Raw genomic sequence first — 56780 nt, 5'->3', positions numbered from 1 at the left:
CTGGCCCTGATGTATGGCGCTGTTGAACCGGTCGCCCCCCAAATTGAGGGCGCCGTGTTGCTGTCCCCGCCGCTGCACCGTGCCACGGACAAGCACCTGCAGCTGTGGGCCGAATCGGGCAAGCCGCTTCTGGTCCTCGTTCCGGAGCACGATGATTTCCTGCAGCCCGCCGAGGCGGCGCAACGCTTCAGCCTGGTTCCCCAGGCCCGCGTGGTGGGTGTGGCCGGGGCGAAACACTTGTGGGTGGGGGAGAAGTACGCCGCGCGGGTCCTCAATGACATCGTTGCGCAGGTCAGCCCCGGGCAGCCAGGCGCGGAGCTGCCGCAGGAATGGGACGGCCCGACGGCGACCGCCTCCGCTTAAAGGGCGGGCCGCGCGGGACCGCCCTTGGGTCAAGCCACCGGGAAGCGGCCCCCGGCGCAAAGCTCCTAGTGCTGGTCCTGCCGCACGATGTAGATCTCGCGGACAAGGAGCAGGACGGCGGCCGCGGTGGGGATGGCGATCAGGGCGCCGAGCACGCCCAGCAGGCTGCCGCCGGCAATGACGGAGATCACCGCCACCGCACCGGGCACGGCGACGGCCTTCTGCATGATGCGCGGTGAAATGAAATACGCCTCGAACTGCAGGTAGGCGAAATAGCAGATGGCGTAGATGGCGGCCACCTGCCAGCCCTCTGTGAGGGACACCAGGGTTACCACGATGCCTGCGATCATGCCGCCCACCAGAGGGATGAACGCCAGCAGGACAACTACGAACGCCAGGAGCAGGGCGAAGGGAACGCCGACGATGGACATCACCACAAAGGCGAAGGTGGCGTTGAGCAGGGCCACGCAGGCCTGGCCGATCACGTAGTTTCCGACGGACCGCGTAATCTCCTCGGAGAGGGCTGCCACCCGTTTCCGCCGGGAGCGCGGGGCCAGACGGTAACCCCACTTCTTCATGGCCGGCAGGGCTGCCAGGAAATACAGGCTCAGCACCAAAACGATCAGGGCGCCGAAGAGGCCGTTGGCCACCGTGGATCCGAAGCCCACCACACCCCCGAAAATGCCGCCCATGGCGGCGGGGTCGTTGACGAACTTATTCACTTCCTCGGTGATGCGGTCGCGGAGGCCGAATTGGTCGTCGAGGCTGCGGAAGAGCTCGGAATCCATGAAGTTGTGCACCCAGTCGGGCGCCTGCCGCACGATCTCGGACACCTGTTCAACGATGGTGGGAATGAGCGTGGCGAAGAAACCCACGACGGCCCCCATCAGGACGGCCACCGAAACCAGGATGCCGGCCGGCCGGGGAATCTTCCGGTTTTCGAGCCAGCCCACCACGGGTTCGAGCCCCAGCGCTATGAACAGCGCCGCGACGATCCACAGCAGCAGCTGCGTCGTGTGTGAGCCGATCCAGTACACCAGCAGCGCCAGTCCCACGCCCACTGTTCCCATGAAGCCCATGTACAGCGGATGCTGGGGCGACATACGCGGTCCGGGGTGCCCGAACTGCGGCTCCTCTTCCCCTTCGTGGTCCGCTTCCGGCGTCTGTCCGGTGAACTCGGGCGGCATTTCGAACCGGAGCCTCGGCTGGGCTCCGGGCAGCGGCTGGCGCAGCCGCCGGACCACCTGGCCGAGCGCGGCCGCAGCGGTGCCCCTCCGGTGTGCCGCTGCCATGCCCAGGGGCGGTATGGCAGCAGGGACAGGGCGCTGGGGCTCCCCGGGATCTCCGGCTGCCGCCGTGGACGGATCCGTCTTGTCAGTCACTGGTTTTGGGGGCCTGTTCCGTGCGTGGCGCCGCCTGGGCGGGCCGGTGTGATGATCATCGCAAACACTATCAGCAGGCTTGTCACGAAGAGCCGGAAGCGCATCCGGGCGTCCAGCAAACGTCCGTTCCGGGAGGCGCCGAGGGAGCCCCTGGTAACAAAAAGGTTACTATTGAAGGTAAACCCCCGCTGATGATAGGTGTTTCCCTTGCGTTTAAAGACTGCAGCCGCACTCGTGCTGCTCGGCCTCCTGACACTTTTGGCCGGTATCGGCCAGAGAACCATCTGGGCTCCTTCCGAGACGTTCACGGCATCACTGCCGGCTGATTCCGCAGCCGCACCCCTGACCGTCATCGACCAGAAGCTGCGCACCCTGCATGAGGGGCCCGTCAAGATCACCATCCAGGGCGACGGCAATTTCATGCTGGCCACCGGCCGGCCTGATGATGTCAGCGCCTGGGTGGGCAAGACCGCCCACAACACCATCACCGGGGTTTCCGAGGACGAAAAGTCCCTCACTGTTGACCATGCGGACGGCGATGCCACCGCACCCAATCCCGCCGGTTCGGACCTTTGGGTATCCAATGAGAACGCCAGCGGCGAACTCGAATACACCTGGACGCCGGCCGCCGACGGCGACTGGAGCCTCCTGCTTGCCGCTGACGGAACCAAACCGGCACCTGCCTCGGTGTCCATGACGTTCCCGAACGACACGTCCACGCCCTGGGCCGTTCCGCTGATCGTCCTGGGCGGCCTGCTGATTCTCGGCGGCATCGCGCTGGCGCTGCTCCACACCCGCGGGAAGAACGGGCAGGACGGCGGCCGCACTCCGGCTCCGTGGGCCTGGGCCCGGAAGGCGACCCCCCAAAGCCCCGATACCCATACCGCTGGTTCCCATGACACCGGCTCGGGGAACAACGGCCCCAACGGGCAGTCGCCATCGTCGTCCTCCAGGATCACCATGGTGGCAGCCGGCGTGGCAGCAGCAGTGCTTGCCGGCCCGGTCGTTGCTGCCCAGGCGGCCACTCCCAGCCCCCAGCCCTCCGGCAGCACCTCGGCAGCCAAGGAATCCACCGGGTCGCCGGTGCTGCTGGATGCCCAGTTCCGCCGGATCCTGGAGCAGGTCTCCAGTGCCACCGATGCGGGCGACGCAGCCAAGGACGCCGCGAAACTCGGGGACCGCGTAGCCGGCCCGGAGCTGGAGGTGCGCACGCAAAACTACAAGATCCGCTCCCAGGTGGCTTCCTACGCGGCTCGAATGCCGGTCCGCTCCACCAAGCTCCTGACCACCGTTGTCACCAACGACCGCTCATGGCCGCGCTCGGTGCTGGCTGTGACCCAGGGAGACGGCAACGTGGTCCCGCAAATCCTGACCCTTGTCCAGCAGTCTCCGCGCGAGAACTACAAGCTGATGGAAACCACCCCGCTGCAGCCGGGCACCACATTCCCCACGATCAGCCGCGGCGGTACCCAAACGGTGGCGCCGTCCGACAAGACCGGGCTGCTCTACAGCGGTGAGGAAGCCATGTCCGGGCTCGCCGACCGCCTGACGTCCGCAGACTCACCGTTCAAGGACAAGCTCGTCGAGGGCCAGTCTTCGCCGTACATCGCCGATACCCTGTCCTACCAGGCGGAAGTGGTGAAGTCCGGGGACAACGGAAACTTCTCCTTCACGCACAAGGTGGTTCCCGAGAGCACCGTGGTGTTCCGCACCTCGGACGGCGGCGCCCTGGTCCTGGGCCGGATCAACTTCGGCTTTGAAGGCACCCCCAAGGCAGCCGGTGACAAACTCAGCATCGGTGACGACGCCGCCGCGCTCGCCGGCGGCAAGGAAACCACTACGGGCATGGTCCTGAGCTTTGCCGAATCGATGGCGGTCTACGTGCCGCCGGCCGGATCCACGGACCCCATGAAGCTCGTTGCCGCCACCCGCGGCCTGGTCGGGGCCAGCTTCAAGTAGGGCCCGACTGCATTACCACCGGCAGCGGCCGGAGTGGCTAGAGTGGGAAACATGAGTTCGCCAGCTTCCCGTCCAGTCCCTCCTGCCGCTGCCAACCCGCTTAACCTGCGCGGCGCCGTCGACCTTTCTTCGCTGAAGCGCCCCGCAACTCCCTCCGGCGCCGCAGCCCCGTCCGCTCCGGCCGGAGGCGCAGGCCAGGGAGTGCAGCCGGGCGCCCCCGGCCCTGAACTCAAGGTCAATGTCACCGAAGCCAACTTCCAGCAGCTGGTGGAGCTGTCCGCCCAGGTGCCGGTGGTGTTCGCCCTGTGGGCCCCCTACTCCCCGGAGTCCGGCAGGATGCTCGAAACCCTCGACCGCGTGGTTGCCTCCTACGGCGGCCGCCTGGTCCTGGGTGCAGCGGACATCGAAGCGTTCCCGCAGCTTGCCCAGGCCTTCCAGGTGCAGGCCGTCCCCACCGCTGTCGCCGTGATCAAGGGACAGCCGGTGCCCCTGTTCAAAGGTGCTGCGGAGGAACAGCAGGTGCGCGGCCTCTTCGACGAACTCCTCAAGGTGGCCGCTGCCAACGGCGTTACCGGCAGCCTGGACGCAGGGGCCGGCGCGGAACAGGAACCTGCACCGCTGCCGCCGCTGCACCAGGCCGCTTACGACGCAATCGAAGCCGGGGACTACGCCGCAGCGGCAGATGCCTACCGCCAGGCGCTGAAGGAAATGCCGGCTGACCATGAAGCCAAGGCAGGGCTGGCCCAGGTGGAACTGATGGGCCGGCTGCAGGCCATCTCCGCCCAGGACAGCGAAGCCCTCCGGGCACTGGCGGCCAACGAGCCGGACAACATTGAAGCGCAGTTCGGGGTGGCGGACCTTGATGTGGCAGGCGGCCACGTGGAGGACGCCCTGAACCGCCTGGTGGCGTTCATAGGCCGGAACTTCGGCCCGGAGCGGGAGGCCGCCCGGGTCCGCCTGCTGGAACTGTTCGACGTCGTTGGAGCCGGGGACGACCGCGTCGCCAAGGCACGCCAGGCGCTTGCACGGGTGCTGTTCTAGTGCCGGCCCTCTTCCAGCCGCTGACGCTGCGCTCCATGGAGCTGCAGCACCGGGGGTGGGTCTCACCCATGTGCCAGTACAGCTGCGATCCCGACGCCGCCCCGGGGGTTCCGGACGACTGGCACCTGGTGCACCTGGGCGGCTTCGCCGTGGGCGGCGCGGCGATGATCCTCACGGAGGCCGCGGCGGTGAACGCCGAGGGCCGTATCAGCCCCAGGGACGCAGGCCTGTACAACGACGAACAGGCCGAGTCCTGGGAACGGATCATTTCCTTCGTCCACCGCAATGGAACTGCCGGCACAAAAATCGGTGTGCAGCTTGCCCACGCGGGCCGCAAGGCATCGACGTACTGGCCGTTCTCCGGCAAGAGCGGCAGTGTTCCCGTCTCCGAGGGCGGCTGGGACACTCTTGGACCCTCCGCCACCTCATTTGAAGGCTACGCCGCTCCCGCCGCCATGACAGTGGAACAGATCCACGGCGTCATCGCTGACTTCGCCGCGGCAGCTGTGCGGGCAGTCGACGCCGGCTTTGACACCATGGAAATCCACGGGGCACATGGCTACCTCCTGCACCAGTTCCAGAGTCCGCTGATCAACCAGCGTGACGATGAGTGGGGCGGGGACGAGGCCGGACGGAACCGGCTGATGCTGGCCGTGGTTGACGCCGTCCGCGCCGTGATTCCCGATTCCATGCCCTTGCTGCTCCGGATCTCGGCCACCGACTGGGCGCCCGGCGGCGTGGACCAGGCCGCCTCGGTCCGGTTGTCGAGGGAGGCTGCCGCGCACGGGGTGGACCTGGTGGACGTCTCCAGCGGCGGGGCGGTGGCCCACCAGCAGATCAAACCGGGTCTGGGCTACCAGACCGGGTTCTCGGCCGCCATCCGGGAGGAAGCCGGAGTTGCCACCGGGACGGTGGGCCTGGTGACCACGCCCGGCCAGGCTGAGCACGCCATTGCCACCGGACAGGCCGACGGCGTCTTCATTGCGCGCGCGGCCCTGCGCGACCCCCACTGGTGGCTCCGCGCCGCCTTTGAACTGGGCTACGACATTTCCTGGCCGCCCCAGTACGAACGCGCCGTCCCGCGGCGCACCTTCTGATGCGGAAGTCCACGATGGCAGGCCCTGGCGGAACGGATCCGCAGGACGGTGTTGGCAGGCAGCTGGAAGCGAAGATCCTGGAGCTGCTGGCAGCCAGGGCGCCCACGTCCACCATTTGCCCGTCCGATGCCGCCAGGGCCGTGGGCGGGAATGAATGGCGGCACCTCATGGAGCCCGCCCGGAAAGCTGCACGGCGCCTGGTTGACGCGGGCAAAGTCCACATCACCCAGGGCGGTTCCGTGGTGGACCCTGCCACGGCCAAGGGTCCTATCCGGATCCGCAAAGCGCCCTGAGGCCGGCGGCCGTCAGCCCAGGAGATCGTCCACGTAGCACCAGCGCCAGTCTTCGCCGGGCTCCACGCTGCGCATGACAGGGTGGCCCGTCTCCTTGTAGTGGCGGCTTGCGTGCCGTCCGGGGGAGGAGTCGCAGCAGCCCACGTTGCCGCACGCCAGGCACATCCGCAGGTGAACGGGAGTGGTGCCCTCACGCTCACACTCCGCGCAGTACGGGTCACCGGGAACCGGAGACGGCATGGCAGCCGTCAGGTGGTCGCAAACGCCGCCCGGCTGGGACAACCCCTCGCCCCCGCCGCCGTCGGCAGCAGCGACCTCGTTGAAGGAGGCGTCGAGCATCGACTCTTCGACATCGAGGCGCTCCAGGACTTCACTGAGGACCTCATGCGCGAAGTCCCCGCCCCGCCTGAGTTCCAGGACCTTGTCCCTTTCGGCCTCAAGCATGGCCATCCGCAGCTGTGCATAGCGCTGGCTGGGGGTGGCGGCCTCAGCCGCCGGCCTGCCCAGCCGCTCCCACGCCGCCAGCCCCCGCTCATGGGTCCGCCGCCGGAGCATGTCCATCACCTCCGGCGGATCGCTCTCGCGACGCAGCTGCTCCAGCCGTTCAATCCCCGCTGCGGTGGCCCGCTGCATCAGCGAAGCCTGGTTCAGCGCGTCCTCGCGCTTGTCCGGTCCCGGCACCCGCAGGGCCCTGACGAGTGCGGGCAGGGTGAACCCCTGCAGCACCAGCGTGCCGCCTACCACCACCATGGCTGCCAGGACCAGCACGTTACGGTGTTCCAGGTCTCCGGGCAGCGTCAGGGCGGCGGCCAGGGTGACCACGCCGCGCATGCCGGCCCAGGACACGATGGCGGGCATCTCCCAGGGCGGTGCGGGGTCCGCCCGCCGGACGGCGGGAATCAAGCGGGGCAGGTAAGTGGCGGGAAAGACCCAAACCGGGCGCAGCAGCAGCACCGCCACCAGGATGACGGCGCAGCCAAGCCAAACCCGCCCGGCGCCCAGGGAATCGTCCTGGACGCTGTCCACGATGGTCCGCACCTGCAGGCCGATAAGCAGGAAGACGGCGTTTTCCAGCAGGAACTGCACGGTGTCCCAGTTGCTCCGTGCGCTTTGCCTGGCAGCGCCGTTGGGCATCGACGGCGCCTTGGTGCCCATCACCAGGCCGGTGACGACGACGGCGAGCACCCCTGATGCGTGTATCGCCTCGGCGGGGAGGAAGGCAACGAAAGGCGCCATGAGGGACGTCGAGGTGTTGATGGCCACGTTGCTGACCCGCTTGCGGATTTCGGTGAGGACGTACGCGGCCGCGAGGCCCACCACCAGGCCGCCGCCGGCCGCCAGCACGAAGCCGCCGGCAACATCCAGCACGGAGACGGAGCCCGCAATGGCCGCCACCGCTGCCCGAAGACATACAAGCGCGGTGGCGTCGTTGACCAGCGATTCGCCTTCCAGGATGTTGACGATACGGCGGGGCATGCCCACCTTGCGGGCGATGGCCGTCGCGGCCACTGCGTCCGGAGGTGCCACTACGGCACCCAGGGCGATGGCCGCAGCAAGCGGGATCTCGGGGAACAACCACCAGACCACCGCGCCCACGCCCACGGTGCCAAAAATGACGTACCCCACGGACAGCAGTCCGATGGAGCGGCGGTTGGCCTTGAAGTCGAACAGCGATGTCCGGAACGCGGCTGCGTAAAGCAGCGGAGGCAGGAGGCCCACCAGCACCAGTTCAGGATTCAGCTCCACCGGGGGAACGAACGGCAGGAAGGACGCTGCCACCCCCGCCAGGACCAGCAGCAGGGGAACCGGGATATTGAGTTTGCGGCCCAGCGCGCTGCCCGCGCACACCACGGCAACGATGACCAGCAGGCCCAAGGCGATGTCCATGACGTTAGTTTCGCACCCCCGCGGCACTGGTCCGCGGACTAGGCTGGCACCATGACTGCTCCGGTACCTGGCCAGGCATTGAATTCCGGGCCTCTGGCGGCCCTTTCCCTCCGCGGGCTGGCCAAGCGGTTCGGTGGGAAGATTGCGGTGGACGGCATCAGCCTGGAAGTGCCGGCCGGGTCCTTCTTCGGAATCGTCGGACCCAACGGGGCAGGCAAGACCACCACGCTATCCATGGCCACAGGCCTGCTGCGTCCGGATTTCGGCACCGCGGTGGTGCACGGCGTGGATGTGTGGCAGCACCCGCTGGAAGCCAAACGCCTCATGGGGATCCTGCCCGACGGCGTCCGGCTGTTCGACCGGCTGACGGGTGAGCAGCTGATTACCTACGCCGGGCTGCTGCGCGGCATGGACAGGGCCGTGGTGGCCGCACGTGTGGGGGAGTTGCTGGCTGCCATGGACCTCACCGAGGATGCGGGCACGCTGGTGGTGGACTACTCGGCCGGCATGACCAAGAAGATCGCCCTGGCGTCGGCCCTGATCCACGCCCCGCGGCTCCTGGTCCTGGACGAGCCGTTCGAAGCCGTCGACCCCGTGTCGGCGACGAACATCCGCTCCATCCTTGACCGGTACGTCGCCTCCGGGGGAACGGTGATCGTCTCCAGCCACGTCATGGACCTGGTGCAGCGCATGTGCGACCATGTCGCGGTGGTGGCCCGCGGCCGTCTCCTGGCTGCGGGGACAGTGGACCAGGTCCGGGCCGGCGCCTCCCTGGAAGACCGGTTCGTGCAGCTTGTCGGCGGCCACAGCCACACGGAGGGACTGGAATGGTTGCGCACCTTCTAAGGCTCAAGCTCGCGCTGCTGCGCAATGGACTGCGGCGCAGCCCGTGGCAGCTGGTGGGCATGGCCATCGCCGGACTCTATGCACTGGGAGTGGTGTCAACCCTCGTCATCGTCCTTGTCCTGCTCAGGAATGCAGGGGCCGAAACCGCGCACACGGCTGTGGTCCTGGGCGGTTCCGCCGCACTCATTGGATGGGGCGTGATTCCGGTGGTGGCCTCCGCCACGGACATGACGCTGGACCCGTCCCGCTTCAGCACCTTTGCCATCCCCATGAGGCAAATGCTCACCGGCCTTGCCCTGGGCGGCCTGATCGGAATCCCCGGGGTGGCCACCACGCTCGTGGCCCTGGCCACGGTAGTGACCTGGTCCCGGGATGTGTTTTCGGCGCTCGCCGCCCTGGTAGGTGCCTGCCTTGGGGTGATGACCTGCGTGGTGCTGGCCAAGGTGGTTACCACCGCGACCGCAAGCCTGGCTGCCTCCCGGCGCTTCAAGGACATCAGCGCCCTTGCCTTCATGGTGCCCCTGGTCCTGCTGGGGCCTATCGTTGCAGGGGTTGGCCGCAGCGTTTCCGCATCCGCGGGATTCCCGCCGGAGTTCGCCCGTACCCTGGCGTGGACGCCGCTGGGAGCGCCCTGGGCGCTCGGCGGCGACGTCGCATCCGGCCGGCCCGCGGAGGCAGTGGTGAAGCTGCTGGTGGCGGTGGCGGTCCTTGGACTCCTGGCGTGGTGCTGGAAACTGCTGCTTGAGCGGGCGCTGGTCACTCCGCCGTACGCCGGAGCCGGGAAGCGCCGGGGCGGCAGGCTGGGACTGTTCGGCGTGCTTCCGGCCACCCCGGCCGGTGCCGTAATGGCGAGGTCCCTCACGTACTGGATCCGGGACCCCCGCTACTCCGGTTCCCTGGTGGTGATCCCTTTGCTTCCGGTGGTGCTGGCATTCCAGGGGACGCAGACCGGAAGCTACGGCAGCCTGGCCTTCCTGGCCCCCGTGTCCGCTTTTATCCTGGCCTGGTCAATCTCAGCCGACGTTTCCTACGACAACACCGCGTTTGCACTGCATCTGGCCACCGGGGTCCGCGGCGTTGCCGACAGGCTGGGCAGGGCCCTGGCATGCATGGCCTTCGCCCTGCCGGTGGTCCTTGTGTTCGCCATCGGCTATGCGGCTTTCACCCGCAACTGGACCGGCCTGCCGGGACAGCTCGGGCTCAGCCTGGGGATCCTCTTCACCGGGCTGGGATTGTCCTCGGTAGTGTCGGCCAGGTACACGGTCACGGTCCCGCTGCCGGGTGACAGCCCCTTCAAGAAACCGCCCGGCAACGTAGGGCAAACCATGGCAGTGCAGTTCGTGGGAATGCTCGTCCTGATGGTCCTGGTGCTGCCCGAAGCCGTGCTGCTGGCAGCACACGCCATCACCGGAAACGTTCTGTTCGGCTGGCTCAACCTTGCCGCGGGCATCGTACTGGGCCTCGCCCTCTTCCTGGCCGGTGTCCGGCTGGGCGGCACATGGCTCGACGCGCGGGGGCCGGAGCTCCTGGCACAGGTAAACGTCAACCGCTGACGGCTCCACGGAAGGGACAACATGGAAATCGTGATCCTCGGCGGCAGAAGGCAGATTGGTAAACTCGCGGCCGACGCCATCGAACAACTCCTCCGGCGCAAGCCGGAGGCTGTCCTTGGCCTGGCCACGGGGTCCTCACCGCTCCCCGTCTATGACGAGCTCGCGGCCCGGCACCAACAGGGCCTGGACTTCAGCAGGGCCTCGGCATTCGCGCTGGATGAATACGTGGGCCTGCCTGCGGGCCATCCTGAGTCCTACCGTGAGGTGGTCCGCCGGGAGTTCACCAACCGGGTAAACATTGCAGCGGAAAACGTCCACAGTCCGGACGGAAGGGCGGACGACATCCCTGCTGCCTGCGAAGCCTATGAGCAGGCAATTGCCGCAGCCGGCGGCGTTGACCTGCAACTGCTGGGCCTGGGCACTGACGGGCACATCGGGTTCAATGAGCCGGGCTCGTCCTTCGCTTCGCGGACGCGGATCAAGAGCCTGGTGGAACAGACACGCCGGGACAATGCCAGGTTCTTCAACAGCCTGTCCGAGGTGCCGCACCACGTCATTACCCAGGGCCTGGGCACCATCATGGAAGCCCGCCACGTGATCCTGCTCGCCACGGGGGCGCAGAAAGCGCAGGCAGTCCGCGATTTCGTGGAAGGTCCGGTGGCTGCGATCTGCCCGGCGTCCGTGCTGCAGTTCCATCCGCACGCCACCGTCCTGCTGGACGAGGCTGCCGCCTCAGGCCTGAAACTGGCCGATTTCTACCGTCATACCTATGAGAACAAGCCCTCCTGGCAGGGGTTGTAGCGGCCTTCCGGGCGTGCCCCAAGGGGGCCAAAAGGTGCGACGGCGGCCGGTGCCATACTCCGGCAACGGGCGCGCCGCCGTCGGACGCGCGGCCGGGGGAACGGCTAAGATGGATGCCATGACTAGCATGACGGACCCTCTCGAAAACGACCCGATGCGCGAGCTTTCCGGGGCTGGAACGTCCACGGCCACCATTGAGCGCGAGGAACTGCGCCAGGAGGTGGAACCGGGCGACCGGGAGCGCTTTGCCCACTATGTGCGCAAGGAAAAGATCATGGAGTCCGCGATGACCGGGGAACCCGTCATTGCCCTGTGCGGCAAGGTCTGGACCCCGGGCCGGGATCCGCAGAAGTTCCCGGTGTGCCCCGAGTGCAAGGAAGTCTATGAAGGCCTCCGGCCGGGCAACGACGGCGGGAAGGGTCCGGGGGACTCGGGCAACAGCAAGTAGTGACGGAGACGCTCTTTGGCGGCCCCACCCTGCCTCCGGCGTACCCGGAACGTGCAGCCTGGGGAACCGCCCCGAAACTCCGCGCCTGGCAGCAGGAAGCCCTTGACCTCTACCTGAAGAACAGCCCCCGCGACTTCCTCGCGGTGGCCACCCCCGGCGCAGGTAAAACCACCTTCGCGCTCCGGATCGCGTCCACGCTGATCGATTCCGGTGCGGTCAACCGGGTGACCATCGTGGCGCCCACGGACCACCTGAAACGGCAGTGGGCGGACGCGGCAGCCAAGGTGGGGATTGCCATCGACCCCAACTTCAAGAACTCCGACGGCCAGCACGGCCGTGGTTTCATCGGCGTCGCCGTCACCTATGCCCAAGTGGCCAGCAAGCCGCTGCTGCACCGGGCCAAGACCGAGGCAGCCCGCACCCTGGTGATCCTGGACGAGATCCACCACGGCGGCGAGGCCCTGTCCTGGGGCGACGGCCTCCGCGAGGCGTTCGATCCCGCAGTACGGCGGCTGTCCCTCACCGGTACCCCGTTCCGTTCAGACACCTCACCCATCCCGTTCGTGGAGTACGCCGAGGACCGTGACGGCATCCGGCGTTCCAAAGCCGACTACACCTACGGCTACGGCAACGCCCTCCGCGACCACGTGGTGCGGCCCGTGATGTTCATGGCCTACTCCGGCCAGATGCGCTGGCGCACCAGCGCCGGCGAGGAAATGGCCGCCTCCCTCGGCGAAGCCGCCGTCACCAAGGACATCACCAGCCACGCCTGGCGCACTGCGCTGAATCCGGCAGGGGAGTGGATCCCCGCCGTCCTGGCTGGCGCCGACAAACGGCTCAGCGAGGTCCGCCGCACGGTTCCGGACGCGGGCGGCCTGGTGATTGCCACCGACCACGAGGACGCACGGGCCTACGCGGGGCAGTTGAAGCGGATCACGGGGGAGTCACCAACGGTCATCCTGTCTGATGACGCCAAGGCGTCGAGCAAGATCGAGGAATTTTCCGCCGGCGACAAGCGCTGGATGGTGGCTGTCCGCATGGTGTCCGAGGGCGTGGACGTGCCCCGGCTGTCCGTGGGCGTCTACGCCACCTCCACCTCCACCCCGCTCTTCTTCGCCCAGGCCGTGGGACGCTTTGTGCGTGCCCGCAAAAGGGGCGAGACGGCGTCGGTCTTCCTGCCCTCCGTGCCGCAGCTGATGGCGCTGGCCAACTCCATGGAAATGGAGCGGGACCATGCCCTGGACCGGCCGGAAAAAGAGGACGCCGACGGCCTTTTTAACCCCGAAGATTCACTGATGGAGGAGGCCAACCGCGAGGACAAAGCGTCGGACAGCCTCACCAAGGGCAAGTTCGAGGCATTGGATTCGCAGGCCTCCTTTGACAGGGTCCTGTTTGACGGCGGCGAGTTCGGCACCGGCGGTGAAGTGGGGTCCGACGACGAAATGGACTTCCTGGGGATTCCGGGCCTGCTGGATGCCGAGCAGGTGGGCACACTGCTGCGCCAGCGCCAGCACGAACAGCTGAACCGCAAGAAGCAGAAGGCGCCCGCGGCTGCCGAAAGCCAGGTCCCCGCCGTTCCGGACCACCGGATGCTGATGGACCTCCGCAATGAGCTGGCCAAGAACGTGGCCGCCTGGGCCGCGCGGACGGGCACGCCGCACGGCGTGGTGCACACCAAGCTCCGCACGGTCTGCGGCGGTCCTCCCGTGGCACAGGCCAACGAGGAGCAGCTGAAATCCCGGCTGCGCAAGCTTCAGGACTGGTTCGTGGGCCGCAAGTAGCGGCTCAGGCGACGTCCGCCCCGCCGAGTTCCAGCTCTGCGACGGTGTCTTCCAGGTCCTCGGCAATGCCGGCAGTCAACGACCGCACCACGGTCACCCCGTAGCCGGCCTGGACGGCATCGAGGGCAGTTGCCTTCACGCAGTAGTCGGTGGCGATGCCGACCACCACCACGTCCTCCACGTCGTGGCTTTGGAGCCAGTCGTCAAGGCCGATGGCATCCTCGTCGGACTCAGAAGCGCCGGCACCGCCGGGCAGCCCGGGCTGGCGTTCCCCGGTGGGCACGGCGTCCTCGGGGGCCAGCAGGCCTTCGAAGCCTGAGTATGCGGCCGCGAACTGGCCCTTCCGGAAATACGCGTCGATGTACTCGGTGTCCAGGTCCGGGTGGAGCTCGGCTCCGCGGGTGCCGGCCACGCAGTGCCGCGGCCAGCTGTCCCTGTAATCAGGCGTGTCGGAGAAGTGGCTTCCCGGGTCGATGTGCCAGTCCTGTGTGGCCACCACGTAGTCGAATTCGCTGTGAGAGGCGTCCAGGTACTCGCTGATGGCTCCGGCCACGGCCGCCCCGCCGGGAACGGCGAGCGAGCCGCCTTCGCAGAAATCGTTCTGGACGTCCACGATAATCAGTGCGCGGGCCATCAGTGCTCCTCGTAGACCGTGGGGATTGCGGCGTCCCCGCGCTGCAGGCGGTTAACCACCGGCGGCAGTTCCGCCATGGAGTCCGCATGTCGCTGCCGCGCGCGGAGCACGCCCTCGTGCCCGGTCCAGCCGGGCAGCAGCTCGCCGTTCTTCATGAACTGCTGCAGCAGTGGACGGTCGTTGCCGTCGTCCTCCGGCCGGTGGCCCACGCCTACCACCTCCGCGGTGGCGGTGCCGCGTTCGTCCAGTTTCCGCAGCGCATACTTCCTGCCGCCCACGCTGACCTTGTTCTTGGCCGCCTTGGCCACGGACACGAAGTTGCCGTCGTTGTCCGCCCGGCTGACCAGCTTGTAGACCATGCTGGCAGTGGGCGCACCGGAACCCGTCACCAGCGACGTGCCCACGCCGTAGGAGTCCACCGGGGCTGACTGCAGCGCGGCAATCGCGTATTCGTCCAGGTCGGAGGTGACCACGATCTTGGTGTGCTCGTTTCCCAGGTCGTCCAGGAGCCGGCGCACCCACTGCGCCTGTGCCACCAGGTCGCCGGAGTCCAGCCGGACGGCGCCAAGCCGCGGCCCTGCCAGGTCAACGGCCGTCCGGACGGCCTTCTCGACGTCGTACGTGTCTACCAGCAGGGACGTGCCCTCACCCAGTGAAGCAATCTGGGCCTCGAAGGCCTCCCGTTCGGTGTCATGCAGCAGCGTGAAGGAGTGGGCAGCCGTTCCCACGGTCTTCACGCCGTAGCGGATGCCCGCCTCCAGGTTCGAGGTGCTGTCAAAGCCGGCAATGATGGCCGCCCTGGCCGAGGCTGTGGCGGCCTCCTCGTGGGTGCGCCGCGAGCCCATCTCGATGCAGGGCCGGCCGCCGGCAGCGCTGACCATGCGGGACGCAGCGGAGGCAATGGCGGTGTCGTGGTTAAGCACGGACAGCAGGTAGGTCTCCAGCATGCAGGCTTCAGCGAACGTGCCCTCCACGATCAGGATCGGGGAGTTGGGAAAGTAGGCCTCGCCCTCGGCATAGCCCCAGATATCGCCTGCGAACCGGTAATTGGCCAGGTATTCCAGGGTTTCCCGGTTGACCACGTTGGTACGTTCCAGGAACTCCAGTTCCGCCTCGCCGAAGCGGAAATCCGCGATGCCTTCCAGGAGGCGCCCGGTGCCGGCCACGATTCCGTAGCGCCGGCCGTCGGGGAGGCGGCGTGCGAAAGCCTCGAACACTGACCTGCGGTGTGCGGCCCCCGAGTGGAGGGACGCCTGCAGCATGGTCAGCTCGTAGTGGTCGGTGTAAAAGGACGTGCGGGGATGGTCCCAGCCGGCGGAGGTGCTCACGAAAATCACTCTAGTCCCCACCGGCTCCCACGTCTCGCTTCGCTTCGCCGCGGGGCCCTCGCCGCCGGGGGCCCACCCACCGGCTCCCACGTCTCGCTTCGCTTCGCCGCGGGGCCCTCGCCGCCGGGGGCCCACCCACCGGCTCCCACGTCTCGCTTCGCTTCGCCGCGGGGCCCTCGCCGCCGGGGGCCCACCCACCGGCTCCCACGTCTCGCTTCGCTTCGCCGCGGGGCCCTCGCCGCCGGGGGCCCACCCACCGGCTCCCACGTCTCGCTTCGCTTCGCCGCGGGGCCCTCGCCGCCGGGGGCCCACCCACCGGCTCCCACGTCTCGCTTCGCTTCGCCGCGGGGCCCTCGCCGCCGGGGGCCCACCCACCGGCTCCCACGTCTCGCTTCGCTTCGCCGCGGGGCCCTAGCCGTCGGGGGCCCAACCCCAACATAGAATGGACAGATGACCATAAGCGTTGCGCCCGGCCCTGATACACAGGAGGGCATCCGGACCGGCACGGCAGAGTCCACCGACTCCCTGACCGCTCCGGACATCCCCTGGAACCTGGTGATCTGGAACGATCCCGTCAATCTCATGAGCTACGTCAGCTATGTGTTCCAAAGCTACTTCGGCTACTCCGAGACCAAGGCGAACAAGCTGATGATGGAAGTCCATAAGAAGGGCCGCTCCATCGTCGCGTCGGGCAGCAAGGAACAGGTGGAGCGCCACGCGGTGGCCATGCACGGGTTTGGGCTCTGGGCCACGGTGGAAAAAGCCAGCGGGGGCCCCGGTGGCAAGTCAGGTAAGTCCGGCGGTCCGGGCCAGGGTAAGGGGAAGCGTGGCTAAGGCATTCAAGTACGGACTCAAAGGCATTACCGGCTTCCTCGAACCGGCTGAACGCGATCTGCTCCGCAGCCTGATCAATGACGTCATCTCCATGCTCCAGCCCGAGGACCGCACGGGGCAGGACCCGTTGGCCGCCCTGATCGGCCTGGACATGGATGTGGCCGAGCCCACCGACCGTGCGGTCAAGAGACTGCTGCCCAACGTGGTGAAGAACGACGGCGCCGCCTCCCTTGAGTTCCGCCAGCTCACCGAACGCTCGCTCAGGGAAACAAAGATCGGCGCCCTGCGCGCGGCCGCACTGGACCTCGACAAGGACGAAATCGTGCTGACGGCCGAAGGGGCAAGGCACTGGTCCATGGCACTGAACGATGTGCGCCTGGTGCTCGCCGAGCGGCTGGACATCAGGGATGAAGCGGACGCCGAGCACGTGCACCGCATGCAGGACTGGTCCCAGGCGGAGGATGTAGAGAGCTACCTGGCGCTCGTCTACAACTTCACCACCTGGCTGCAGGAATCCCTGGTACAGGCCATGCTGCAGTCCATGGAACCGCGCCGGTGAGCTGCGGCGGCCAGGGGGAGGCCGTCCGCTGTGACGCAGCAGACACGAGTTCCCGGACACAAGATGATGGCTGAGGCTTCCGGGACCACCTATCCTCGAATAATCATGACAACAGCCTCGAGCGCGGAACTGCCGGCGGAAACACAGCCCGGGCCTGCCGCAAGCGACCTTCCTGCCGCAGCCCCGGAAGCCCGGCCCATCGGCGTCTTCGACTCCGGCGTTGGCGGGCTCACCGTGGCCAGGTCCATCATCGACCAGCTTCCCAACGAGTCCATTCTCTATGTGGGGGACACTGCCCACGGCCCCTACGGGCCGCTGCCCATCGCGGAGGTACGCGCCAACGCGCTGGGCGTGATGGACGAACTCGTGGACTCCGGGGTCAAGCTGCTCACCATCGCCTGCAACTCGGCGTCGGCCGCTGTCCTGCGGGATGCCCGTGAGCGTTACACCGCCAAATACGGCATCCCGGTCATTGAGGTTATCCAGCCCGCAGTGCGGCGTGCCGTCGCAGCAACCCGCAGCGGGAAAGTCGGCGTCATCGGAACCTCGGCAACGGTGGGATCACGCGCGTACGAAGACACGTTCGCGGCCGCTCCGGACCTGGACATCACTTCGGTGGCGTGCCCGGCATTCGTCAGCTACGTGGAAGCGGGCATCACTACAGGGCCGGAGCTGCTGGCCGTCGCGGAGGAATACCTTGCCCCGCTGAAGGCCGCCGCCGTGGACACCGTGGTCCTGGGCTGCACGCACTACCCGTTGCTGACCGGCGTGATCTCCTATGTCATGGGCGCCGATGTCACCCTGGTCTCCAGCGCGGAGGAAACGGCCAAGGATGTGTACCGCGCCCTGGCCACCCACAACCTGCAGCGCACCTCCGAGGCGCCGCCGGAGCACCATTTCGTGGCCACCGGCGATGCCGCCCAATTCGAGGCACTGGCCCGGCGGTTCCTGGGGCCGGAAGTATTGTCCGTCCGCCACGTGGACCATGTGGCCGCGCAGTACCCCACCGGCAGCCTCGCCCGCATCACCCCCGAAATGATCGCCGCCGCCCAGAGTGCCCGCAACCGCCCGCGCATCTCCAACTTCGTCGGCGGCGGATTCGCCGGCTCGCGCCGCGGCGGAGGGCCCGCCCGGTGAAGCTGACCATCGTTGGATGCACGGGCTCGTTTCCCGGACCCGGCTCCCCGGCGTCGTGCTACCTCCTGACCGCCAACGATGGCGAGCGGACCTGGAAGGTGGTGATGGACCTCGGCAGCGGTGCCCTCGGAGCCATCCAGCGGTACACGGACCTGGAAGACATCGACGCCATCTTCCTGACCCACCTGCACCCGGACCACTGCATGGATTTGTGCGGCTTGCATGTTGCCATCCGCTGGAAGCCCGGCGGCTGGGGCCGCGGCCGGATTCCCGTCTGGGGCCCCGCGGCCACTGCTGACCGCATGGCCACGGCGTACGGCCTGGACCTGGACCCCGGGATGCATGAAGAGTTCGACTTCACCAACTGGGCCGAGCGCAAACCCGTGACCGTGGGCCCGTTCACTGTCACCCCGTTCGCCGTCAACCACCCCATCGAGGAGGCCTACGCCCTGCGGGTGGAGGTGGTGGAGCCGGGCAAGGATGGTGTCCCCGTGTCCCGGGTCCTCACCTATTCGGGCGATACCGACTCCTGCGCCGGGCTTGAGGAAGCAGCCAGGGACGCTGACCTGTTCCTGTGCGAGGCCGCCTTCGAGGAGGGCCGCGACGACGGCATCAACGATGTCCACCTGACCGGCAAACGTGCCGGGGAGGCCGCAGCCGCAGCCAACGCCCGGCGGCTCCTGCTGACCCACATCCCGGTGTGGACATCCCAGACCACCGTCATGGCCGAAGCGCGGCCGGTGTTCCCGGGTGACGTGGCCGTGGCCGTGGCCGGCGTGCACTACACCATTTAGCCGGATCCGGACTGCTCCCGGCTGTGCCGTTGGATCCGGTGGCGGGCACCCGCCGCATTGGCACTGGATAAGCTAAAGGCATGACATCTGAAGCAACAGCAGTGCCCATCGTGCGCGCCGACGGCCGCGCCCCCGACCAGCTCCGGCCCATCAGCATCACCCGCGGATGGTCCAACCAGGCTGAGGGATCGGCATTGATCGAGTTCGGCAACACCAGGGTGCTGTGCACGGCCTCGCTGACCGCCGGCGTCCCCCGCTGGCTCAAGGGTGAGGGCCGCGGCTGGGTCACGGCAGAGTACGCCATGCTGCCCCGCGCCACCAACACCCGGTCCGACCGCGAGTCCGTCAAGGGAAAGATCGGCGGCCGCACCCACGAGATCTCGCGCCTGATCGGACGCTCCCTGCGTTCCATCATTGACACCAAGGCCTTGGGCGAAAACACCATCGTGCTGGACTGCGACGTTCTCCAGGCCGACGGCGGTACGCGTACCGCGGCCATCACCGGCGCCTACGTGGCGCTGGCGGACTCCATCCGGTTTGCCCGGGACAACAAGCTCATCGCCAGGAACGCCCAGCCGCTGCTGGACACCATCGCTGCTGTGTCCGTGGGCATCATCGACGGCGTTCCCATGCTCGACCTGCCCTACGTCGAGGACGTCCGGGCCGAAACCGACATGAACGTGGTGGTCACGGGGGCCGGGAAGTTCGTGGAGGTGCAGGGTACTGCCGAGGGCGCACCGTTCGACCGGGATGAGCTGAACCAGCTCCTGGACCTGGCACTGCTGGGCACCTCCCAGCTCGCCGCCATCCAGCGTGAAACCCTGGCGGACACGCTGTGAGCAGTGCTGGTCCCCGCCTGGTGCTCGCCACCCACAACAAGGGCAAGCTTCGCGAGCTCCGTGAACTGCTGCGCGGGCAGGTACCAGGGCTCGACGTCGACACCCAGGTGGTGGACGCAGCTGCGGCGGGTGCGCCGGACGTCCTGGAGACCGGCGTCACCTTCGCGGAGAATTCCCTGCTGAAGGCGCGGGCAGTGGCCGGCGCTACGGGCCTGGTGGCAATCGCGGACGACTCAGGGCTGGCCGTGGACGTCATGGGCGGCGCTCCCGGGATCTTTTCGGCGCGCTGGGCGGGGCGGCACGGTGATGATGCCGCCAACCTCGAACTTTTGCTGAACCAGCTGTCCGACGTCCCGGATGAGCACCGGGGTGCTGCGTTCGTCTGCGCCGCAGCACTGGCCATGCCGGCGGACGCGGAGGGCCCGGGACGCGAGGTTGTGGAGTACGGGCAGCTGGAAGGCATCCTCCTCCGCGAACCGCGGGGCGCAGGGGGCTTTGGCTATGATCCGGTCCTGCAGCCTTCAGGCGAGGACCGAAGCTGCGCCGAACTGTCCGCCGAGGAAAAGAACGCCATCAGCCACCGGGGCAAGGCTTTCCGGGCGCTTCTGCCCTCCATCGTGGCAGCCCTGGAGGCCGCAGGCTAGGCACAAGTGGCGCAAAAAAGGTGCGCATCCGGCTGGAAACATCCAGCGGGGTGCGCACCTTCTTTGGCGGTGTGCCCGGGGGTAAGCGCTACTCCGGGCGGCCGTGCAGGTTGCGGTGCGTCTTCTGCTCCTCTTCCGGCTCGTGTTCCTCGATGAACTCATCAACGGTGTCGGTGCCGAAGGTTTGTGACTGGCGCCGGGCGGACAGGCCGCGCAGGAGTTCGATGCCGATGGGGATCACGGAGAGCAGCACGATGGCGATGAAAATGATGTCAAGGTTGTCGCGGACCCAGGGGACCTTGTCGCCGAGCAGGTAGCCGAGGAGGGTCACGCCGGCACCCCACAGCAGCGCGCCGATGACGTTGTAGATGAAGAACTTCCGCTTGCTCATCTGCGCGACGCCGACGATCACGGGCACAAAGGTGCGGATGATGGGTACGAAGCGGGCCAGAATCAGGGCCTTGCCGCCGTGCTTCTCGAAGAAGGCGTGGGCATTTTCAACGTTCTCCCGCTTGAAAAGCTTTGAGTTGGGCCTGTTGAAGATCGCCGGCCCCGCCTTGGATCCGATGAGGTAGCCGGCCTGGTTGCCGATGATGGCGGAGACCGCAACCAGCAGTGCCAGGAGCCAGATGTTGAACTTGATGGTGTCAGTGGCCACCAGCAGGCCTGCGGTGAACAGCATGGAGTCGCCCGGCAGGAAGAACCCCACCAGCAGGCCGGTCTCGGCGAAGATGATCCCGCACACCAGCAGGACCACCCACGGGGCGAGCGTGGGATCAGCCAGGAAGACCTGGGGGTTCAGCCAGTCGGGCAGGAACGAAGCCATTTTCGGCTGGACCGGTCCCGCGCCGAGCATGGACACAGCGAGGTCATTCATCACAGGAAAGTTCACCCCTCAAGGGTACTTGACGGGCCTGTGCCTCCCGGGTTGGGGCCGTGGCGGCGGTAAGGTAGGGGCCGTGGGTTTGGACTTTACGGCGATCGACTTTGAAACAGCCAACGGCTTCCGCGGCTCCCCCTGCTCCGTGGGGCTGACGAAGGTGAGGAACGGGAAAATCGTGGCGGAGGCCTCCTGGCTGATGCGGCCGCCGCCCAACTACGACCACTTCGACCACCACAATGTGCGGATCCACCGGATTACCCCGGACGACGTGGCAGGGCAGCCGAGGTTCGGCGATCTGTTTCCGGAAATCGGCGCCTTCATTGGAGAGGACGTCCTGGTGGCCCACAATGCCGCCTTCGACCTGGGCGTGATCCGCTCCGCGCTTGAAGTGTCGGGCCTCCCCGGCCCGGCCTACGATTACGTCTGCACGGTCATGCTGTCGAGGCGCTGCTACTCGCTGGTCTCCAACTCGCTTCCGTTCGCGGCCGAGGAAGCCGGCGTGCCGCTGGTCAACCACCATGATGCCGCCGAGGATGCGCGTGCGTGCGCCGGCATCCTGATAGATATCGCCGCCCGCAACGGTGCCAACAGCATCGCGGAGCTCTACCTTTCGCTGGGTCTTGCAATCCCGCGCCAACCGGCCTTCGACCCGGCCACGGGGGACCTGTCCAAGCCCAGCCTGGCTGCCATGTCGGGCGGGTCCGGCAACGGAGCTGAGCTGGTCCGCCGGTTCCAGTCCGGCTGGCCTGAGGAAGGGCTGAACCCGGAGCCCAACATGGATGCCGAGCCCAGCCACCCCCTGTACGCGCAGACGGTGGTGTTCACCGGGCAACTGTCCATTGCCCGCCCCGAGGCCAAGCTGCGGTCGGCCCGATGCGGCGCGCGGACGGAAAGCCGGGTCACCGGCCGTACCACCGTCCTTGTGGTGGGGGACGGGTTCGTAGCCTCCGACCTGCGCTCGGGAAGGCTCACCGGCAAGGCGCGCCGCGTCCTGGAACTCCATGAGCGGGGACAGGCCATCGAGGTACTCTCCGAGGGTGAGTTCCTGCAGATGGTGGGCGGGGACGTTCCCCAGGCCCCGAAGGCCGATGCCGGCGCACCCTGGAACAGCGTCCTCGCGCCTGCCTTCAACGCTTGAGCCGACCCGCGCTGGACGTGCCTACAGTCATGCGGCGCAACAAAGCTTGGCTCCCGGGCGGCGCGCTCCTAGCCTTGCGTCATGTCCTCCGTTTTTGCGTTCCCCAATCCCGTCAATGAATACGCTGCCCGCGTCACCGCAGCGCTCGTGGTGCTGCTCGCCGTCGTCACCGCCATTGCAGGTTCAGGGTGGGGTCTGCTGGCCATCGCCGCCGGGTTCTGGCTGCGGCTCCTCTTCGGCCCGCGTATCTCGCCCCTGGCCCTGCTCTCGGTGAAGGTGATCACGCCGCGGCTGGGGAAGGCCAGGCTGGTGGCCGGTCCGCCCAAGCGCTTCGCCCAGGGCATCGGCGCTGCGGTCTCCACGGCAGCCCTTCTCCTGTTCGCTGCCGGTGCGGCTCCGGCGGCGTGGGCGCTCCTGGGCGTCCTGGTCATCGCGGCGTCGCTGGAGGCCTTCGCCGGATTCTGCCTCGGCTGCACGATTTTCGGGTTCCTGCAGCGCCGCGGAGTGATCCCCGAGGACGTCTGCGAGGCCTGCAACAACATCAGCCTTCGCCGGTCGTAACCTTTACCAGCTGATCCGCCATGCCGCGGATCACCTCCGGCGCTTCCAGCACATCAAGCCACGGCGCGGGCAGGCAGTCCTCCCCGTACAGGGCTCCCAGGATGTTTCCTGCCATAGAGGCCGCCGTGTCGCTGCCGCCGCTCTGGTTCACCGCCACCGCCAGGGCGTCCCGGAAATGCCGTTCCGGCCGGGCACCGGCAGCGTCGGGGGGAAGAGTGGCAAGGACGGCATAGAGGGCGACGGCGAGAGCCTCCTCCGCCAACCAGCCTCCGCCCAGCACCTGGACCAGTTCCCCTGGGGCAACAACGCCCTTCTCCGCGAGGCTGCGGGCGGCCTCCAGCCGTCCGGGCAGCTCGGGGGCCACGGCCGGAAGGGCGGCGGCGTGCGCGCAGACCGCGGCGGCGGCGTCCCGCAGTCCGTCGCCGGAGACCAACCGGTGGATCAGCAGGCTGAAGATCCCGGCACTTTGGTGCGCGGCCGGATGCCCGTGGGTCAGCGCGGCGGCGTCGGCACTCAGCTTGTAGACGGCGTCGGGCGCGATGTGTGGAACCAGCCCGAACGGTGCGGAGCGCATCACTGTCCCGGGGCCTTTTGCCGCGGGGTTGACGGGACGCGCCGATGTTCCCATCTCGCCGGTGGCCAGCCCGCTGATGCAGTCCTTTTCCGGATGCCGCCGCTGGCGGAGGACCTCGTTGCCGTCGATCCACCGCGGCTGCGGTACGGGCGCTGAGGGCCCGGCGTCTTCGCCCTGGGTTGCCAGCCACCGCAGGTAGGCCAGCCAAAGGCAGGCGTTGACGTCCGCCCCCACTCCGGCGTTGGCCCACTCCAGTGCCTCCACCAGTCCGTCGACCGTGTAGAGGGTCAGCTGCGTATCGTCCGAAAAGTGGCGGGGGCCGGAAAGCTGCTCAAGTCCGGTCAGGCCCTGCGGCCCGAAGCGCTGGCGGATGTCGGCGATTGAGTCGAACTCCACGGCGTAACCCAGTGCATCTCCCAGCGCGCCGCCCAGCAGGCAGCCGTGAGTCCGGGATTTGAGGGCGGGCGCAGGTATGCCGTGGTCAATGCTCATGGGGTAAATTTACCGTCCTGCGCACGGCAGCCGCGCAGGGCCTCGCTTGGACGGGGAGGAGCGGTGGCCGGGTGCCCTCCAGCAAACGCACAGCCTGGGCTGGGATACTGTCCGGGTTGCCCTGGCCGGTATACCGGCGGCCACCTGCTTCCCAACGTAAAGGTTTGATCATGAGCACCCCTGTCTCCGAACGCTACACACTGCAGCCCGGCGGCACAGCTCCTGCCCCCGCCCTCATGCCCCGTTTGGTCGCCGAGGCCTTCGGCAGCCTCTTCCTGGCGGTGGCTGGGCTGGGCGTGCCGCTGTTCAGCATTCCCCAGTCCAGCCCTGTTCCCGCGGCCCTCGCCGCAGGACTGGCCATCACCGCGGCAATGCTCGCCTTCGGGCACATTTCCGGTGGCCACTTCAACCCGGCCATCACCCTTGGGCACCTCCTGGCCGGACGGATCCGCGCCGGGGCAGCGGCAGCATACGCCGCCGCCCAGGTGGTGGGTGCGCTGGTGGGGGCCCTTGCCCTCTTCGGGATACTGCGCACCCTGCCCGGCATCACGGACAGCCGCACTGCCTTTGATACCGTGGCCGCGGGATTTGGGGAGCATTCCCTCATCCAGGCACCCGTTGCCGCCGTCGTGCTCCTGGAACTGCTGGGGGCCGCGATCATCGTGGCAGTCTTCCTGGGCGCCGGTGGCCGCGAAGGCGGCAGCCGGACCGTGGCGCCCGTGGCGGTCGGCCTGTCCTTCGCGGCGCTGCTGCAGGTGGGTCAGTCGGTGGGAAACCTGCCCTTCAACCCTGCCCGGGCCGTCGCCTCCGCCATCTTCAGCTCCGGCTGGGCCGTGGAGCAGCTGTGGGTCTTCCTGGTGGCGCCGCTGGCCGGCGGCGCGATAGCAGGGCTCGTGTTCAGGATTTCAGCGGTGGCTGAATCGCCTGCGCCCGTCACGGACCAGGGTGCCGGGGGCGAAGAAGCCGGCAGCGGCCAAGGTGGCGTTGATGTTGACGGCGGTGCGGCAGACGTTGCCAGCGATAGTGTCACCCCGGACATTGACGGCAGCGGTGCGGAGGAGGTCGGACCCGAGGACGGCGGTCCGGAGGACGGGCTCCTGCCGGTAGCGGCGCCCCGGCAGGAGAAGTCGCGCGGCGTCAGCGAGGCCCAGGAATTCTTCGACCGCAAATGATCCTTGGCGCACAGGCCGCGGCGGTTTTCCGCAGTGTCAGTGCCTGCCGATAGCTTAGGAATATGCGGTTACTTCACACCTCCGACTGGCACCTGGGCCGTTCCTTTCACGGCGTCGGTATGCTGGACGCCCAGCGTGCTTTCGTTGACCAGCTGGTGGCAGCGGTTGAGCGGGACGGCATCGACGTCGTCCTGATCGCCGGTGACGTCTATGACCGCGCACTGCCCGGCGTGGACGTTGTCCACCTCCTTGATGACGCGCTTGTCAGGCTCACTGCTGCGGGGGCAAAAGTGGTCCTCACCAGCGGAAACCACGACTCCGCCATCAGGCTCGGATTTGCGTCCCGGTTGCTGGAGCGCGGCGGAGTGCACCTGCGCACCCGGCTTGAGGACCTGGACAAACCGCTTCTGCTGCCGCTGGGAACGGACTCCGACGGAACGGACGCCGTACTGGCGCTTTATGGTATTCCGTGGCTGGAGCCGAGGCTCGTGGCTGAACAGCTGGGGACGGAATCAGCCAGCCATTTTGAGGTCACCCGTGCGGCCACGGACCTGATCCGGGCGGACATTGCGCGGCGGGCGGGGTCCGCAGCCGTCCACTCCGTGGTCCTGGCGCACACCTTTGCCAGCGGCGGCATCAGTTCGGACAGCGAGCGGGACCTGAGTATTGGCGGTGTGGGGGCTGTGCCGCTGGATCTGTTCGATGGCTTCAGCTACACGGCGCTGGGCCACCTGCACGGGCGGCAGCAGTTGTCGGAGTCCGTGAGGTACTCGGGATCGCCACTGGCCTATTCCTTTTCCGAGTCCGCCCACCGGAAGGGCGCCTGGGTGGTGGATATCGGTCCGGCGGGAGTCACTTCGGTCAGTGAGGTCCTCTGGGAGGCCCCGCGTACCCTGGCCGTTCTTCGCGGCTCCCTGGAGGACCTCCTGGCTGACCCCGGCCACGCCTGGGCTGAAGCTGCCTATTGCCACATCACTCTTACGGACGCACAGCGTCCTGCGCGGGCCATGGAACGGCTCCGGACCAGGTTCCCGGACACCCTTGTACTGGCGTTCGATCCCCAGGGCGTGACTGCCGCCGCGCAGTCCAGCTACAGCAGCAGGCTTGCGGGCGCTCCGGACGACCTTGCCGTCTGCTGCGGCTTCCTGGAGCACGTCCGGGGACGGGGTGCGGACCCGGCGGAAAAGTCTGCGCTCGCGGCGGCGCTGGAGAACGTTCGGCTCCTGGAGGGATCACGGTGAGGATCCACCATCTGCGGATCTCCGGCTTCGGGCCCTTCGCCGGAAGCGAGGACATCGACTTTGACCGCCTCAGCGCCCATGGCCTGTTCCTGCTGAACGGACCCACCGGTGCCGGCAAGACCAGCGTGCTGGATGCCATCTGCTTCGCCCTGTACGGCTCTGTTCCAGGAGCAAGGCAGGACGGCAAGCGGCTGCGCAGCGACCACGCGGACCCGGGGCAGGAGCCGGCGGTGACGTGCGAGTTCTCCGCGCAGGGCCGCCGCTTCGAGGTGACGCGCTCCCCGGCCTGGGAGAAGCCCAGTGCAAGGGGGAAGAAAGGCTTCACCCTCCAGCAGGCCAAAACGTTGCTGCGGGAGCGCGTGGGCGGATCCTGGGTGGAGAAGTCTGCCCGCAATGACGAGGCGGGTGCCGAAATCATGGCCCTGCTGGGCATGGACCGCGAACAGTTCACGCGCGTGGTGATGCTGCCGCAGGGTGATTTCGCTGCCTTCCTTCGCTCCAAGGCTGCCGACCGGCTGGATCTGCTGCAGAAGCTCTTTGGCACCCAGCGTTTTGAAGCACTGGAACAGGAACTGTCGCGGGAGGCCGCCGCTGCCAGGGAGGACGTTGCGGCCCTGTCGGGGCAACTCGAACTCCTCGCCTCGCGGGCAGAAACCGAAGCGGCACCCCTGGAACTCCCAGGCGACTCTGCCCCGCCGCCCGGCGACATCCCGCGGCGCCTTGAGTGGCTGCAGGAGTCTGTTGCCGCGCGGCTGGCTGACCTCACCGAACACGCAGCCGCTGCCGAAGCCGCCAGCCGGGAGCGGCGCTCTGAGGTGGAGCTGGAAGCCGGCCGGCAGGAGCGGCACCGGAAACTGCAGGCCGCCACCGCCCGGCAGCGGGCAGTCAAGGAAGGGGCTGCGCGCCAGGATGAACTGTTGGCCACGCTGGCCCGGCACCGGCAGGCCGAGGTCCTGCAGGGCCAGCTTCAGGCGGTGGACGCTGCTGCGGTCAAGGTGCGGAGCTCAGCGGCTGCCGCGGGATCTGCCATGACGCTGCTCCGGCTGGCCGCCGGGGATGGGGGCGAGCTGGTCCAGCTCAGCCTGGAAGGAAACGCCCCCGGGCCTGCGGAGGAACTGGGTCGCCTTCGCTCGCTCCTGGCCGTCGTCGAGGCACGCATTCCGGACGAAGAGAGGCTCCAGGACCTCCGGAACCGGCACCGGCTGCTCTCCGGCAGGCAGGAAGAACTCCAGCAGGCCCTGGACGCGCTGGCCGTCCAGGCAACGCAGCTGGCATCGGAGCGCGAACATCTGGTGGATGGCCTGGACCACCTGGAGGCCCGCTCCGCGGAGGCCGCGTTGCGTCGCAAGGAAGCTGCCGCAGCCGCAGAATTGCTCGACGTGGTCCAGCGCCACAGGACTGCCGTCACAGTCCGGGACCGCGCCAAGGTGCGCCATGAAGACTCGCGGGACAACCTGCTGGAGGCCAAGCGCCACTGGCTGGACCTGAGGGAGGACCGGCTGGCCAATGCCGCAGCTGAGCTGGCCGCCAAGCTGGTTGCGGGCGATCCCTGCCCCGTCTGCGGGAGCGGCCAGCACCCCGCTCCTGCAGACCAAGGCACCGGTGGTCCGGGGCTGGCACAGAAGGAAGAAGAAGCCCACGCTGCCTATGAGGCCGCAGAGGCTGCACACGCCCTGGTCGCCGCTGAACTGGCCGAAGCCGGGCAGGCCGTGGCGGTCCTCGCTGGCCAGGGCGGGAACACCCCGGAAGATGATGCTCGCGCCGCAGCGGACAGCGCGGATGCTGCAGCACTCGACGCAGAGCAGGCCGCCAGGGACCTCCAGGGCCGGCGCCAACGGCTGGAGACCCTGGATGCCGCCATCGCCGAAGCCCGGCGCAACGTCTCAGAGGCGGAGGCTGAGCTGTCCCGGACCGCGGCCTCCCTTGCCGACCTTGCCGGACAGGCGGCGGCACTGGACAAGGGACTCGCTGGACTGCGCGGGGACCATCGGAGCCTGGACCGCCGGCTGCGGTCACTCGAGGACGCTGTGGCGGTCCTGGATAAGGCCGTGGAAGCACAGGCACGCCTGGACGCTGCCCGCCTGCAGGAGGACGAAGCCCGCGGGCACCTGGAACGTGCGCTGCCGGAGGCCGGCTTCGCCACCGCCGACGAAGTCCGCGGGCAGCTCCTGGCTTCCAATGAGGCGGCGGCCCTGGACGCGGCCATCCGCGCAGCACAGGACGAAGCCGCGCGCGTGGCCGGGTTGTTCGAATCCGAAGACATCGTGCTGGCGCTGGCCGAAGCAGCGGAGGGCTTCCAGATGGACGAAGAACGGCTTGCTGGATTGCATGCAGGGGCGGCGGCTGCCCGGAACACGGCACGGGAAGCGGACCTGGCCGCAGGGCTGGCCGCCCGCTGCCTTGCATCGCTGCAATCCATCGCGGCTGAGTACGGCGCATTGGCCAGCTCGTCCCGCGGGCCGGCAGAGCGGGCGCAAATGCTCGCCGGGCTTGCTGATGCCGCAGCCGGCCGCGGGGAGAACACCTACCGCATGAGCCTGAACAGCTACGTCCTGGCCGGCCGTCTGGAACAGGTGGCCCTTGCCGCGTCCGAACGCCTGGTGGCCATGAGTGACGGGCGGTACCTGCTTCAGCACACCGACGCAAAGGCGGCCCGGGGTGCGAAGTCAGGGCTGGGACTGGAAGTGGTGGACCAGTGGACGGGATTCCGCAGGGACACCTCAACCTTGTCCGGGGGAGAATCCTTCATGGCTTCACTCTCGCTCGCATTGGGACTGGCGGACGTGGTCCAGCAGGAGGCCGGCGGAGTGGAAATCGAGACGCTGTTCGTCGATGAGGGCTTTGGCAGCCTGGACGAGCAATCGCTGGAGCAGGTCATGGACGCCCTGGAAGGGCTGCGCGACGGCGGCAGGGTAGTGGGGCTGGTCAGCCATGTCGCAGAGATGAAGCAGCGGATCGGCACCCAGCTGCAGGTACTCAAAGGCCGCAACGGCTCCACGCTGCGGATCTCCGAAAGCCTGGATGCCGCCGTCTGACCCGGGCCGATATACTTGACCGCGTTACCGGGTTGCGCGCATCGGGAGGAGGGACGATGCGCAGCGACTGAACGAGCCCGGAATTGACACCACAGAATCCTCCTTCAACCACCCCCGCCGGTACTGCCTCGGCCGCCGTCGGCCCGGACAACACCGTCCCTGAGGTTCCTTCCGGGACGCCGGGGCGCTTTTCACGCCTTCCACAGCTCGCGGGCCGAAGCTTCATCCCGCTGGGTCTCTTTGCGCGGCTTCCCCTCGCCATGCTGACTGTTGGCACACTGACGCTGGTCACCTCCGTGAGCGGCTCTTTTGCTGCCGGGGGGACCGCGGCGGGCGCGGTGGGCATCGGCTCCGCGCTGGGAGCTCCGGTACTGGGATCGCTGGCCGACAAGCGCGGCCAGCGGGCCGTGCTCGTGGTGTCGGCGCTGCTCAACACCGTGGCAGTGCTGGCCCTTGTGCTAATGGCCAGCGCCTCCGCTGCGTCAGGAGCGCTTTCGATTGCTGTCCTGGCCATTGCCTTCGCTTCGGGTGCTACCTGTCCACAAGTAGGTCCCTTGGCCCGGGTCAGGTGGATGGCCCTGACCGCCAATGCAGAAGGCATCGCGGCGCCGTCCGTCCCGGCCCGCGACCTGGACACGGCACTGTCCTATGAGAGCACCGCGGATGAAGTCACGTTCGTCCTTGGGCCTGCGCTGGTGGGAATCCTGGCCAGCCTCGTGTCGCCTTGGCTTCCGCTGGCCCTGGCTGCTGCCATGACCATCACGCTGGTACCCGCGTTCGCCTTCCATCCCACCCATCGGGCCGTGCCTGCCGCCAGTTCCAGGAAACCCGGGGGCAAGGGTGCCGGCAGCGCTGCCCGGCTGCCGTGGTCGGTGGCCCTGCCCGTCTTTGCCATGGTCTGTATGGGAACGTTCTTTGGGTCCACCCAGGCGGCGCTCAGCGCCTTCGCGGCAGGCCTGGCGGGTACGGAAATTGCCGGGCTGCTGTATGCCGTCATGGGCCTCAGCTCCGCGGTCGCGGCACTATCGGTGGCGTACTGGCCCAGGCGCGCCGGTTTGTCCCTGCGCTGGGTACTGTGTGCAGTCCTGATGGCAGCGCTGGCACTCCTGCTGCCGGTGCCGTCTTCACTGCCTATGATGGCGGTGGTCCTGCTGGTCCTGGGCCTGCCCGTCGGCCCCGTCATGGTTACCGTTTTCGCGGTGGGCGGCAGGGTGGCGCCGGCCGGAAGGCTGGGCACTGTCATGACCGCACTGGCCAGCGGGATCGTGGCCGGAACAGCTGTTGGTTCCTCAGTTGGGGGACAGCTGGCACAGCTGGACGGATACCGGGGCGCGTTCCTTGTCCCGTTCTGCGCGGCGGTGGCGCTGTCGCTGCTCGGTGCGGCAGCCGCCGTCGTGCTTCGCCGAAGGGCCTGACCAGGACGCCGAACTGTACGCTGCTACGCCAGCTGGCTCTCGATCCTGGCCGCGCTTTCGGCAATGGCTGCCCCTACCGCCTCCGGATCCTGGGTGGAGCGGATGTAGACGACGGCCAGCGCGGCCGGGCGACCGCCGGGAACCCGGACCGGGGCTGCCAGTGAGGAGACCCCCGCGATGACTTCGTCATGGCTGGCCGAGTAACCCTTCCTGCGTGCTTCGGATGCCTCCGGCCGGTAAGGGATGCCCGTCTCCAGCCGGTCCCATTCCGCTTCCGTGAGGGCGGACTGGATGGCGATGCCGGGCGCCCCGGCGTTGATGGGGTGGCGGGTTCCGGGCCGCTGGGCCACTGTGGCCCCCGAATGCCTGGGTTCAACCGTGACCAGCGTGATGCAGTCGTGGTGGTCCCACACCGCCACGAACGCCGTCATGTCCAGCGAGTTTGCCAGCTGCGTGAGCTCCGGAAGCGCTGCACTCTGCAGGTTCCGTGACACACCCCGGGCCAGGACCGCCAGTCCGGGGCCCGGCTGGACCCGTCCGGCATCGTCACGCACCAGGAGGGAATGGTCTTCCAGCGTGCGCAGGATCCGGTATGCCACAGACCGGTGGACACCCATGGCATCGGCGAGCTCGGCGATGGTCAGCGGGCCGGGGGCGGCAGCCAGGATCTCGAGGGCGCGGATGCCGCGGGAGAGGGTTTGGGACGGCGAAGCCTGGGGCGACGCTCCGGTGCGCGCTGTGGCTGCTGGAGGGGTCATGATGTCCATCCTAGGCGGCAGGGAGGGCAACGCCGGGACCCTTGTCTCGGCGCCCGCGAAACGGTAGTGTCCTCTATACGAACTGACAGTTCTAATATAGAACTAACGTCCAACGGCCAGGCGGCAGCACAAATCCCCAAGGTTCGTGCTGCGCATCACAGATTCGTAGTACCCTACTAACTAACTGACCGTTCTGTCGGTAATTCTGAAGGCGTCCCGGGTGGCTTTGCTGCCCTAAAACAATGGAGTTTCAATGACCACACCTTCCAAGGTGGATACCCCCGCTGGTCCCAGCAGCCGGCGCGAGGAGCGCAGGGTTCTTGCCGGCACCCTCGTCGGCACCACCATCGAATGGTATGACTTCTTCATCTTTGCCCAGCTGACGGCAACGCTGCTGTCACCGCTGTTCCTGGCTCCCCTGAATGAGTCCAACCCGGGCCTGGCCCAAATCCTCTCTTTTGCCCTGATCGGCATCAGCTTCCTGTTCCGCCCGCTCGGCGCCGTTATCGCCGGACACCTGGGTGACCGCCTGGGCCGGAAGGCCATGCTGGTCTTCACCCTGGTCATGATGGGCGCCGCCACGGCCCTGATCGGCGTGCTTCCCACCTATGCCCAAATCGGTGCGTGGGCGCCTGTGCTGCTCATCCTGCTGCGCGTTATCCAGGGCTTCTCGGCCGGCGGCGAGTGGGGCGGCGCCGCCCTCATGGCCGTGGAGCATGCGCCGGTCAACCGGCGCGGCCTGTTCGGCGCCTACCCGCAGATCGGTGTCCCGGTAGGCATGATCCTGGCCACCGGCCTGCTGTTCTTCCTGAACACCAGCATGTCCAAAGACGACTTCGCGGCGTGGGGCTGGCGCGTGCCGTTCCTGCTCTCCATCGTCCTGATCGTGGTGGGCTACCTCATCCGCCGCGCTGTGGCCGAAAGCCCGGTGTTCCAGGAGATGGCGCTGCGGAAGAGGGAAAGCAAAGCGCCCCTGGGCGAGCTGGTCCGGAACCACAAACTGCCCGTCCTGTACTCCACCCTGATCTTCATCGGCAACAACGCGGCGGGCTACCTGCTGATCGCGTTCTTTATCTCGTACGCCACCAAGACCCTGAAGATGCCCACCCCGCAGATCCTCCTGGCCACCACGCTCGCGTCGTTTGGCTGGCTGATCTTTACCCTGGTGGGCGGCTGGCTGTCCGACCGCATCGGCCGCGTCAAGACCTTCCTGGCCGGCTATGCCATCGTCTTCGTGTGGATGATCCCCATGTTCGCGCTGATCGACACCAAGGACATCGTGCTGTACGGCGTCGCCCTGTTCGTGCTGACCGTCGGCCTGGGCCTCTCCTACGGCCCCATGTCGGCCATGTACGCCGAGATGTTCCCCGCCAACGTCAGGTACTCCGGGATCTCCATCGGGTACGCCTTCGGTGCAATCCTGGGCGGCGCCTTCGCGGCCACCATCGCCGAATCGCTGCTGCAGTCCACCCGATGGACCGGCTCGATCGGCATCTACATCATGATTCTCTGCGTCATCTCCTCAGTGGGTGTGGTGCTGGCCAAGGAGACCAAGGGCCGGCCGCTGGGCGTCAGCAGCCACCACTAGTCCCCATCGGGTCCACCCATCGTCAGGGACAGCAGGCCCGGACCGCATGGTCCGGGCCTGCTGTCCCTGCGGCCCGTCAGGTCTCGAGCAGCCTGACCGCCTCATGGTCGTCCAGCTGTCCGAAATGCCGGTAATAGCTTCCCACCGCCCTGAACTTGCCGGGCAGATGAAGGCAGACCACTGCGTCGCACACCCGTTCAAGGGAAGCCTGGGCATCCACGGACCCGACGGGGGCCGCGGCGAGCACGGCAGTGGCGCCTTCAGCACGCATGGCCTCGACGGCGGCGCGCATGCTGGCTCCCGTAGCCAGCCCGTCATCGACGAGGACAACAGTCTTGCCCGCCACATCCATGCCGGTTCCCGGGTACAGCTGCGCCCGGCGGAGCAGTTCGGCGCGCTCACACTCTTCAACGTCATCCATCAAGTCCTGACGCACGCCGTGCTGCAGGACCCGTTCCATCAGGGGTTTGTTGATCAGCCGGACGATGCGTCCGCGGGCCAGGGCCAGGGCCCCAAAAGCGGTCTCCTCGTGCCCGGGGATCCCCAGTTTCCGGACCAAAACGGCGCCAAGGGGCAGTCGGAGCGCGGAGGCTGCAGCCGCCGCGACCGGGATGCCGCCCCGCGCCAGGCCCAGGACCACGGTGTCCGGTTGTTCCCGGAACCGGGCAAGCGCCGCGGCGAGGCGCTGGCCCGCCTCCGTGCGGTCTTCAAAACGCGTACCCATAAGTCCTTCCCGGCGCTGCCGCCTGCCCCCGGCGCTGCCGCCTGCCCCCGGCGTACCGCCGGCCGGGCTGCTGCCGGCTTCCGCCGCAGGCCTGGTTCCCTAGGCAGCCAGGAACGAAATGGCGGCCTGCTTGAAGGCCCTGCTGGTGATGGCGTTGGTGTGGTTCCTGCCCGGGAGGACCAACTGCTCCGCCATGGAACCTGCCCCGCGGGCCAGTTCGGCCAGCCTGGGCAGTGTTGCGGCCCGTTCGTCCTTGTCTCCCGCCACCAGCAGCATCGGAACATGGGGGACCGCCTCGGCGGGGTCATAGGGCTCGGCCTTGATGGCTTCCACGAGGGACAGCAGCGCAAAAATGTTGTTGCTTGGAAGCAGCAGCGCCATCTTGAGGAGCTGGGCGGTGGATTCGTCGCTGATCGGCGTACCGTCCGCGAGGTAGTCCTGGGCGGCCCTGAGGTCGAAATTGGCGAGCGGGTCCGAATCGTTGGGGCCGCCCAGCACAAGCCGGTGCACCAGTTCCGGCTGGGTCGCGGCGAATTCCCAGGCGAGCCGGGATCCCAGGGAATAGCCCACCACGTCAAGTCCGCTGGAAGGATCGCCGTCCTGCAAAGGCCGTGCGCCGGCGTCGAACGCTGCCTGCAGCAGGTCTGCCCGGATCCTGCTGGGGGAGTAGGAATCCATATCCTCGGGCGCCCCGCTGCGGCCGTGGCCCGGCAGGTCCACCGTGATCACCCGGCGGCCGGCGTCGAGCAGGGCGGAGACCCAGCCGGTGTCCTCCCAGTTGAGCTTGGATGACGAGGAAAAGCCGTGAAGCAACAGGACCGCACGGAGGCCGGCGTCAGCCGCGGGTTCGTGGACAGCCACGTACATCTGCGGGTCCGTGCCTTCAACAGTGTGCGCGTGCTGCTGTCCGGTGTGCCTGCCGCTCATGGTGTCAGTTCCCCAATCAGGTACGGCGCCTGGGCGGGCCCGGCGCGTCGGTGCGTATTCCGTGAAGGTACGCACCACTCTACCTGTTGGCGGCCCGCTTCCGGCCGGTCACGCGGGCACCCGCGGCACACGCCAGGGCGATGCCGGCGATCAGGGCGAAGGTGCTGAAGAGCTGGACCCGGCTGGCCTCGGCACTGAAGCCGACGGCGAAGATGAGCCCCAGCAGGACCAGGCCCAGGATGGTCAGGCCGGGAAAGCCCTTCATCCTCAAGGGGAGCCGCAGCCCGTCCCGGTCGGCGCGTCGCCGCAGGATCAGCTGGGATACGAGGGCGCTGCCCCAGACCACCAGGCAAGTGGATCCCACCAGCTGGAACAGCGCGGGCAGGATCCGGTCCGGGAAGAGCAGTTCGAGGACCGTGGCGATGAAGCCGAAGGCGACCGATACCGTCACGGCAAGGAGCGGCACGCCGGCGCCGTTGAGGCGGGTCAGGACCTGCGGTGCCTCTCCGCGCTGGGCCAGCGAGTACACCATGCGTGAGGCGCCGTAGAGGTTGGCATTCAGCGCCGAGAGGAGGGCGACGACGGCCACCAGGGTAATGGCGGTTGAGGCGCCTGGGATCCTGGCAGCGTCCAGGACGCCGGCGAAGGGAGAGGCAAGGCTCTTGGAAGTGGCGGGAAGGACGGCGGCGATGACGAAGACGGAGCCGATGTAGAACACCAGGATGCGCCATACAACGGTCCGGATGGCTTTGCCCACGCTTCGTTCCGGGTCCTCGGTTTCAGCTGCGGCCACCGAGACGATTTCCGTCCCCCCGAACGCGAATATCACCACGAACAGTGCCGCGGCAACGCCGCCCAGGCCCTGGGGCGCAAAGTTGCCGGTCAGGTTCGCCGTTCCCGGGGAGGCGACGCCGGGCAGCAGGCCGAGGAGCAGGGCGGCGCCGACCGCGAGGAACAGGATGATGACGGCAACTTTGAGGATGGCGAACCAGAACTCGAATTCCCCGAAGTTCCGCACTCCGGCCAGGTTGATGCCGGTGAACACCACCATGAACAGCAGCGCCAGGGCCCAGACCGGGACCACCGGCCAGACGGAGAACAGCAGCCCCGCGGCACCCAGTGCCTCGGCCGCGATGACCACCACCAGCTGCAGCCACCACAGCCACCCGATGGTGGCGCCCGCCGTGCGGCCCAAGGCCCGTTCCGCGTAGACCGAAAATGCTCCGCTGGTGGGGTTCGCGGCTGCCATCTCGCCCAGGGCCCACATCACCAGGATGATCAACGTTCCAGCCACCAGGTAGGAAACCAGGACTGCCGGCCCGGCTGCCTGGACGCCGGCGCCCGAACCCAGGAACAAGCCTGCGCCGATGGCACTGCCGAGCCCCATCATGGTCAGCTGGCGCGGCTTCATGCTGTGGCCGGCGGTGGCCTTTTCCTGGGTGGTGGAGGGGGTTTGGGCAGACTTCATCGTCATGGGCGAATGCACCTTCTGGGGGCTGGTCGGGTCCGGCGTGTGGCGTCCGGGGTCCTTGTGGGACTTATTGAATTTACCGCCTCCGGCGAGCAGCCCGGAAACCAGGCACCACCGGTCAATTCCCCGGACGGCCGGGGAGGGGGTTCTGCCGCCGTCCCTGACAGGGCCGGGGATCCCGCGGAAACATTTCCCATTCGAGGGCATCTGGCCGTAGAATTAGTTTTGGTCAAGTTGACCATAACTAGCGAACAGTGCGGGCAGCCGGGGATGACGGAAGGCGGTGACGCGGATGTACTACAGCTCGGCAAACGTCTCCGAGCGCCGTGCCGCGCCGCCGTCGTTGGCCATCTCCACGGTGATCTTCGCGCTCCGGCCCAGCGAAACCTCGGGCAGGCCCACGCTGTGGCTCCCCCTGGTGCGCCGCATCAGGGAGCCGTTCAAGGGGCTGTGGGCCCTGCCGGGCGGCCCCCTCAGCCACGACGAATCCCTCCAGGACGCCGCTTCCAGGAACCTCCGGGAAACCACGGGCCTGAGCCCCAGCTACCTCGAACAGCTCTACGCGTTCGGTGGCCTGCACCGGTCGCCCACCCAGCGCGTGGTCTCCATCGTCTACTGGGCCCTGGTCCAGCCCACGGAGGCCGCGCTCGCGGACGAGTCCGAGAACGTCAGGTGGTTCCGGGCCGACCGCCTGGGGGACCTGGCCTTCGACCATAACGCGATCGTGGACTACGCCCTTTGGCGCCTGCGCAACAAGCTTGCCTATGGCTCCATCGCCTACCACCTCCTGGGGGAGTACTTCACCCTTGCCCAGGTGCGTGAAGTCTACGAAGCCGTCCTGGACCGCCAGCTGGATCCCGCCAACTTCCGCCGCCAACTCAAATCCACCCCCGAAATCGAAGAGACCGGGGAATATCTCCAGGGCGGCAAACACCGCCCGCCACGCCTCTACCGCTACACCGGCCGGCCAGGCCTTGACCCCGACAACAGGAGCACACCATGAGCAGCGTCAACTTGGCGATCCAGCTGATCACGCGCGAACAGGCCGAGAAGGGCGCAGCCGCCGAACGCAGCACCTGCAGCCCCGCCCTGGCCAAGGGCCCCTGGGACTACGACCTGGCCGAGGCGCTCGCAGGCGTTCCCGCCTACGGCCCGGGAGCCTCCAGCGCAGACCCCGCACCGGCCACCACACCCCGCCAGGGCCAGCTGCCCGAGGAGTACAAGCGGGCCAGCGATGCCGAACTCGGCGAGCGGATCAAAGCCGCCAAGGCCGCCCTGGGTGACCGCGCCGTCATCCTGGGCCACTTCTACCAGCGCGACGAGGTGATCCAGTACGCGGACTTCGTGGGCGATTCCTTCCAGCTCGCCAACGCCGCGCTCACCCGCCCCGAGGCGGAGGCCATCGTCTTCTGCGGCGTCCACTTCATGGCCGAGACGGCTGACATCCTCTCCACCCCCGATCAGGCAGTCATCCTGCCCAACCTGGCCGCCGGCTGCTCCATGGCGGACATGGCGGACGCGGACTCCGTTGAAGAGTGCTGGGAACAGTTGGCGGAGATCTTCGGCACCGAGCCCGACGCCGAGGGCCGGGTCCCGGTCATCCCTGTCACCTACATGAACTCCTCCGCAGCCCTGAAGGCGTTCTGCGGCGAACACGGCGGCATCGTCTGCACCTCCTCCAACGCCAGGACGGTTCTGGAGTGGGCCTTCCAGCGGGCCCAGCGGGTCCTGTTCTTCCCGGACCAGCACCTGGGCCGCAACACCGCCAAGGCCATGGGCGTCCCGCTGGAGCAGATGCCCATGTGGAACCCGCGCAAGGACCTCGGCGGCAACGACGAACAGGCACTCCTGGACTCCCGCGTCATCCTCTGGCACGGCTTCTGCTCCGTGCACAAGCGCTTCAACGTGGCACAGATCGAGAAGGCCCGGGCGGACTTCCCTGGCGTCCAGGTCATCGTGCACCCCGAGTGCCCCATGGAGGTGGTGGACGCCGCGGACGCCGCCGGCTCCACCGACTTCATCAAGAAGGCCATCGCGGCAGCCACCGAACCGACCACCTTCGCCATCGGCACCGAGATCAACATGGTGAACAGGCTCGCCGCCGAGTACCCGCAGCACACCATCTTCTGCCTGGACCCGGTCATCTGCCCCTGCTCCACCATGTACCGCATCCACCCCGGCTACCTCGCCTGGGTGCTTGAAGAACTGGTGGCCGGCCGCGTGGTCAACCGCATCACCGTGGACGATGCCGTGCAGGCCAACGCCAGGACTGCGCTCGAGCGCATGCTCGCCGCGAGGCCGTGATGACTGGCAGGCTCGCCGTCGTCGGCAGTGGCATTGCCGGGCTCTACGCTGCCCTGCTCGCCGCCGATGCCGGCACGGACGTGGTGCTCCTGACCAAGGGCGCGCTGGACCACAGCAACACCTGGTACGCCCAGGGCGGCATATCGGCCGTGCTGGCCGCACCCGCGCCAGGAGACACCGTGGCGGCGCACATCGCCGACACGCTCCGGGCGGGTGCGGGCCACTGCAACGAGGCTGCGGTCCGGTTGATGTGCTCGGAGGCACGGCAGGACATCGCAGGCCTCCAGCGCTACGGGGTCGCCTTCGACACGGAACACGGGGACGCAGCGGACGACGGCGGCCCGGCCCTCGGGCTTGAAGCAGCCCACAGCGCCCCGCGCATCCTGCACGCAGGAGGGGACGCCACCGGCGCGCGCGTCGCCGCCGCGCTCATCCAGGCCGTCCTGTCGCGACGGGACGAAGGAAAACTCACCCTCCTCACGCAGGCGCACGCCACCGCGCTTGTGGCCAGGGCAGGGCGCGTGACAGGAGTCGAGTACCTCCGGGACGGCCGGCGCGCCGGCCTGGACGCCGACGCCGTCCTGCTCGCCACCGGGGGAGCGGGCCAACTGTTCGCCCAAACCACCAACCCCGCCGTTGCCACCGCCGACGGACTGGCGCTCGCCGTCCGCGCCGGAGCAGCCACGGCAGACCTGGAATTCTTCCAGTTCCATCCCACCTGCCTGGCCAGCTCCGCAACGCCGCGTCCCGCCGGGCTGAGCGGACCATTGCTGATCTCCGAAGCCGTCCGCGGCGAAGGGGCCGTCCTGCTCGACTCCGGCGGCCGGCGCTTCATGAAGGCCTACCATCCCGACGCCGAACTGGCACCCCGCGACGTCGTCTCGCGCAGCATCGCACTCCACCTCGCCAAACTCGGAGACCCCACCGGCCACGTCTACCTGGACGCCCGCGGCATCGAACAAGAGAGGGGAGCAGGCTTCCTTCAACAGCGCTTTCCCACCCTCACCCGCAAAACCCTCGACGCCGGCATCGACTGGACCCGCCAACTGGTCCCCGTCGCACCCGCCGCCCACTACTGGATGGGCGGAGTCGCCACCGACCTCTCCGCCCGCACCACTGTCCCAGGCCTTTATGCCGCCGGTGAAGTGGCGTGCACGGGCGTCCAAGGGGCAAACCGGCTGGCCAGCAACTCCCTCCTCGAGGGACTCGTCTTCGGCCGCCGTGCTGTTGAATCCTTCCTTTCTGGTGACGGGGGCTGGGACGCGTCCCGCGTCAGCGATGCTCCGCGTGCTGTCTCGGCCGCGGGCGGCCTCCCCTTGATGCACGCTTCCGGGCCACCTTCAGGCGACCGAATGCACGTCGCCGTCCCTGCTGCTGCTTTCGAAGGCGCGGCCGATGGGCGTGGTGCCCCACTCGGGAGTCGGCCGTCCGGCTTCGGTGGCGGAGAAGGTGCCTGGGAGCCGTTTTCCCGGGAGGCGCTTCGTCGCCTCATGACTTCGCACGCCGGGGTGCTGCGCTCCGGGGAATTGCTGGCTGAGGCGGGCCGCACGCTTGACCGCTGGGCCGACGTCGTCCGTCCTGATGCCGTTGATTCCTCCGCTGACCCTCTGGGGCAGGAAGACCGGAACCTCCTGTTGGCCGCGCAGTTGCTGGTCGCCGCTGCCCTGAAACGCGGTGAGTCGCTGGGGGCGCATTACCGCAGTGATGAACCGGCCGAAACTGACAATCTCCCTTCCCTTCGCCCGAAAGCGAGCCTGCTCCATGACTGAACCCGCCGTGATCCACCAGGCACAGGCCCTGGACCTCACCCTTCCCCCGGCTCCGGTCAGGGAGATCCTGGAACGGGCCTTCGCCGAGGACGCACCGGCCGGCGACATCACCTCGCAGCTGCTCATCCCTGCGCACGCCCGCGCCACAGCAGTCCTCAACGCCCGTGTCCCCGGTGTCCTCAGCGGCGCCACCGTGTTCCGTGACGCCATGCAGTTGGTGGACCCGGGCACGCAGGTGGAGCTGCTCCTCGCGGACGGGGACACGTTCGACGCCGGCACCCACCTTGCCCGGGTCAGCGGAACCGCCCGCTCGGTGCTGATGGCCGAACGCGTGGCGCTCAACCTGGTCCAGCGGATGTCCGCCATCGCCACGAAGACCGCTGAATTCGTGCGGCTGGCGGGGGAGACTGGTGCCCGCATCACCGACACCCGCAAAACCACCCCCGGGCTGCGCATCCTGGAACGCTTCGCGGTGCGGTGCGGCGGCGGTGCCAACCACCGGTACAGCCTCTCCGACGCCGTGCTGGCCAAGGACAACCACCTCGCCGTGATGACCGGCGGGGACCCGGCAAAACTCACCGCGCTCCTCCTGGCCGCAAAGGCGCAGCTGGGCCACACCACCCATTTCGAAGTGGAGGTGGACCGGATGGACCAGATCGAACCCGTGCTGGCCGCCGGGGTGGACACCATCATGCTGGACAACTTCACCGTGCCGGAACTCAAGGCAGGCGTGGCCCTCGTGGCAGGCCGGGCCCGCGTGGAGGCCAGCGGCAACGTGAACCGTGACACCGTCGCTGCCATCGCCGCCACCGGCGTGGACGTGGTCTCCGTGGGGGCCCTCACGCACACTGTGGCCGCCCTGGACCTGGGCCTCGACGTCGAACTGACCGCGTAGCGGGGATGCGATGATCTTCCTGGACGCCGCCGCCACCACCCCCGTCCGCCGCGAAGTGCTCGACGCCATGTGGCCGTACCTCACCGGCGGATTCGGAAACCCCTCCAGCCACCACACCTTAGGCGAGTCCGCTGCGTCGGCGCTTGCCGGGGCACGGGCGGCGGTGGCGGCTGCCCTCGGCTGCCGGCCGGGCGAGATTGTGTTCACGTCAGGAGGTACGGAAGCGGACAACCTGGCGGTGAAAGGCATTGCCCTGGCCCGGCAGGCTGCCAACCCGCTGCTGGACCGGGTGGTGATCAGCGCCGTCGAACACCCCGCCGTGGAGGAATCCGCGCGGTACCTCGAACGCTTCCACGGCTTTACCGTGGACGTGGTTCCTGTCGATGCAACGGGCCTGGTCACTCCGGCCGCCCTGTCCGCCGTGCTGCGCCCGGAAACCGCGCTGGTGAGCATCATGTACGCCAACAACGAGGTTGGCACCGTCCAGCCCATCGCCGCCCTGGCGGAACTGGCCCGCGCACGGGGCATCCCGTTCCACACGGACGCCGTCCAGGCCGCGGGCTGGCTGCCGCTCGATACCCGCGTGCTGGGCGTGGACGCCATGAGCATCTCCGGCCACAAACTCGGCGCGCCCAAAGGCTGCGGCCTGCTGTTCGTACGGAGCCGCACCCGGCTGGAACCGGTCATCCACGGCGGGGGCCAGGAACGCGGCCGCCGGTCGGGAACGGAAAACGTGGCCGCTGCCGTGGGCCTTGCCACTGCGCTCACTATGGCCAGGGACAGGCAGCCGGAGCAACAGGCCCGGGTGGCCGCGCTGCGGGACCGTTTCATCCACCAGGTCCTCACCGGAGTGCCGGACGCCGTCCTGACCGGACACCCCGTCCATCGGCTGCCCTCCGTGGCCTCGTTCTGTTTTCCCGGGACCAGCGGCGAGTCCGTTCTGTTGGAACTGGAGCGCAGGGGTGTGGTGTGCTCCAGTGGCTCGGCCTGCGCCGCGGGGTCCGACGCGCCGTCGCCCGTGCTCATGGCACTGGGAATTTCTGCCGAGGTGGCCCAGACGGCCGTGCGGTTCAGTTTCGACGCCGCCGTGGCCCAGGAGGACCTGGACGCAGCAGCGGCAGCCGTTCAGGCCGCCGTCGCCGGCGTCAAGAACCTCGGTGCAGGCCACAGTCGCTGACATTTCGCGCACAACCTGCGGTGCGGAACCCTAGCGGTGCCGGGCGCGGCGGAAGATCCAGTGCCGCAGCATGCTGAAGCGGACGGCGGTGGCCAGGAAGCCGGACAGCGTGGTGGCAACCAGTTCGTCCCCCACTGTGGCACCAGGATTGAACCAGTGGAGCACGCCCAGACTGCTGCCGGTGATCACCAGTGCCACGCCGATCACCACCAGCCCGTTGAGGTGGTCGCGGGTTCGGCGCTGGTGGCCGGCAATCTTGAAGGTCAGCCGCCGGTTCAGGGCCGTGTTCAGCAGCGACGTGAGGATCAGCGCCACGGCGTTGGCCAGCTGGGCGCCAAGCCAGGGCCGCAGCAGCGCATAAATTCCCAGGGAGGCCGCGGTGCAGACGACGCCCACACCGGAGAAACGGATCAGCTGGCGGATGACCGGAAACCGCAGGACCCCACGGTAATGCCGGGTGGCTGGCAAGCGCCGGGTGGTGGTCTCCTGCACGGCGGGTGCGGACGCGCCCTCAGTCACGCCGCGTTACCGGGTACGGCCGTCATCAGTAGAGCTCGCCCACGGGGATGTCCACGGCCAGCCGGTTGGATGGACCGGGCAGCGGGCAGGCCCAAGCCTCGTTGTAGGCGCAGGAAGGGTTGTAGGCGAAGTTGAAGTCGAGGACGAAAGTGGCGTCGGGCCCGCTGCCGCTGACCCCGTGGAACGCGCCCTTGATGGTGTCCAGCAGGTAGCGGCCGGCCCCATAGCTGCCGCCGGCCTGGCCGGCCGTTGCGTCGCGGAACGGGACAAAGATGCCGCCGCCGTACCCATGGATTTTCCACACCGCGAGCTGGCCCATTTCGGGCAGGTCGAACGTGCCCAGCCGGACAAAATGGACCACACCGTCGGTCCCCGTGTCCACGCTCATCTCCCGGCCGGCGCCCTCGTGCGTCAGGGGTACGTGGAACCGGTAGATGGGATCATAGTCGGCGGTCTTCAGCCCGGAAAAGCGGGCCTTGTCCGCAGCGGTCAGCGCAGACGCGGGGTGGGTGGCGAACATCAGGTCGCGCTGGTGCCGCCAGTACGAGTGTGCTTCCGAGGGGTTGTCGGCGGAGATCCTGCGGACGTTGTCGTAGAGCGCAAAGGTCCGTAAACGCCAGTCGGCGATGTCCACAGCGGAGATGTTGAGGGCGGAGTTCCCTGTGGGTTCGTCTTCGGCTGCGCCGTGCTGCTCTTCCGCCATACCCTCCACCCTAGTCCCCGGCCGGGGCCTCAGCGTCCGACGGCGACACGCCCGGCAGGTGCCCGCGCCATGGACAGGGTGCCACAGGGCGAAGCGGCGGTCCCGGGGAGCGCAAAACACCCGTCCCGACGGCCCGTCCCGGGGACGTGGCGCCGCTAGGCTGGCCCCATGACAGCCAAGGCAGCAGCGACCCTTCTTTCCGGCGTATCCCTGGTGGCCGCCGCGGTTTTGCTGGCAGGATGCTCCGGAACGCCGGCCGCCGGACCGGGCTGGACTGCGCTGCAGGGACCATCCGGAACAGCGTCGCCTGGATCGACATCAACGGACGGGGCATCGGCAACCGGCGGCATCCCGGCGTCGGCGTCCGCAACATCCACGGCACCCCAGGGCGCGGCAACGGCGGCTTCCTGGAAGACCTTCACCGACCCCGCGAAGACGGTCAGCTTCGACCTGCCCTCGGACTGGATCGCCCAGTCGGTGGCCCCTGAGGACGGTGTCCTGCCCGGCGGACTGAAGGTGGAGGTCAAGAAGCCCGACGGAACCTTCATGGCCGCGCTGCGGACGGGACTCCCGCCGTCGTCCGCCGACTGCCCTGAGGCGGACCAGCGCCCGTACACCGTGATCAGCAGCGTGCCGTTCGACGCCGCGGCGCAGGGCGGGGACGGGACCATTCCGCCGAGGATGGTCTACCGCGTCATCCAGGGCTACCGCTACTTCGGTTCCTATGGCATCACCAACCTGGTGGGCGGAACGGACGGGAAGGCATGCGCGCTGAGGAACGTGGTGCGGGGCCCGGCCGGCAAGGGCGACTACTCGTTTGGAGATGTGGTGGTCCTGAAGGCCTTCGCCCCTGATGAGAAGGTGGCACCGGCAAAGGCCTTTGACACCCTCGGCCAGGCGGCCCAGTACGTGAACGAAAGTGGTGACTTCGCCAAAGTGCAGCGGATGCTAATGTCGCTGAAGGTCAAGAACTAGTCCCGCTGCCCGCACCCACCACGTGCCGGGGGCGCGGCGTCGGCCTTCCGCCCCCCAACACCCCCGGAGAGACATGGAACGCTCTGTTTCCGCACGCCTGGCCTTCAGGACCATCGCCAACACGAAGGTGGCCATGGCCATCGCGGTGGCAAGGAACAGCGGGTACTCATCCTTTGACGAATCCCTGTCCGTTACCGCAGCCGGGGCGGACGTTCCGCTGACGGAGGTCCCGGACCACCACGGCGGCCGGTTCCACTACATGGAGTTCGCAGAGCCCACGGACGTCATCGTGGAATACTCCGCCACGGTGGCCGGCCGCGGCGTTCCGGAAGACGCCAGCCTCGCCGAACGGATCCGCTATGTGCGGCCCAGCCGGTACGCCGAATCGGACCGGCTGCTGCCCACGTCCTACGCCGAATTCGAGGGGGTCCAGGGCGTGGACCTGGTGCACGCTGTCCGCAACTGGGTGAACGGTGAACTCCGGTACATCAGCGGTTCCTCACGCGGGACGGACGGTGCGGTGGAGACCCTCCTCAGCAGGCGCGGTGTGTGCCGGGACTTCGCGCACCTGGCCATCGCCCTGCTCCGCTCCAAGGACATCCCCACACGCCTTGCCGCTGTCTACGCCCCCGGCCTGAGCCCCATGGACTTCCACGCGGTGGCCGAGGCCTACGTGGAGGGCGCGTGGCACGTCATCGACCCCACGGGCCTGGCCCCGCGGGAGTCGATGCTGCGCATCACCGCCGGCCGGGACTCTTCGGACACGGCCTTCCTCTCCACCGTCGGCGGAAGCCTGGTGCTGAACCAGCTGCGGGTCAATGCCGTGGTCAACGGCGAGCTGCCTGCCGAGGATGCCTCCCGGCTCGTCCAACTGGGCTAGCGCTTCCGGGGCACCGGGCCCAGCGAGTTCCGCAGCTTGTCGGTGAGCCGCATCAGTTCCTTCTGCTCGGCAGGAGTCAGGGCGGGCCCCACCAGTGCCGAAATATCGCGGACGTGCTCGCGGCCGATTTCCTTCTGCAGCTCCCGCCCTTCGTCCGTGAGCTTGAGCAGCACGCCGCGGCCGTCCTCCGGCGCCGGCATCCGGGCCACCAGCCCGCGCTTTTCGAGCCGCTCAACCAGCCTGCTGAGGCTGGACTGGCTCAACAGGACGTTGTCGTTGAGCTCGTTGAGCCGCAGCCACCCGGAGGGGCAGCGGGACAGGGTGAACAGGACGTCGTATTCGTTCAGTGCCAGCTTCCGGAACGCCGGCCCGGACTGCAGCTTCCGCATCACGGCCACCTGGGCCCTAAACAGGGATTCCCAGGTTTCAGCCGCCAGCCGCACCGGCGATTCCGATCCTCCTGCAGCCATCACGCCTCCGTTGTGGCTTTATCGGCGTCCGGCGAGGCCAGCAGGGCAGCCACGCGGCCCTCATGGGTGGGCGGTTCCGGCACGTGCGCGGGCTTGAGGGCGGCGTACTCCTTGCGCAGCACCGGCAGCACTTCCTCACCGAACAGGTCCAGCTGCTCCAGCACGGTCTTCAGCGGCAGGCCGGCGTGGTCGATCAGGAACAGCTGGCGCTGGTAGTCACCGAAGTACTCGCGGAACGTCAGCGTCTTTTCGATGACTTCCTGCGGACTGCCCACCGTCAGCGGAGTCTGCGAGGTGAAATCCTCCAGGGACGGGCCGTGGCCGTAGACGGGCGCGTTGTCGAAGTAGGGCCGGAACTCCTTGACCGCGTCCTGGGAGTTCTTCCGCATGAAGAACTGGCCGCCAAGGCCAACGATCGCCTGGTCGGCCTTGCCGTGGCCGTAGTGCTCGTAGCGTTCGCGGTAGAGGCCAATCAGCTGCTGGTAGTGCTCCTTGGGCCAGAAGATGTTGTTGGCAAAGAAACCGTCGCCAAAGTAGGCGGCCACCTCGGCGATCTGCGGGGTGCGGATGGAGCCATGCCACACGAAGGGAGCCACGCCGTCCAGCGGCCTGGGTGTTGACGTGAAGTTCTGCAGGGGCGTGCGGAATTTGCCGGACCAGTTCACGGTGTCCTCGTCCCAGAGCTTGCGCAGGAGGCTGTAGTTCTCGATGGCCAACTCCACGCCGTCCTGGATGTTCTTGCCGAACCAGGGGTATACCGGGGCCGTGTTGCCGCGGCCCAGGACCAGGTCCACGCGTCCGTCCGCCAGGTGCTGGAGCATGGCGAAGTCCTCGGCGATCTTCACCGGGTCATTGGTGGTGATCAGCGTGGTGGCCGTGGACAGGATGATCCGTTCAGTCTGTGCTGCAATGTAGGCCAGGGTGGTGGTGGGGGAGGAAGAGAAGAAGGGGCGGTTGTGGTGCTCGCCCAGGGCGTAGACATCCATGCCGATTTCCTCGACTTTTTTGGCGATGGCCACGGACGCCTTGATGCGTTCGTGCTCGGTGGGGGTGCGGCCCGTCGTGGGGTCGGTGGTGATGTCGCTGACGCTGAAGACACCGATCTGCATGATGTTGCCCTTCCGTTGCTGGACTTGCTGGCTTGGTTTAAGTGTAAACCAATTTAGATGCATTTGCATCTATTGCCTTCTCCAACGCGCCCGCGCATGGATTATTCCCCAAGGAGGACAGGCAGGTGCGCCTGGAACAGCTGATGCCCGCACCGCTGGGCGGTACGGGCATCAAGGGAAGGGACGTCGTTACTCGCCGCCGCCCGGAGCGGCGCGGCGGCCGCTGAGCTTGGGGACCTGGCCGGTGGTCCAGTCCCTGAACCCGGCGTCGACGTCGGGCCCCGGGCCGGGGGCGGGGCGGGCCTGCAGGTCCTTCAGCAGCGCCTTCTTCTCGCGGCGGCCCTCCACCAGCCGGTACAACACGGGGACCAGGATCAGGGTCAGCGCGGTGGAGGACACCAGGCCGCCGATGACCACAACGGCAAGCGGCTGCGAGATGAAGCCGCCGCCACCTGTGAGGCCCAGTGCCATGGGGGTCAAGGCAAAGACCGTCGCGAGGGCCGTCATCAGGATGGGGCGCAGGCGCTGCCGGGCACCGTTGGTGATGGCATCAGCGACGTTCATTCCCGGCCGGCCGTCACGCGGTTTCCGGTACTGGTTGATCAGGTCGATCAGCACAATGGCATTGGTCACCACGATGCCCACCAGCATGAGCATGCCGATCAGGGACGGCAGGCCCAGTGGAACCCCGGTGATAAGGAGCAGGGCCACGGCGCCGGTGGCCGCGAAGGGAACAGAGACCAGCAGGATCAGCGGCTGGATGAGGGACTTGAAGGTGGCCACCATGATCACGTAGACGATGGCGATGGCCGCCAGCAGGGCGAGGCCCAACTGCCGGAAGGAATTTGCCTGCTGGGTGGTGGCGCCGCCGATTTCAGCGGTGACCCCGGCCGGCAGGTGGACATCAGCCAGGCGCTTTTGGACCTCGCTGTTGACGGCGCCCAGGTTGGAGCCCGACGGCGTGATGGACACCTTGGCGGTGCGCTCACCGTTGCTGGCTGTGATGGAGACGGGGACGTCCACCTGCTCCACTGAGGCGATGCTTCCCAGCGTTAGCGGCCTGCCGCCGGCGGGCAGCGGGATGTTCCGGACGGCGTCGATGCTGGTGAACTTGGTGCCCTGGCCAATCCTGACGGGGTAATCGTTGGCGTCGATGCGTACAGTCCCGGCGGGGATGGGGCTGATGGTGGACGCCAGGACCCCCGCCACCTGTTCCTCGTTAAGTCCGGCGGCCGTGGCCTTGGCCCGGTCCACCTTGACCTGGACCACGGGGTTGCTGGCGGCCAGGTTGCTGGCCACCTCGCTGGTGCCGGGAACGCCGGTCATGGCGGCAACCATGGTGTCGCTGGCAGTCTGCAGGTCGGCGCTGGTGGCTGCCTTCAGGGTGATGTCCACGGTAGAGGAGGTGCCGAAGCCGCCCTGCTGGGTGCCTACCGAGATCTTGCCGGAATCGGGGACCTTGGCGAGCTCGGACCGGACAGTGTCCTGGAGCCGTTCCTGGTTGGCCTTTTCGTCCGTGACCACGGTGAAGGTGGAGTTTGAGGATCCGGTGGAGGTCAGCGCGGCGAAGCCGGCCTGCGCATTGCCCGACGTCACCTGGACGTCCTTGATGCCGTCGATGCCGCGCAGGACCTCCTCGAGGCGGATGGCAGCGGCGCTGGTGTCAGCCAGGCTGGTCCCCGCGGGCAGGACCTGGCGCACGGTCAGGCTGTTCTGTCCGGAATCGCCCAGCAGATTTGTTGCCAGCAGCGGTGTCATGGCGCCGGTGGCACCGAGCACCAGGACGGCGGCCACAAGGGTGATGACCGGGTGTTTCTGGGTGGACCGGAGGATGGGGAGGTAGCCGCGCTGCAGGCGGCTGCGTTGTTCGGCGTCGTGTGCTCTCGCTTTGGCCTCGGTGGCGAGCCGCCGGGCCTCGGCGGGACCGGCGGGTGCTCCGCCCGGGGCGCCCTTGGGGTTTCTGAGGAACCAGTAGGCCAGCACCGGGACGATGGTGAGGGACACCAGAAGCGATGCCAGCAGCGCCATGGTGACGGTCAGGGCAAACGGCCGGAACAGTTCCCCTGCCAGGTCGCCGACGAAGGCAATCGGCAGGAACACGGCCACGGTGGTCAGGGTGGAAGCCGTAATGGCGCCGGCCACTTCCCTGATCGCGGTGAGGATCGCCGTCGACTTGTCCTCGCCGTAGCTAAGGTGCCTTTTGATGTTCTCGATGACCACGATGGAGTCGTCCACCACGCGCCCGATCGCTATGGTGAGCGCGCCGAGCGTGAGGATGTTCAGCGAGTAGCCGGTGCCCGACAGCCCGATGAACGTGACGAGCAGTGACAACGGGATGGACACGGCGGTGACCAGCGTGGAACGGGCGGACATCAGGAAGAGCAGGATGACCGCCACGGCAAACCCCAGCCCCAGCAGACCTTCCGTGGTGAGGTCCCTGATGGACTTTTCGATAAACGGCGCCTGGTCGAACACCGGCGTGAACTTCGCGTTCGATCCCAGCTCCGCCTGGAGGTCCTGCAGGGAGTCCCGCACAGCATGCGAGATGGCCACGGTGTCGCCCTCGGGTTTCTTGGTGACGGAAACTGCCAGGGTCTCCGCCCCGTTGGTGCGGGTGATGGAAGTGCGTTCGTCGTCCTTGAGGGAGACGTCGGCAACCGCCCCGATGGTGGCGGCATTTTTCGCCCCGGCCAGGGGAAGGGCCTTGATGGCGTCGAGGGAGTCCACCGGGCTGCCGATCTGCAGGGAGAGGGTCTTTCCCTGGTCCTCGAGTGTGCCGGCCGGAACCAGCGCACCGTTGTTGGACAGGGCGTCCCGGATGGCTGTGAGGCTTGTGCCCGCGGCTGCCATGGCATCGGCCCTGGGCAGGATTTCGATGTGCTGGGACGCGCCGCCGGTGACGTCGGCGCTGCGGACACCGTCGATCTTTTGGAGGCTGGGCACGGTGAGGCGCTGGAGGTCCGCGTTCAGTTCGCTCAGCGGCTTGTCCGAGGATACGGCCAGGAAAACGATGGGGAAGTCACTGATGCTTCCGGCAATGGCCTGTGGCTGGACGTCGCTGGGAAGGGTGCGCTTGGCGTTGGAGATGGCGCGGTCGATCTGGTTCCGGGCCCGGTCCAGGTTCGAGCCGTAGGTGAACACCATGGTGATTTGGGAGACGCCGGTCCGCGACGTGGAGGAGGTGGATTCCAGCCCCTCCACGCCGTTCAGCGCTTTCTCCAGCGGACCGCTGACCTGCTTGTCCACCACCTCGGGCGATGCGCCGGGCATGGAGCTGAGCACCGTGATCTGCGGGAACTCAATGGAAGGAATGAGCTCCTGCTTCAGCGATGACATGGTGATCACGCCGAAGACCGAGGCGAAGACAGTGATCAGCGCGATCAGGGCCCGGTTCGCCAGGGATAGGTGCGCCAACCGGAACATGGGTGGTCTCCTGGGGGTCTTAGTGACTGGTTCATGCCCTGGGGTGCGCCAGCCGCTGGCCCCGGCAGGGTCAGTGGCTGGCGGAAACGCTCTCCAGCTGGAGGGACTTGGCCGTTGCCCGTTCCAGTTCAGCGGCGAGGTCCGGATTCTCATCCAGCTTCACCCCGTAGCCGGGCATCATGTCCTTGAGCTTTGACTGCCAGCCCTTGAAGTTCTTGGGGAACGTCTTCTGGAGCAGCTCGATCATGATGGGGACAGCGGTCGAGGCTCCGGGCGAGGCGCCCAGGAGCGCGCCGATGGAGCCGTCACGGCCGGCGATCACTTCGGTGCCGAACTGAAGGATGCCGCCCTTTTGCGGGTCTTTCTTGATGATCTGTACACGCTGGCCGGCGGTGATGAGTTCCCAGTCTCCGCCCTTGGCCTCAGGGTAGTACTCGCGCAACGCCTCGACCTTCTGGTCGTGCTTCTTGACCACTTCCTTGACCAGGTAGGCGGTGAGGTCCATATTGTCCTTGGCCACGGCCAGCATCGGGATGATGTTGCCCGGGCGGATGGACAGCGGCAGGTCCAGGTAGGAGCCGTTCTTGAGGAAATTGGTGGAGAAGCCGGCGTAGGGGCCGAACAGGAGCGAGCGCTTCCCGTTGACGTACCGGGTGTCCAGGTGCGGGACCGACATGGGAGGAGCGCCCACGGAGGCCTGCCCGTAGACCTTGGCGCTGTGCTGGGAGGTGATGGTCTCATCCGTGCAGCGGAAGAACTGGCCGGAAACGGGGAAGCCGCCGTAGCCCTTGCTTTCCGGGATGCCGGAAGCCTGCAACAGGTGCAGGGCACCGCCGCCGGCACCGACGAAGACGAACTTGGCATGGATCTTGCCGTGCTCCCCGGAACGCGGGTGCTTCAGCGTCAGGTCCCAGCCGCCGTCGGACGCCCGGGTGATGCCGGTGACGTCGTGGCCGTAGTTGATCTCGACGCCGTTGTTCCCCATGTAGGTGGTCAGCTCGCGGGTGAGTGCGCCGAAGTCGACGTCGGTGCCCTCGGCGGCGCGGGTGGCGGCGATGCGCTGCTTGGGATCACGGCCCTTGACGATCAGCGGCGCCCACTTGGCGATCTGGGCGTGGTCTTCGGAGTACTCCATGCTGCGGAACAGGGTGTGCGGCTTCAGGGCCTCGTACCGGGTCTTCAGGAATCGGGAGTGGTCCTCGCCGATCACGAAGCTCATGTGCGGAACGGTGTTGATGAAGCCCTTGGGTGAGCCGATCAGGTTGTTGTCCACCAGGTGGGACCAGAACTGCCGGGAAAGCTGGAACTGTTCGTTGATGACCAGTGCCTTGGCAGGGCTGACCGAGCCGTCTTTGGCTGCGGGGGAGTAGTTGAGTTCGCAGAGGGCGGCGTGGCCCGTTCCCGCGTTGTTCCAGGGATCCGAGCTTTCGAGGCCGGGCTGGTCCAGCCTTTCGAACAGGGAGATGGTCCAGTCCGGCTCCAGCTGCTTGATGAATGCCCCCAGCGTGGCGCTCATGATGCCGCCGCCTATCAGGACAACGTCGGCGTGTGGGGTCTTGGAAATGAAGGTCACGATCAGTCTCCGATTGCAGCGGCTCTGGCTGTCACAGAATATCCCCGGGCGGCCCACATACTGAAATTGGGCCAGCCCGTCAAGGCTTTAGCTGGACCTTGGTAAAAACTTCATTTAAGACCGGTGACGCCGGGTAGCTCAGCACCCTGTCCGACAAGGCAAGCGCCGAGATCGGAAATGCGATGGGGACGGCCGGTACGGTCGCGGCGATCTGCACATTGATGGTGTGATAAAGGTCATCCCGCTCCTTGCCGTCGGGCAGGCCCCGGGCACGGTTGATCTTCGAAAACACCTGCGGGTCCTGGTAACCGAACTCGCCGTTCTTCTCCCCGAACAGCGGGCCCACGAAGTTGTCCGCGTCCGAATAGGACCCGTTCCAGCCAAGGATGTGGAAGGCGTGGTCGCCGGCGGACTGGACCTTCTGGAGGTAGCCGTCCGACCAGTCCACGGGCACGGGCTTGATGTTGAAGCCGACGGCGACGAGCTGGCGGCTGAGTTCGGCATAGACCTTTTCCGGCGTGGGCAGGTAAGGGCGGGTGACGTTCAGGGGGTAGTAGAACTTCAGTTCCTCGCCTGCGTAGCCACCGTCCTTCAGGTAATCCTTGGCCTTTGCCGGGTCGTGCCCCAGTTCGGGGGCGTCGTTGTTGAAGCCGCTGATCTTGGGCGGGACAAATTGCGTGGCCTTGGCCGTGTTGTCGATGAAGAATTTCCGGATCAGGGTTTCCTTGTCGACCGCAAGCTCCACCGCCTGCCGGATCTTCTGGTTTTGGAGGATGGGGATGTCCTGGTTCATTCCCAGGTACATCACTGAGAACGGGTCGCGCTGCACGATCTGTTTGCCGCGCTTTACCAGTTGGTCGAAATTCCCCACGGTCACGGCGTCATAGCCATCGATCGTGCCGTCCAGCAGCGCCTGCAGACGGGTCTGGGGCTGGTTGTAGGCAAGGAAATTGATGGTGGCGATCTGGCCGCGGTCACCCCAGTAGGTCTTGTTGCTGGACAGGGTGACGCTGTCGCTGCCCCAAGCCGCCAGGGTGAAGGGGCCAGTCCCTACGGGGTGTGTGGCGAACGAGGACATGGCCTGGCCGCCCTTGGTCTGATCCAGGACGTCTGCCTTTCCCGCGGCCAGGGCTGCGGGGGACGCGATGGCGAAGGCCGGCAGGGTCAGGGCCTGGAGGAACGCAGTGAAGCGCTGGGTGAGGTCGATCTGCACGGTGTCGGGGGCCACGGCGGTGCAGCTTTTGAAAATGGACAGGCCCGGCTCGTCCGAGTGCGCCTTGAATACCCCTTTGAAGGAGCTTCCCGGTGCCTGCTTCCGGAGCTCGGGGGAGAAGGCGAACCAACGGTTGAAGTTGGTGCAGACCGCGTCGGCGTTAAAGGGGGTGCCGTCCTGGAAGGTGACGCCCGTGCGGAGCTTGAACGTGTAGGTCCTGCCCTCGTTGGAGTCGTTCCATTCAGTGGCGAGGAGCGGGGTGGGTTTGCCGGTGGTCTGGTCCACGCCCACCAGGCCTTCGAGGATCTGCCGCGTGATGCGCTGGGATTCCACGTCGTTGGACAGCGCCGGGTCCAGTCCAAGGGGCTGGGCGGCGGTACCGAAATTGAAGGTGGCGTCGGGTTCGGCGGGTGGGGAACTGCGTGTTCCGGGGGTGGGGGAGGGCGATGGCACCCCTGTGCACGATGTCATGCCCAGTGCCATGAGGACGGCGCCGGCTTTTATGACCGTCCGCCGCGATGTACTGCTGGGCACTCGATTATCACCTCTGGATGCTGCCGGCTCCGCCTCTTGCGGGCCGGGACCAGTCTAGAGGACGGGAATTGGAGCTGGCCCACGCCGGCGCCTGGCGCGCCAAAAAAGCCGGGTCCGCTGGTGGGCAGCGGACCCGGCTTTGGATTGGGGGGCCTTGAAGGGGCTTACTTGGGCATGAGGACCGAGTCGACCAGGTACACGGTTGCGTTCTTGGTCTTGACGCCACCGCAGATGACGTTCGCGTTGTCCACCTTGAGGTTGTCGCCGCTGCCGGTCACGGTCACGGAACCGCCTTCAACCGTTGCGTGCGTTCCGGCGATCTTGTCCGGAGTGATCTGGCCGGGCACTACGTGGTAGGTCAGGATCTTGCTCAGGAGGGCATCGTCGGTCTTGAGGGTATCGATGGTGGCGGGATCAATCTTCTTGAAAGCGTCATCCACCGGTGCGAAGACCGTGAACTCGCCACCGTTGAGGGTGTCCACCAGGTTGACCTTGGGGTTCAGCTTGCCGGAAACGGCAGCGGTCAGGGTGGTCAGGATCGGGTTGTTGGAGGCTGCCACGGCCACCGGGTCAAGCGCCATGCCCTGCACCGAACCGGCGCCCGTGGGAACCTGCTTGGCATAGGCGGCGCAGCCCGGGCCTACCAGGTTTGCAGCCGGATCCATCATGCCTGCCGACGAGCTGGCTGAAGCACTTGCGGACGGGGATGCCATGCTGGTGCTCGGGGCCGATGACATGGGCGCCGACGACGCCGACGAACCCGCGGTGCTGCCCGAACCACCGCAGGCGGTGAGGCTGAGCAGAGCGGCCGCTGCCACGCCTGCGACGGTGAAAGTGGTGCGCTTAATGGTCTGCATTTCAGTTCTCCTTGGATCGTTTTGCCTGCCGCCCGGACGGTGTGCGCGGCGTGCAGATTGCCTTTTCCGTAAGCACCAACCCTTGGCCGGTGTCTCAATGGCTATTCGCCGGGTGGCCGGCTGCGGATGGGTCGATCTTTGGAGTTTTTCGATTCGGGGCAGGAACCGTGCCGCGACGCGAGTTCTTAACGCACGAATCCCCCCGGCCGGAGCCGGGGGGATTCAGCTGGTGCGCAAGGGGGGACTTGAACCCCCACGCCCGAAGGCACAGGAACCTAAATCCTGCGTGTCTGCCAATTTCACCACTCGCGCATGGCGCCGGGATCGCCGGAAGGGCGACGCCGGATGCCAGGTTCCATTGTAGCGTCGCCCGGACGGTGGCCAGGGCAGCCGCTGGCTTGGTCAGGCGTCCAGGTTGAGGTCCCGCCGCAACTTGGCCACGTGGCCGGTGGCGCGGACGTTGTACTGTGCCAACGCCACATTGCCGTCGGGGTCCACCACGATGGTGGACCGGATCAGGCCCTCGTAGGTCTTGCCGTAGTTCTTCTTTTCCCCCCATGCGCCGTAGGCCTCGGCCACCGCGTGGTCGGCATCGGAGAGCAGCGGGAACGTCAGGGATTCCTTTTCGGCGAATTTCGCGAGCTTCCCCACGGGGTCCGGGGAGATGCCAAGGACGTCGTAGCCGGAGGCTTGCAGGGAGGCAAGGCTGTCCCGGAAGTCGCACGCTTCTTTGGTGCAGCCGGGAGTGGCGGCGGCGGGGTAGAAGTAAACGATGGTGGAGCGCCCGGGCCGGGGGGCCAGGGTGACGTCCTTGCCGGTGGAATCCTGCAGCGTGAAAGCGGGTGCTTTGTCGCCGGTAACGAGTCTTTCAGCCATTGTTTTTCTCCTTGTTGCGGGCGGGACACAACAGCCTAGTAAGCAGGTGGACCGAGTGCTAATCGGCGTTTGGCTATACTTGCTGCTATGCCTGATATGGATCACTGGCCCACAGGGCGCCTCCTGTCCACTGCTGCGCGCCTGGTTGAACACTCATGGAACGAGAAACTCGGCGCCATTGGACTCACCCACGCCGGTGTTATCGCCATCGAAGTCCTTGCGGCGCAGGGACCGATGACGCAGGCCCAGCTCGCCCAGTACGTGCGCGTCCAGGCCCAGACCATGGGCAAGACGCTCAGCCGGCTTGAAGCCCACGGCCACATCGCCCGAGTGCGCAGCACGTCGGACCGGAGGAGCCACGTAGTCTCGCTCACCGAGCAGGGCAAGGAGGCGGTCACGCAGGCCGTGGAGATGGAGCGGTCGGTGCTGGCCTCGGCGTCAATCGACCCCGAACTGCTGCGCCAGGAACTCAAGGCTGTCGTGCGCGAACTTGCCAGCCAGTTCTCCACCACGCCGAGTAACGCCGGAGCGCTGCTGGACAACGCAGCCAAGTAGCTGGGGGTGCAGTAACCCCGATAATTAAAAGCGCGGGCCCGGTCCAACCGGGTCCGCGCTTTTTTGTCCCCGTCGCACCGTCCGCCGTCGTTCTCCTGCCCGTACACCATCGATTGCTCCGTAAACGCCGTTTAGGGGCGTCTAAACGGCATTTACGCAGCAATCGATGACGGGGGCCGGGGCCTGCGAAGACGGGAAGCACCCACCGAGGTGCTGGGGGAAACAAAACAGCCCCCGGCTTGTTTTCACAAGCCGGAGGCTGTTTTCCCAGTGGTGCACCCCCCGGGACTTGAACCCGGAACCCATTGATTAAGAGTCAATTGCTCTGCCAATTGAGCTAGAGGTGCATCTTCTTTGCGTTCATCTCCGGGCTTTTTCTTTCCCGTTGATCTCCGCAACGACATGAAACTCTACACGAACTTTTGGTGCAAGTGAAATCGGCGCTGCTGGCGGGGGTGGACTCAAAGGGAAGGCCCCAAAAACAGCGAAAATTCAAGGTTTTCGCTGTGTTTCAGGAGCCGCAGCGCTCCCTCCGGGGCGCGAATTGCGTGCCGGGTCTGTCCATCCACCCCTGTGAAATGGACCACACGTTGCCCATGCCGGTTCCAGTAAAGGGCACCGGCCATACCGGCTCGCCACGGCGCCGCCCAGACAGGCCGCCCCCGCGGACCTCTCCAGGTCTCCAAGCGGGGGATTCCTAGGTGGAAGGTCCCGCGAGGCAAAGAAGGCCCGCCGCGATGCGGCGGGCC

General features: G+C 67.4%; 50 protein-coding genes and 2 tRNA genes (1 of these 52 only partly in view). 31 read left to right on the top strand and 21 right to left on the bottom strand.

What is annotated here, in order from left to right:
• A protein-coding gene (locus tag VXJ37_RS12350) for an alpha/beta hydrolase (protein ID WP_331323316.1) crosses the window boundary here: on the top strand, positions 1-363 show its 3' portion. The gene continues 435 nt to the left of window position 1, outside the view; the window shows 363 of its 798 coding nt (coding positions 436-798); the start codon falls outside the window, past its left edge; its stop codon occupies positions 361-363.
• 65 nt (positions 364-428) lie between these two features.
• On the opposite strand, the gene VXJ37_RS12345 is transcribed toward VXJ37_RS12350, so the two are convergent.
• A complete protein-coding gene (locus VXJ37_RS12345; RefSeq protein WP_331323315.1) occupies positions 429-1745 on the bottom strand; it encodes an AI-2E family transporter in 1317 nt (438 codons plus the stop codon).
• Positions 1746-1979: 234 nt separating this feature from the next.
• On the opposite strand from VXJ37_RS12345, the gene VXJ37_RS12340 reads away from it, so the two are divergent.
• From VXJ37_RS12340 to VXJ37_RS12325, 4 genes are read left to right on the top strand one after another with little or no spacing between them, the layout of a single operon-like run.
• A complete protein-coding gene (locus tag VXJ37_RS12340; protein WP_331323397.1) occupies positions 1980-3704 on the top strand; it encodes a hypothetical protein in 1725 nt (574 codons plus the stop codon).
• 51 nt (positions 3705-3755) lie between these two features.
• Complete coding sequence (locus VXJ37_RS12335; RefSeq protein WP_331323314.1) at positions 3756-4745, top strand: tetratricopeptide repeat protein; 990 nt, start codon at positions 3756-3758, stop codon at positions 4743-4745.
• Positions 4745-5842 carry an NADH:flavin oxidoreductase/NADH oxidase gene (locus VXJ37_RS12330; RefSeq protein WP_331323313.1) on the top strand — a complete coding sequence of 366 codons (1098 nt, stop codon included), beginning with the start codon at positions 4745-4747 and terminating at the stop codon, positions 5840-5842. Before VXJ37_RS12335 ends, VXJ37_RS12330 begins: the two co-directional genes overlap by 1 nt.
• A 14-nt stretch (positions 5843-5856) precedes the next feature.
• Positions 5857-6135 (top strand): DUF3253 domain-containing protein, encoded by a 279-nt coding sequence (locus VXJ37_RS12325; RefSeq protein ID WP_331323312.1) that lies wholly within the window; start codon positions 5857-5859, stop codon positions 6133-6135.
• 12 nt (positions 6136-6147) lie between these two features.
• Here the strand turns inward: VXJ37_RS12325 and VXJ37_RS12320 are convergent, their stop codons facing one another.
• Entirely contained in the window at positions 6148-8022 is a 1875-nt protein-coding gene (locus tag VXJ37_RS12320) for a Na+/H+ antiporter (RefSeq protein WP_331323311.1), read from the bottom strand.
• Between the two features lie 51 nt (positions 8023-8073).
• Here VXJ37_RS12320 and VXJ37_RS12315 point away from each other — a divergent pair, with 51 nt between their 5' ends.
• The 5 genes from VXJ37_RS12315 (at position 8074) to VXJ37_RS12295 (ending at position 13451) form a co-directional block, all read left to right on the top strand.
• Positions 8074-8868, top strand: coding sequence for an ABC transporter ATP-binding protein (locus VXJ37_RS12315; RefSeq protein ID WP_331323310.1), 795 nt, complete (start codon positions 8074-8076; stop codon positions 8866-8868).
• Positions 8850-10421 carry a transporter gene (locus VXJ37_RS12310; protein ID WP_331323309.1) on the top strand — a complete coding sequence of 524 codons (1572 nt, stop codon included), beginning with the start codon at positions 8850-8852 and terminating at the stop codon, positions 10419-10421. Before VXJ37_RS12315 ends, VXJ37_RS12310 begins: the two co-directional genes overlap by 19 nt.
• A 21-nt stretch (positions 10422-10442) precedes the next feature.
• Positions 10443-11222, top strand: coding sequence for a glucosamine-6-phosphate deaminase (gene nagB / locus VXJ37_RS12305; protein ID WP_331323308.1), 780 nt, complete (start codon positions 10443-10445; stop codon positions 11220-11222).
• A gap of 109 nt (positions 11223-11331) precedes the next feature.
• Positions 11332-11670 (top strand): DUF3039 domain-containing protein, encoded by a 339-nt coding sequence (locus VXJ37_RS12300; RefSeq protein WP_141942047.1) that lies wholly within the window; start codon positions 11332-11334, stop codon positions 11668-11670.
• On the top strand, positions 11670-13451 hold the full coding sequence (locus VXJ37_RS12295; protein ID WP_331323307.1) for a DEAD/DEAH box helicase: 1782 nt from the start codon (positions 11670-11672) through the stop codon (positions 13449-13451). Before VXJ37_RS12300 ends, VXJ37_RS12295 begins: the two co-directional genes overlap by 1 nt.
• Positions 13452-13455: 4 nt before the next feature.
• On the opposite strand, the gene VXJ37_RS12290 is transcribed toward VXJ37_RS12295, so the two are convergent.
• Together VXJ37_RS12290 and VXJ37_RS12285 are read right to left on the bottom strand one after the other, a co-directional pair.
• A complete protein-coding gene (locus VXJ37_RS12290; RefSeq protein ID WP_331323306.1) occupies positions 13456-14085 on the bottom strand; it encodes an isochorismatase family protein in 630 nt (209 codons plus the stop codon).
• Positions 14085-15413: a nicotinate phosphoribosyltransferase gene (locus VXJ37_RS12285; protein ID WP_331323305.1), complete on the bottom strand. Its 1329-nt coding sequence runs from the start codon at positions 15411-15413 to the stop codon at positions 14085-14087. The genes VXJ37_RS12290 and VXJ37_RS12285 overlap by 1 nt, the downstream gene beginning before the upstream one ends.
• Positions 15414-15863: 450 nt before the next feature.
• On the opposite strand from VXJ37_RS12285, the gene clpS reads away from it, so the two are divergent.
• From clpS to rdgB, 6 genes are all read left to right on the top strand, one after another.
• On the top strand, positions 15864-16247 hold the full coding sequence (gene clpS / locus VXJ37_RS12280; protein ID WP_331323304.1) for an ATP-dependent Clp protease adapter ClpS: 384 nt from the start codon (positions 15864-15866) through the stop codon (positions 16245-16247).
• Positions 16240-16806, top strand: coding sequence for a DUF2017 domain-containing protein (locus VXJ37_RS12275; RefSeq protein WP_331323303.1), 567 nt, complete (start codon positions 16240-16242; stop codon positions 16804-16806). Before clpS ends, VXJ37_RS12275 begins: the two co-directional genes overlap by 8 nt.
• A 105-nt stretch (positions 16807-16911) precedes the next feature.
• Complete coding sequence (gene murI, locus VXJ37_RS12270) at positions 16912-17943, top strand: glutamate racemase (RefSeq protein WP_440589801.1); 1032 nt, start codon at positions 16912-16914, stop codon at positions 17941-17943.
• Entirely contained in the window at positions 17940-18737 is a 798-nt protein-coding gene (locus VXJ37_RS12265) for an MBL fold metallo-hydrolase (RefSeq protein WP_331323302.1), read from the top strand. The genes murI and VXJ37_RS12265 overlap by 4 nt, the downstream gene beginning before the upstream one ends.
• Before the next feature lie 80 nt (positions 18738-18817).
• On the top strand, positions 18818-19576 hold the full coding sequence (gene rph, locus VXJ37_RS12260; protein WP_331323301.1) for a ribonuclease PH: 759 nt from the start codon (positions 18818-18820) through the stop codon (positions 19574-19576).
• Positions 19573-20220 (top strand): RdgB/HAM1 family non-canonical purine NTP pyrophosphatase, encoded by a 648-nt coding sequence (gene rdgB / locus VXJ37_RS12255; protein WP_331323300.1) that lies wholly within the window; start codon positions 19573-19575, stop codon positions 20218-20220. The genes rph and rdgB overlap by 4 nt, the downstream gene beginning before the upstream one ends.
• An 88-nt stretch (positions 20221-20308) precedes the next feature.
• On the opposite strand, the gene VXJ37_RS12250 is transcribed toward rdgB, so the two are convergent.
• Positions 20309-21097 carry a VTT domain-containing protein gene (locus VXJ37_RS12250; RefSeq protein ID WP_331323395.1) on the bottom strand — a complete coding sequence of 263 codons (789 nt, stop codon included), beginning with the start codon at positions 21095-21097 and terminating at the stop codon, positions 20309-20311.
• A gap of 82 nt (positions 21098-21179) precedes the next feature.
• Here VXJ37_RS12250 and VXJ37_RS12245 point away from each other — a divergent pair, with 82 nt between their 5' ends.
• Positions 21180-22241 (top strand): exonuclease domain-containing protein, encoded by a 1062-nt coding sequence (locus VXJ37_RS12245; RefSeq protein ID WP_331323299.1) that lies wholly within the window; start codon positions 21180-21182, stop codon positions 22239-22241.
• Between the two features lie 81 nt (positions 22242-22322).
• Positions 22323-22802, top strand: coding sequence for a DUF4395 domain-containing protein (locus VXJ37_RS12240; protein WP_331323298.1), 480 nt, complete (start codon positions 22323-22325; stop codon positions 22800-22802).
• Here the strand turns inward: VXJ37_RS12240 and VXJ37_RS12235 are convergent.
• A complete protein-coding gene (locus tag VXJ37_RS12235; RefSeq protein ID WP_331323297.1) occupies positions 22783-23868 on the bottom strand; it encodes an ADP-ribosylglycohydrolase family protein in 1086 nt (361 codons plus the stop codon). The genes VXJ37_RS12240 and VXJ37_RS12235 overlap by 20 nt on opposite strands.
• 170 nt (positions 23869-24038) lie before the next feature.
• Here VXJ37_RS12235 and VXJ37_RS12230 point away from each other — a divergent pair, with 170 nt between their 5' ends.
• The 4 genes from VXJ37_RS12230 (at position 24039) to VXJ37_RS12215 (ending at position 30731) form a co-directional block, all read left to right on the top strand.
• A complete protein-coding gene (locus VXJ37_RS12230) occupies positions 24039-25040 on the top strand; it encodes an MIP/aquaporin family protein (protein WP_331323296.1) in 1002 nt (333 codons plus the stop codon).
• 62 nt (positions 25041-25102) lie between these two features.
• Entirely contained in the window at positions 25103-26281 is a 1179-nt protein-coding gene (locus VXJ37_RS12225) for an exonuclease SbcCD subunit D (RefSeq protein ID WP_331323295.1), read from the top strand.
• The gene (locus tag VXJ37_RS12220) at positions 26278-29316 is read left to right on the top strand and encodes an SMC family ATPase (RefSeq protein ID WP_331323294.1); all 3039 of its coding nucleotides are present in this window, start codon (positions 26278-26280) and stop codon (positions 29314-29316) included. The genes VXJ37_RS12225 and VXJ37_RS12220 overlap by 4 nt, the downstream gene beginning before the upstream one ends.
• Positions 29317-29399: 83 nt before the next feature.
• Positions 29400-30731 carry an MFS transporter gene (locus VXJ37_RS12215; protein WP_440589800.1) on the top strand — a complete coding sequence of 444 codons (1332 nt, stop codon included), beginning with the start codon at positions 29400-29402 and terminating at the stop codon, positions 30729-30731.
• Positions 30732-30754: 23 nt separating this feature from the next.
• Here the strand turns inward: VXJ37_RS12215 and VXJ37_RS12210 are convergent, their stop codons facing one another.
• Positions 30755-31489, bottom strand: a complete 735-nt coding sequence (locus VXJ37_RS12210) for an IclR family transcriptional regulator (protein ID WP_331323293.1) — start codon at positions 31487-31489, stop codon at positions 30755-30757.
• Positions 31490-31742: 253 nt separating this feature from the next.
• Between VXJ37_RS12210 and VXJ37_RS12205 the strand changes: the two genes are divergently transcribed.
• Positions 31743-33077, top strand: a complete 1335-nt coding sequence (locus VXJ37_RS12205) for an MFS transporter (RefSeq protein WP_331323292.1) — start codon at positions 31743-31745, stop codon at positions 33075-33077.
• A gap of 76 nt (positions 33078-33153) precedes the next feature.
• On the opposite strand, the gene VXJ37_RS12200 is transcribed toward VXJ37_RS12205, so the two are convergent.
• The 3 genes from VXJ37_RS12200 to VXJ37_RS12190 form a co-directional block, all read right to left on the bottom strand.
• Positions 33154-33801: a phosphoribosyltransferase gene (locus VXJ37_RS12200; protein ID WP_331323291.1), complete on the bottom strand. Its 648-nt coding sequence runs from the start codon at positions 33799-33801 to the stop codon at positions 33154-33156.
• Positions 33802-33900: 99 nt separating this feature from the next.
• Positions 33901-34728: an alpha/beta fold hydrolase gene (locus VXJ37_RS12195; RefSeq protein ID WP_331323290.1), complete on the bottom strand. Its 828-nt coding sequence runs from the start codon at positions 34726-34728 to the stop codon at positions 33901-33903.
• A gap of 79 nt (positions 34729-34807) precedes the next feature.
• The gene (locus tag VXJ37_RS12190) at positions 34808-36202 is read right to left on the bottom strand and encodes an amino acid permease (protein ID WP_331323289.1); all 1395 of its coding nucleotides are present in this window, start codon (positions 36200-36202) and stop codon (positions 34808-34810) included.
• Between the two features lie 289 nt (positions 36203-36491).
• Between VXJ37_RS12190 and VXJ37_RS12185 the strand changes: the two genes are divergently transcribed.
• The 5 genes from VXJ37_RS12185 to VXJ37_RS12165 are packed head-to-tail and all read left to right on the top strand — an operon-like array spanning position 36492 to position 42344.
• A complete protein-coding gene (locus tag VXJ37_RS12185; protein WP_331323288.1) occupies positions 36492-37202 on the top strand; it encodes an NUDIX hydrolase in 711 nt (236 codons plus the stop codon).
• On the top strand, positions 37199-38503 hold the full coding sequence (gene nadA, locus VXJ37_RS12180) for a quinolinate synthase NadA (RefSeq protein WP_331323287.1): 1305 nt from the start codon (positions 37199-37201) through the stop codon (positions 38501-38503). Before VXJ37_RS12185 ends, nadA begins: the two co-directional genes overlap by 4 nt.
• On the top strand, positions 38503-40272 hold the full coding sequence (locus VXJ37_RS12175; protein ID WP_331323393.1) for an L-aspartate oxidase: 1770 nt from the start codon (positions 38503-38505) through the stop codon (positions 40270-40272). Before nadA ends, VXJ37_RS12175 begins: the two co-directional genes overlap by 1 nt.
• On the top strand, positions 40265-41167 hold the full coding sequence (gene nadC / locus VXJ37_RS12170; protein WP_331323286.1) for a carboxylating nicotinate-nucleotide diphosphorylase: 903 nt from the start codon (positions 40265-40267) through the stop codon (positions 41165-41167). The genes VXJ37_RS12175 and nadC overlap by 8 nt, the downstream gene beginning before the upstream one ends.
• 10 nt (positions 41168-41177) lie before the next feature.
• Positions 41178-42344 carry a cysteine desulfurase family protein gene (locus tag VXJ37_RS12165; RefSeq protein WP_331323285.1) on the top strand — a complete coding sequence of 389 codons (1167 nt, stop codon included), beginning with the start codon at positions 41178-41180 and terminating at the stop codon, positions 42342-42344.
• 30 nt (positions 42345-42374) lie between these two features.
• Here VXJ37_RS12165 and VXJ37_RS12160 read toward each other — a convergent pair whose 3' ends face one another.
• Both VXJ37_RS12160 and VXJ37_RS12155 read right to left on the bottom strand, forming a co-directional pair.
• The gene (locus tag VXJ37_RS12160; protein ID WP_331323284.1) at positions 42375-42863 is read right to left on the bottom strand and encodes a GtrA family protein; all 489 of its coding nucleotides are present in this window, start codon (positions 42861-42863) and stop codon (positions 42375-42377) included.
• A gap of 25 nt (positions 42864-42888) precedes the next feature.
• Positions 42889-43566, bottom strand: coding sequence for a DUF1684 domain-containing protein (locus tag VXJ37_RS12155; protein WP_331323283.1), 678 nt, complete (start codon positions 43564-43566; stop codon positions 42889-42891).
• Positions 43567-43734: 168 nt separating this feature from the next.
• Here VXJ37_RS12155 and VXJ37_RS12150 point away from each other — a divergent pair, with 168 nt between their 5' ends.
• Both VXJ37_RS12150 and VXJ37_RS12145 read left to right on the top strand, forming a co-directional pair.
• Positions 43735-44541 (top strand): hypothetical protein, encoded by an 807-nt coding sequence (locus VXJ37_RS12150; RefSeq protein WP_331323282.1) that lies wholly within the window; start codon positions 43735-43737, stop codon positions 44539-44541.
• A gap of 73 nt (positions 44542-44614) precedes the next feature.
• On the top strand, positions 44615-45421 hold the full coding sequence (locus VXJ37_RS12145) for a transglutaminase-like domain-containing protein (protein WP_331323281.1): 807 nt from the start codon (positions 44615-44617) through the stop codon (positions 45419-45421).
• Here the strand turns inward: VXJ37_RS12145 and VXJ37_RS12140 are convergent.
• The 8 genes from VXJ37_RS12140 to bcp all read right to left on the bottom strand — a co-directional run bounded on the left by VXJ37_RS12140 (position 45418) and on the right by bcp (position 55476).
• The gene (locus VXJ37_RS12140) at positions 45418-45891 is read right to left on the bottom strand and encodes a MarR family winged helix-turn-helix transcriptional regulator (RefSeq protein WP_331323280.1); all 474 of its coding nucleotides are present in this window, start codon (positions 45889-45891) and stop codon (positions 45418-45420) included. The two genes, VXJ37_RS12145 and VXJ37_RS12140, sit on opposite strands and share 4 nt — an antisense overlap.
• A complete protein-coding gene (locus VXJ37_RS12135; protein WP_331323279.1) occupies positions 45891-47000 on the bottom strand; it encodes an LLM class flavin-dependent oxidoreductase in 1110 nt (369 codons plus the stop codon). The genes VXJ37_RS12140 and VXJ37_RS12135 overlap by 1 nt, the downstream gene beginning before the upstream one ends.
• A 189-nt stretch (positions 47001-47189) precedes the next feature.
• Positions 47190-50423 (bottom strand): efflux RND transporter permease subunit, encoded by a 3234-nt coding sequence (locus tag VXJ37_RS12130; protein WP_331323278.1) that lies wholly within the window; start codon positions 50421-50423, stop codon positions 47190-47192.
• A 70-nt stretch (positions 50424-50493) separates the two neighbouring features.
• Positions 50494-51996, bottom strand: coding sequence for a malate:quinone oxidoreductase (locus tag VXJ37_RS12125; RefSeq protein WP_331323277.1), 1503 nt, complete (start codon positions 51994-51996; stop codon positions 50494-50496).
• Positions 51997-52075: 79 nt separating this feature from the next.
• On the bottom strand, positions 52076-53743 hold the full coding sequence (locus VXJ37_RS12120) for an ABC transporter substrate-binding protein (RefSeq protein ID WP_331323276.1): 1668 nt from the start codon (positions 53741-53743) through the stop codon (positions 52076-52078).
• A gap of 164 nt (positions 53744-53907) precedes the next feature.
• Positions 53908-54600: a fasciclin domain-containing protein gene (locus VXJ37_RS12115; RefSeq protein ID WP_331323275.1), complete on the bottom strand. Its 693-nt coding sequence runs from the start codon at positions 54598-54600 to the stop codon at positions 53908-53910.
• 227 nt (positions 54601-54827) lie between these two features.
• Positions 54828-54912, bottom strand: a tRNA-Leu gene (locus VXJ37_RS12110).
• 90 nt (positions 54913-55002) lie between these two features.
• On the bottom strand, positions 55003-55476 hold the full coding sequence (gene bcp / locus VXJ37_RS12105; protein WP_331323274.1) for a thioredoxin-dependent thiol peroxidase: 474 nt from the start codon (positions 55474-55476) through the stop codon (positions 55003-55005).
• A 96-nt stretch (positions 55477-55572) separates the two neighbouring features.
• Between bcp and VXJ37_RS12100 the strand changes: the two genes are divergently transcribed.
• Positions 55573-56031: a MarR family winged helix-turn-helix transcriptional regulator gene (locus tag VXJ37_RS12100; RefSeq protein ID WP_331323392.1), complete on the top strand. Its 459-nt coding sequence runs from the start codon at positions 55573-55575 to the stop codon at positions 56029-56031.
• 271 nt (positions 56032-56302) lie between these two features.
• Here VXJ37_RS12100 and VXJ37_RS12095 read toward each other — a convergent pair.
• Positions 56303-56378: transfer RNA gene (locus VXJ37_RS12095), tRNA-Lys, on the bottom strand.
• Positions 56379-56780: the final 402 nt, after the last annotated feature.

The sequence above is a fragment of the Pseudarthrobacter phenanthrenivorans genome (assembly GCF_036455295.1).
Classification (GTDB): Bacteria; Actinomycetota; Actinomycetes; order Actinomycetales; family Micrococcaceae; genus Arthrobacter; species Arthrobacter phenanthrenivorans_C.
The sequence above is the reverse complement of the archived record's forward strand: the minus strand, read 5'-3'. Positions and strand labels throughout refer to the sequence as shown.

Excerpts from the sequence above, each read along its gene's own strand:
- VXJ37_RS12290 (WP_331323306.1), bottom strand. The coding sequence starts at position 14,085 with ATGGCCCGCGCACTGATTATCGTGGACGTCCAGAACGATTTCTGCGAA.
- nadC (WP_331323286.1), top strand. The coding sequence starts at position 40,265 with ATGACTGAACCCGCCGTGATCCACCAGGCACAGGCCCTGGACCTCACC.
- VXJ37_RS12335 (WP_331323314.1), top strand. The coding sequence starts at position 3,756 with ATGAGTTCGCCAGCTTCCCGTCCAGTCCCTCCTGCCGCTGCCAACCCG.
- VXJ37_RS12310 (WP_331323309.1), top strand. The coding sequence starts at position 8,850 with ATGGTTGCGCACCTTCTAAGGCTCAAGCTCGCGCTGCTGCGCAATGGA.
- VXJ37_RS12200 (WP_331323291.1), bottom strand. The coding sequence starts at position 33,801 with ATGGGTACGCGTTTTGAAGACCGCACGGAGGCGGGCCAGCGCCTCGCC.
- VXJ37_RS12175 (WP_331323393.1), top strand. The coding sequence starts at position 38,503 with ATGACTGGCAGGCTCGCCGTCGTCGGCAGTGGCATTGCCGGGCTCTAC.
- VXJ37_RS12140 (WP_331323280.1), bottom strand. The coding sequence starts at position 45,891 with ATGGCTGCAGGAGGATCGGAATCGCCGGTGCGGCTGGCGGCTGAAACC.
- VXJ37_RS12225 (WP_331323295.1), top strand. The coding sequence starts at position 25,103 with ATGCGGTTACTTCACACCTCCGACTGGCACCTGGGCCGTTCCTTTCAC.
- VXJ37_RS12320 (WP_331323311.1), bottom strand. The coding sequence starts at position 8,022 with ATGGACATCGCCTTGGGCCTGCTGGTCATCGTTGCCGTGGTGTGCGCG.
- nagB (WP_331323308.1), top strand. The coding sequence starts at position 10,443 with ATGGAAATCGTGATCCTCGGCGGCAGAAGGCAGATTGGTAAACTCGCG.
- bcp (WP_331323274.1), bottom strand. The coding sequence starts at position 55,476 with ATGGCTGAAAGACTCGTTACCGGCGACAAAGCACCCGCTTTCACGCTG.
- VXJ37_RS12195 (WP_331323290.1), bottom strand. The coding sequence starts at position 34,728 with ATGAGCGGCAGGCACACCGGACAGCAGCACGCGCACACTGTTGAAGGC.
- VXJ37_RS12210 (WP_331323293.1), bottom strand. The coding sequence starts at position 31,489 with ATGACCCCTCCAGCAGCCACAGCGCGCACCGGAGCGTCGCCCCAGGCT.
- VXJ37_RS12145 (WP_331323281.1), top strand. The coding sequence starts at position 44,615 with ATGGAACGCTCTGTTTCCGCACGCCTGGCCTTCAGGACCATCGCCAAC.
- VXJ37_RS12250 (WP_331323395.1), bottom strand. The coding sequence starts at position 21,097 with ATGAATGACCTCGCTGTGTCCATGCTCGGCGCGGGACCGGTCCAGCCG.
- VXJ37_RS12230 (WP_331323296.1), top strand. The coding sequence starts at position 24,039 with ATGAGCACCCCTGTCTCCGAACGCTACACACTGCAGCCCGGCGGCACA.
- rph (WP_331323301.1), top strand. The coding sequence starts at position 18,818 with ATGACATCTGAAGCAACAGCAGTGCCCATCGTGCGCGCCGACGGCCGC.
- VXJ37_RS12185 (WP_331323288.1), top strand. The coding sequence starts at position 36,492 with ATGTACTACAGCTCGGCAAACGTCTCCGAGCGCCGTGCCGCGCCGCCG.
- VXJ37_RS12235 (WP_331323297.1), bottom strand. The coding sequence starts at position 23,868 with ATGAGCATTGACCACGGCATACCTGCGCCCGCCCTCAAATCCCGGACT.
- VXJ37_RS12155 (WP_331323283.1), bottom strand. The coding sequence starts at position 43,566 with ATGGCGGAAGAGCAGCACGGCGCAGCCGAAGACGAACCCACAGGGAAC.
- murI (WP_440589801.1), top strand. The coding sequence starts at position 16,912 with ATGACAACAGCCTCGAGCGCGGAACTGCCGGCGGAAACACAGCCCGGG.
- nadA (WP_331323287.1), top strand. The coding sequence starts at position 37,199 with ATGAGCAGCGTCAACTTGGCGATCCAGCTGATCACGCGCGAACAGGCC.
- VXJ37_RS12240 (WP_331323298.1), top strand. The coding sequence starts at position 22,323 with ATGTCCTCCGTTTTTGCGTTCCCCAATCCCGTCAATGAATACGCTGCC.
- VXJ37_RS12100 (WP_331323392.1), top strand. The coding sequence starts at position 55,573 with ATGGATCACTGGCCCACAGGGCGCCTCCTGTCCACTGCTGCGCGCCTG.
- VXJ37_RS12325 (WP_331323312.1), top strand. The coding sequence starts at position 5,857 with ATGGCAGGCCCTGGCGGAACGGATCCGCAGGACGGTGTTGGCAGGCAG.
- VXJ37_RS12135 (WP_331323279.1), bottom strand. The coding sequence starts at position 47,000 with ATGCAGATCGGTGTCTTCAGCGTCAGCGACATCACCACCGACCCCACG.
- VXJ37_RS12190 (WP_331323289.1), bottom strand. The coding sequence starts at position 36,202 with ATGACGATGAAGTCTGCCCAAACCCCCTCCACCACCCAGGAAAAGGCC.
- VXJ37_RS12150 (WP_331323282.1), top strand. The coding sequence starts at position 43,735 with ATGACAGCCAAGGCAGCAGCGACCCTTCTTTCCGGCGTATCCCTGGTG.
- VXJ37_RS12300 (WP_141942047.1), top strand. The coding sequence starts at position 11,332 with ATGGATGCCATGACTAGCATGACGGACCCTCTCGAAAACGACCCGATG.
- VXJ37_RS12205 (WP_331323292.1), top strand. The coding sequence starts at position 31,743 with ATGACCACACCTTCCAAGGTGGATACCCCCGCTGGTCCCAGCAGCCGG.
- clpS (WP_331323304.1), top strand. The coding sequence starts at position 15,864 with ATGACCATAAGCGTTGCGCCCGGCCCTGATACACAGGAGGGCATCCGG.
- VXJ37_RS12130 (WP_331323278.1), bottom strand. The coding sequence starts at position 50,423 with ATGTTCCGGTTGGCGCACCTATCCCTGGCGAACCGGGCCCTGATCGCG.
- VXJ37_RS12315 (WP_331323310.1), top strand. The coding sequence starts at position 8,074 with ATGACTGCTCCGGTACCTGGCCAGGCATTGAATTCCGGGCCTCTGGCG.
- VXJ37_RS12165 (WP_331323285.1), top strand. The coding sequence starts at position 41,178 with ATGATCTTCCTGGACGCCGCCGCCACCACCCCCGTCCGCCGCGAAGTG.
- VXJ37_RS12115 (WP_331323275.1), bottom strand. The coding sequence starts at position 54,600 with ATGCAGACCATTAAGCGCACCACTTTCACCGTCGCAGGCGTGGCAGCG.